The organism is Thalassolituus pacificus (assembly GCF_025318105.1).
GTDB classification, from domain to species: Bacteria; Pseudomonadota; Gammaproteobacteria; order Pseudomonadales; family Oceanobacteraceae; genus Venatoribacter; species Venatoribacter pacificus.
Window position 1 is genome coordinate 404,828 of the sequence record NZ_JAOANI010000028.1, and the last position, 57,057, is coordinate 461,884.

The 57,057-nt window shown below is 53.0% G+C and carries 53 protein-coding genes and 1 riboswitch (2 of these 54 only partly in view); of the genes, 26 read left to right on the top strand and 27 right to left on the bottom strand.

Features of this window, described 5'->3' with window-relative positions; translation table 11 throughout:
• Nucleotides 1-769 carry the 3' portion of an acyl-CoA dehydrogenase family protein gene (locus NYR02_RS16575; protein WP_260977465.1) on the top strand. Its footprint begins 380 nt before the window's first position, so only the last 769 of its 1,149 coding nucleotides appear in the window; the start codon falls outside the window, past its left edge; its stop codon occupies nt 767-769.
• Nucleotides 770-906: 137 nt separating this feature from the next.
• The gene (locus tag NYR02_RS16580; RefSeq protein WP_260977466.1) at nt 907-2,088 is read left to right on the top strand and encodes an acetyl-CoA C-acyltransferase; all 1,182 of its coding nucleotides are present in this window, start codon (nt 907-909) and stop codon (nt 2,086-2,088) included.
• Nucleotides 2,089-2,571: 483 nt separating this feature from the next.
• Here NYR02_RS16580 and NYR02_RS16585 read toward each other — a convergent pair whose 3' ends face one another.
• A complete protein-coding gene (locus NYR02_RS16585) occupies nt 2,572-3,576 on the bottom strand; it encodes an AraC family transcriptional regulator (RefSeq protein ID WP_260977467.1) in 1,005 nt (334 codons plus the stop codon).
• A 263-nt stretch (nt 3,577-3,839) separates the two neighbouring features.
• Between NYR02_RS16585 and NYR02_RS16590 the strand changes: the two genes are divergently transcribed.
• A complete protein-coding gene (locus NYR02_RS16590) occupies nt 3,840-5,501 on the top strand; it encodes an AMP-binding protein (RefSeq protein ID WP_260977468.1) in 1,662 nt (553 codons plus the stop codon).
• Between the two features lie 195 nt (nt 5,502-5,696).
• Here NYR02_RS16590 and NYR02_RS16595 read toward each other — a convergent pair whose 3' ends face one another.
• Nucleotides 5,697-6,116, bottom strand: a complete 420-nt coding sequence (locus tag NYR02_RS16595) for a thiol-disulfide oxidoreductase DCC family protein (RefSeq protein WP_260977469.1) — start codon at nt 6,114-6,116, stop codon at nt 5,697-5,699.
• Nucleotides 6,117-6,298: 182 nt separating this feature from the next.
• Between NYR02_RS16595 and NYR02_RS16600 the strand changes: the two genes are divergently transcribed.
• Complete coding sequence (locus NYR02_RS16600) at nt 6,299-7,105, top strand: glycoside hydrolase family 75 protein (protein WP_260977470.1); 807 nt, start codon at nt 6,299-6,301, stop codon at nt 7,103-7,105.
• A 23-nt stretch (nt 7,106-7,128) separates the two neighbouring features.
• On the opposite strand, the gene NYR02_RS16605 is transcribed toward NYR02_RS16600, so the two are convergent.
• Nucleotides 7,129-8,493, bottom strand: a complete 1,365-nt coding sequence (locus NYR02_RS16605) for an MFS transporter (protein ID WP_260977471.1) — start codon at nt 8,491-8,493, stop codon at nt 7,129-7,131.
• 68 nt (nt 8,494-8,561) lie between these two features.
• Between NYR02_RS16605 and soxR the strand changes: the two genes are divergently transcribed.
• Entirely contained in the window at nt 8,562-9,008 is a 447-nt protein-coding gene (soxR, locus tag NYR02_RS16610; protein ID WP_260977472.1) for a redox-sensitive transcriptional activator SoxR, read from the top strand.
• A 124-nt stretch (nt 9,009-9,132) separates the two neighbouring features.
• Here soxR and NYR02_RS16615 read toward each other — a convergent pair whose 3' ends face one another.
• The 3 genes from NYR02_RS16615 to NYR02_RS16625 form a co-directional block, all read right to left on the bottom strand.
• Nucleotides 9,133-10,062 (bottom strand): hypothetical protein, encoded by a 930-nt coding sequence (locus NYR02_RS16615; protein WP_260977473.1) that lies wholly within the window; start codon nt 10,060-10,062, stop codon nt 9,133-9,135.
• Nucleotides 10,063-10,283: 221 nt separating this feature from the next.
• Entirely contained in the window at nt 10,284-11,264 is a 981-nt protein-coding gene (locus NYR02_RS16620; protein WP_260977474.1) for a hypothetical protein, read from the bottom strand.
• Nucleotides 11,265-11,277: 13 nt separating this feature from the next.
• Entirely contained in the window at nt 11,278-12,417 is a 1,140-nt protein-coding gene (locus NYR02_RS16625; protein WP_260977475.1) for an endonuclease/exonuclease/phosphatase family protein, read from the bottom strand.
• Between the two features lie 182 nt (nt 12,418-12,599).
• Between NYR02_RS16625 and NYR02_RS16630 the strand changes: the two genes are divergently transcribed.
• Entirely contained in the window at nt 12,600-13,187 is a 588-nt protein-coding gene (locus NYR02_RS16630; RefSeq protein ID WP_260977476.1) for an outer membrane beta-barrel protein, read from the top strand.
• Between the two features lie 51 nt (nt 13,188-13,238).
• Nucleotides 13,239-14,783 carry a DNA recombination protein RmuC gene (locus tag NYR02_RS16635; RefSeq protein WP_260977477.1) on the top strand — a complete coding sequence of 515 codons (1,545 nt, stop codon included), beginning with the start codon at nt 13,239-13,241 and terminating at the stop codon, nt 14,781-14,783.
• Nucleotides 14,784-14,848: 65 nt separating this feature from the next.
• Here NYR02_RS16635 and NYR02_RS16640 read toward each other — a convergent pair whose 3' ends face one another.
• A complete protein-coding gene (locus NYR02_RS16640; RefSeq protein ID WP_260977478.1) occupies nt 14,849-16,033 on the bottom strand; it encodes a hypothetical protein in 1,185 nt (394 codons plus the stop codon).
• A 311-nt stretch (nt 16,034-16,344) separates the two neighbouring features.
• Here NYR02_RS16640 and cmoA point away from each other — a divergent pair, with 311 nt between their 5' ends.
• From cmoA to yghU, 5 genes are all read left to right on the top strand, one after another.
• Nucleotides 16,345-17,097 (top strand): carboxy-S-adenosyl-L-methionine synthase CmoA, encoded by a 753-nt coding sequence (cmoA, locus tag NYR02_RS16645; protein ID WP_260977479.1) that lies wholly within the window; start codon nt 16,345-16,347, stop codon nt 17,095-17,097.
• A complete protein-coding gene (gene cmoB, locus NYR02_RS16650) occupies nt 17,097-18,098 on the top strand; it encodes a tRNA 5-methoxyuridine(34)/uridine 5-oxyacetic acid(34) synthase CmoB (protein ID WP_260977480.1) in 1,002 nt (333 codons plus the stop codon). The genes cmoA and cmoB overlap by 1 nt, the downstream gene beginning before the upstream one ends.
• Nucleotides 18,099-18,302: 204 nt before the next feature.
• Nucleotides 18,303-19,313: a hypothetical protein gene (locus tag NYR02_RS16655; RefSeq protein ID WP_260977481.1), complete on the top strand. Its 1,011-nt coding sequence runs from the start codon at nt 18,303-18,305 to the stop codon at nt 19,311-19,313.
• A 459-nt stretch (nt 19,314-19,772) separates the two neighbouring features.
• Nucleotides 19,773-20,849, top strand: coding sequence for a 3-deoxy-7-phosphoheptulonate synthase (locus NYR02_RS16660; protein ID WP_260977482.1), 1,077 nt, complete (start codon nt 19,773-19,775; stop codon nt 20,847-20,849).
• A 112-nt stretch (nt 20,850-20,961) separates the two neighbouring features.
• Nucleotides 20,962-21,822 carry a glutathione-dependent disulfide-bond oxidoreductase gene (yghU, locus tag NYR02_RS16665; RefSeq protein WP_260977483.1) on the top strand — a complete coding sequence of 287 codons (861 nt, stop codon included), beginning with the start codon at nt 20,962-20,964 and terminating at the stop codon, nt 21,820-21,822.
• Nucleotides 21,823-21,896: 74 nt separating this feature from the next.
• Here the strand turns inward: yghU and NYR02_RS16670 are convergent, their stop codons facing one another.
• Both NYR02_RS16670 and NYR02_RS16675 read right to left on the bottom strand, forming a co-directional pair.
• The gene (locus tag NYR02_RS16670; RefSeq protein WP_260977484.1) at nt 21,897-22,379 is read right to left on the bottom strand and encodes a CreA family protein; all 483 of its coding nucleotides are present in this window, start codon (nt 22,377-22,379) and stop codon (nt 21,897-21,899) included.
• Between the two features lie 103 nt (nt 22,380-22,482).
• Nucleotides 22,483-23,013 (bottom strand): hypothetical protein, encoded by a 531-nt coding sequence (locus tag NYR02_RS16675; protein WP_260977485.1) that lies wholly within the window; start codon nt 23,011-23,013, stop codon nt 22,483-22,485.
• Between the two features lie 425 nt (nt 23,014-23,438).
• Here NYR02_RS16675 and NYR02_RS16680 point away from each other — a divergent pair, with 425 nt between their 5' ends.
• The 3 genes from NYR02_RS16680 (at nt 23,439) to NYR02_RS16690 (ending at nt 28,915) form a co-directional block, all read left to right on the top strand.
• Nucleotides 23,439-25,271, top strand: coding sequence for a DUF3592 domain-containing protein (locus NYR02_RS16680; RefSeq protein WP_260977486.1), 1,833 nt, complete (start codon nt 23,439-23,441; stop codon nt 25,269-25,271).
• Nucleotides 25,272-25,346: 75 nt separating this feature from the next.
• Nucleotides 25,347-27,242 carry a transporter substrate-binding domain-containing protein gene (locus NYR02_RS16685; protein ID WP_260977487.1) on the top strand — a complete coding sequence of 632 codons (1,896 nt, stop codon included), beginning with the start codon at nt 25,347-25,349 and terminating at the stop codon, nt 27,240-27,242.
• Nucleotides 27,243-27,460: 218 nt separating this feature from the next.
• Nucleotides 27,461-28,915 (top strand): DEAD/DEAH box helicase, encoded by a 1,455-nt coding sequence (locus tag NYR02_RS16690; RefSeq protein ID WP_260977488.1) that lies wholly within the window; start codon nt 27,461-27,463, stop codon nt 28,913-28,915.
• A 116-nt stretch (nt 28,916-29,031) separates the two neighbouring features.
• Here the strand turns inward: NYR02_RS16690 and NYR02_RS16695 are convergent, their stop codons facing one another.
• The 12 genes from NYR02_RS16695 to NYR02_RS16750 form a co-directional block, all read right to left on the bottom strand.
• Nucleotides 29,032-29,478, bottom strand: a complete 447-nt coding sequence (locus NYR02_RS16695) for a hypothetical protein (protein WP_260977489.1) — start codon at nt 29,476-29,478, stop codon at nt 29,032-29,034.
• Between the two features lie 547 nt (nt 29,479-30,025).
• The gene (locus NYR02_RS16700; RefSeq protein WP_260977490.1) at nt 30,026-30,352 is read right to left on the bottom strand and encodes a hypothetical protein; all 327 of its coding nucleotides are present in this window, start codon (nt 30,350-30,352) and stop codon (nt 30,026-30,028) included.
• 404 nt (nt 30,353-30,756) lie between these two features.
• Nucleotides 30,757-31,356 carry a pentapeptide repeat-containing protein gene (locus NYR02_RS16705; protein WP_260977491.1) on the bottom strand — a complete coding sequence of 200 codons (600 nt, stop codon included), beginning with the start codon at nt 31,354-31,356 and terminating at the stop codon, nt 30,757-30,759.
• 162 nt (nt 31,357-31,518) lie between these two features.
• Nucleotides 31,519-31,851 carry a hypothetical protein gene (locus NYR02_RS16710; RefSeq protein WP_260977492.1) on the bottom strand — a complete coding sequence of 111 codons (333 nt, stop codon included), beginning with the start codon at nt 31,849-31,851 and terminating at the stop codon, nt 31,519-31,521.
• Complete coding sequence (locus NYR02_RS16715; RefSeq protein ID WP_260977493.1) at nt 31,851-32,651, bottom strand: TatD family hydrolase; 801 nt, start codon at nt 32,649-32,651, stop codon at nt 31,851-31,853. Before NYR02_RS16715 ends, NYR02_RS16710 begins: the two co-directional genes overlap by 1 nt.
• Before the next feature lie 205 nt (nt 32,652-32,856).
• Nucleotides 32,857-33,615: a hypothetical protein gene (locus tag NYR02_RS16720; protein WP_260977494.1), complete on the bottom strand. Its 759-nt coding sequence runs from the start codon at nt 33,613-33,615 to the stop codon at nt 32,857-32,859.
• 351 nt (nt 33,616-33,966) lie between these two features.
• Nucleotides 33,967-34,542, bottom strand: coding sequence for a lysophospholipid acyltransferase family protein (locus tag NYR02_RS16725; protein ID WP_260977495.1), 576 nt, complete (start codon nt 34,540-34,542; stop codon nt 33,967-33,969).
• 274 nt (nt 34,543-34,816) lie between these two features.
• Entirely contained in the window at nt 34,817-35,215 is a 399-nt protein-coding gene (locus NYR02_RS16730) for a VOC family protein (protein WP_260977496.1), read from the bottom strand.
• Between the two features lie 126 nt (nt 35,216-35,341).
• The gene (locus tag NYR02_RS16735) at nt 35,342-35,812 is read right to left on the bottom strand and encodes a 6,7-dimethyl-8-ribityllumazine synthase (RefSeq protein ID WP_260977497.1); all 471 of its coding nucleotides are present in this window, start codon (nt 35,810-35,812) and stop codon (nt 35,342-35,344) included.
• A gap of 88 nt (nt 35,813-35,900) precedes the next feature.
• A riboswitch (FMN riboswitch) is annotated at nt 35,901-36,059 on the bottom strand.
• A gap of 160 nt (nt 36,060-36,219) precedes the next feature.
• Entirely contained in the window at nt 36,220-37,245 is a 1,026-nt protein-coding gene (locus NYR02_RS16740; RefSeq protein WP_260977498.1) for a succinylglutamate desuccinylase/aspartoacylase family protein, read from the bottom strand.
• Nucleotides 37,246-37,265: 20 nt separating this feature from the next.
• The gene (gene rimK, locus NYR02_RS16745) at nt 37,266-38,168 is read right to left on the bottom strand and encodes a 30S ribosomal protein S6--L-glutamate ligase (protein WP_260977499.1); all 903 of its coding nucleotides are present in this window, start codon (nt 38,166-38,168) and stop codon (nt 37,266-37,268) included.
• 121 nt (nt 38,169-38,289) lie between these two features.
• Nucleotides 38,290-38,568, bottom strand: coding sequence for a peptidylprolyl isomerase (locus tag NYR02_RS16750; protein WP_260977500.1), 279 nt, complete (start codon nt 38,566-38,568; stop codon nt 38,290-38,292).
• Nucleotides 38,569-38,692: 124 nt separating this feature from the next.
• Between NYR02_RS16750 and upp the strand changes: the two genes are divergently transcribed.
• Together upp and NYR02_RS16760 are read left to right on the top strand one after the other, a co-directional pair.
• Nucleotides 38,693-39,319 (top strand): uracil phosphoribosyltransferase, encoded by a 627-nt coding sequence (gene upp, locus NYR02_RS16755; protein ID WP_260977501.1) that lies wholly within the window; start codon nt 38,693-38,695, stop codon nt 39,317-39,319.
• A 20-nt stretch (nt 39,320-39,339) separates the two neighbouring features.
• Entirely contained in the window at nt 39,340-40,638 is a 1,299-nt protein-coding gene (locus tag NYR02_RS16760; RefSeq protein WP_260977502.1) for a uracil-xanthine permease family protein, read from the top strand.
• A 91-nt stretch (nt 40,639-40,729) separates the two neighbouring features.
• Here the strand turns inward: NYR02_RS16760 and NYR02_RS16765 are convergent, their stop codons facing one another.
• Nucleotides 40,730-41,425 carry an energy transducer TonB gene (locus NYR02_RS16765; protein WP_260977503.1) on the bottom strand — a complete coding sequence of 232 codons (696 nt, stop codon included), beginning with the start codon at nt 41,423-41,425 and terminating at the stop codon, nt 40,730-40,732.
• Between the two features lie 251 nt (nt 41,426-41,676).
• On the opposite strand from NYR02_RS16765, the gene NYR02_RS16770 reads away from it, so the two are divergent.
• Nucleotides 41,677-42,279 (top strand): peroxiredoxin, encoded by a 603-nt coding sequence (locus tag NYR02_RS16770; protein ID WP_260977504.1) that lies wholly within the window; start codon nt 41,677-41,679, stop codon nt 42,277-42,279.
• 104 nt (nt 42,280-42,383) lie between these two features.
• On the opposite strand, the gene NYR02_RS16775 is transcribed toward NYR02_RS16770, so the two are convergent.
• Entirely contained in the window at nt 42,384-45,143 is a 2,760-nt protein-coding gene (locus NYR02_RS16775; protein ID WP_260977505.1) for a peroxidase family protein, read from the bottom strand.
• 385 nt (nt 45,144-45,528) lie between these two features.
• On the opposite strand from NYR02_RS16775, the gene NYR02_RS16780 reads away from it, so the two are divergent.
• Complete coding sequence (locus NYR02_RS16780) at nt 45,529-46,410, top strand: TIGR02285 family protein (RefSeq protein WP_260977506.1); 882 nt, start codon at nt 45,529-45,531, stop codon at nt 46,408-46,410.
• Nucleotides 46,411-46,455: 45 nt separating this feature from the next.
• Here the strand turns inward: NYR02_RS16780 and NYR02_RS16785 are convergent, their stop codons facing one another.
• Nucleotides 46,456-47,502 carry a cyclic nucleotide-binding domain-containing protein gene (locus NYR02_RS16785; protein WP_260977507.1) on the bottom strand — a complete coding sequence of 349 codons (1,047 nt, stop codon included), beginning with the start codon at nt 47,500-47,502 and terminating at the stop codon, nt 46,456-46,458.
• Between the two features lie 270 nt (nt 47,503-47,772).
• Here NYR02_RS16785 and NYR02_RS16790 point away from each other — a divergent pair, with 270 nt between their 5' ends.
• Complete coding sequence (locus NYR02_RS16790) at nt 47,773-48,273, top strand: hypothetical protein (RefSeq protein ID WP_260977508.1); 501 nt, start codon at nt 47,773-47,775, stop codon at nt 48,271-48,273.
• Here the strand turns inward: NYR02_RS16790 and NYR02_RS16795 are convergent.
• The 3 genes from NYR02_RS16795 to efpL form a co-directional block, all read right to left on the bottom strand.
• Nucleotides 48,270-48,890, bottom strand: a complete 621-nt coding sequence (locus NYR02_RS16795) for a DUF502 domain-containing protein (RefSeq protein WP_260977509.1) — start codon at nt 48,888-48,890, stop codon at nt 48,270-48,272. The genes NYR02_RS16790 and NYR02_RS16795 overlap by 4 nt on opposite strands.
• Before the next feature lie 10 nt (nt 48,891-48,900).
• The gene (locus NYR02_RS16800) at nt 48,901-49,713 is read right to left on the bottom strand and encodes an ion transporter (protein WP_260977510.1); all 813 of its coding nucleotides are present in this window, start codon (nt 49,711-49,713) and stop codon (nt 48,901-48,903) included.
• Between the two features lie 125 nt (nt 49,714-49,838).
• Nucleotides 49,839-50,405, bottom strand: coding sequence for an elongation factor P-like protein EfpL (efpL, locus tag NYR02_RS16805; protein ID WP_260977511.1), 567 nt, complete (start codon nt 50,403-50,405; stop codon nt 49,839-49,841).
• A gap of 512 nt (nt 50,406-50,917) precedes the next feature.
• On the opposite strand from efpL, the gene mraZ reads away from it, so the two are divergent.
• The 6 genes in view from mraZ to NYR02_RS16835 are tightly spaced (each overlapping or abutting the next) and all read left to right on the top strand, a layout consistent with a single transcriptional unit that may run on beyond the window.
• Nucleotides 50,918-51,373 (top strand): division/cell wall cluster transcriptional repressor MraZ, encoded by a 456-nt coding sequence (gene mraZ / locus NYR02_RS16810; RefSeq protein ID WP_260977512.1) that lies wholly within the window; start codon nt 50,918-50,920, stop codon nt 51,371-51,373.
• Nucleotides 51,370-52,305, top strand: coding sequence for a 16S rRNA (cytosine(1402)-N(4))-methyltransferase RsmH (gene rsmH / locus NYR02_RS16815; RefSeq protein WP_260977513.1), 936 nt, complete (start codon nt 51,370-51,372; stop codon nt 52,303-52,305). Before mraZ ends, rsmH begins: the two co-directional genes overlap by 4 nt.
• Complete coding sequence (gene ftsL / locus NYR02_RS16820) at nt 52,302-52,556, top strand: cell division protein FtsL (RefSeq protein WP_260977514.1); 255 nt, start codon at nt 52,302-52,304, stop codon at nt 52,554-52,556. Before rsmH ends, ftsL begins: the two co-directional genes overlap by 4 nt.
• A complete protein-coding gene (locus NYR02_RS16825; RefSeq protein WP_260977515.1) occupies nt 52,553-54,277 on the top strand; it encodes a peptidoglycan D,D-transpeptidase FtsI family protein in 1,725 nt (574 codons plus the stop codon). The genes ftsL and NYR02_RS16825 overlap by 4 nt, the downstream gene beginning before the upstream one ends.
• Nucleotides 54,274-55,770 carry a UDP-N-acetylmuramoyl-L-alanyl-D-glutamate--2,6-diaminopimelate ligase gene (locus tag NYR02_RS16830; RefSeq protein WP_260977516.1) on the top strand — a complete coding sequence of 499 codons (1,497 nt, stop codon included), beginning with the start codon at nt 54,274-54,276 and terminating at the stop codon, nt 55,768-55,770. Before NYR02_RS16825 ends, NYR02_RS16830 begins: the two co-directional genes overlap by 4 nt.
• Nucleotides 55,760-57,057 carry the 5' portion of a UDP-N-acetylmuramoyl-tripeptide--D-alanyl-D-alanine ligase gene (locus NYR02_RS16835; protein WP_260977517.1) on the top strand. Its footprint extends 100 nt past the window's final position, so 1,298 of the gene's 1,398 nt are visible here — the first part of the coding sequence; it begins with the start codon at nt 55,760-55,762; the stop codon falls past the right edge of the window. Before NYR02_RS16830 ends, NYR02_RS16835 begins: the two co-directional genes overlap by 11 nt.

The following is a 57,057-nucleotide window of genomic DNA, read 5'->3' on the forward strand; positions in this document are numbered from 1 at the left end:
GACCGAACCCGGCGCGGGCAGCGATTTACAGGCCATGCGTGCGTCGGCCAAAAAGGACGGCGAGCATTATATTCTTAACGGTTCAAAAACCTTTATTACCAACGGCCAGCACGCCGGGCTGGTGATTGTGGCGGCGAAAACCGATCCGTCTGCCGGTGCCAAGGGCATCAGTTTATTTCTGGTCGACACGACGCTGCCAGGCTTCAGCCACGGCCGCAATATGGAAAAAATCGGTCAGCACTGTGGCGATACGTCAGAATTATTTTTCGACAATATCCGCCTGCCGGCATCGGCGTTACTGGGTGAAGAAGGTATGGGCTTTGTTTACCTGATGCGCGAATTACCCCGCGAGCGTCTGGTGATTGGTGCGCTGGCCTGTGCCGCCGCCCGTGGCGCACTGGATTTAACCGTTGCCTACACCACTGAGCGTGAATTATTCGGCCAGAAACTCAGCCAGCTGCAGAATACCCGTTTCCGCATCGCCGAAATGGAAACCGAATACCGCGTTAATCAGGCTTTTATTGACCAGTGTATTGGCCAATACAGCGCCGGTGAGCTGGATACTGCCACCGCCTCGATGGCGAAATACAGCGCCACCGAAATGCAGTTCCGCGTAGCTGATGGTTGCCTGCAATTATTTGGTGGTTATGGCTACACCTCGGAATATCCGATTTCCCGCGCCTTTACCGATGCCCGTGTGCAGCGTATTTACGGCGGTGCGTCAGAAATTATGAAAGAAGTGATTGCCCGTTCCCTGTTAGGCAAATAGCAGCCCAAACAGCAGCTGATAAAGCGGCAGCGCAGGACAGCAATTCAGACAAACCCGATATATAAACAAAAGCGACTGACTATCCGGCAATAATATTTACCCAGGGATCGTCAGCCGCGAAACATCCGGAGCAAACTATGCACAATAATGACGTCGTTATTTGTGGGGCAGCCCGTACCCCAATGGGCGGTATGCTGGGCGAATTAAGCAGTGTACCGTCACCGCAATTAGGCGCGGTGGCTATTTCCGCTGCGATAGAGCGTGCGGGCCTGAGCCCGGATGAGATTAACGAAGTGATTATGGGCTGTGTGTTACCAGCCGGACTGGGTCAGGCTCCGGCGCGTCAGGCGTCGCGTGCGGCGGGAATTCCCGACAGCTCTGGCTGCTCAACCGTTAATAAAATGTGCGGCTCCGGTATGCAGGCGATTATTCTGGCTCACGATCAGATTAAGGCGGGCAGCAATAACGTGATGATTGCCGGCGGTATGGAAAATATGAGTCAGGCACCGTATTTATTACCCAAAGCGCGTGCCGGTATGCGCATGGGGCACGGCCAGATTATAGACTCCATGTTTTTTGATGGCCTCGAAGATGCCTACGAAGGCGGCCTGATGGGCGTGTTTGCCCAGCGCAGCGCCGATGAATATGGCATCAGCCGCGAAGCCATGGATAACTTTGCTATCCGCTCACTTAACCAATCGCTGGCGGCGATTAAAAACGGCTATTTTGAACAGGAAATTGCTGCGGTATTGGTATCTGGTCGTAACGGCGATACCCTGATCGACGTTGATGAACAGCCGGGTAACGCCCGCCCGGAAAAAATCCCGACGCTGAAACCGGCGTTTAAAAAAGACGGCACCATAACCGCTGCCAACGCCAGCTCCATCAGCGATGGTGCTTCGGCGCTGGTACTGACCAGCAGCGCCTACGCGCAACAGAAAAACCTGCAACCACTGGCACGCATCGTTGCCCACGCAACCCATGCGCAATTACCGGCGGAATTTACCCTGGCGCCTATCGGTGCAATAAAAAAAGTACTGGAAAAATCTGGCTGGAACAGTGCCGAGGTGGATTTATTCGAGATTAACGAAGCCTTCGCAGTCGTCAGCCTGCTGGCGATTCAGGAACTGGGTCTGGATGAGAATAAAGTGAACGTTAATGGTGGTGCCTGCGCACTCGGGCATCCGATTGGTTCTTCCGGTTCACGTATCGTGGTTACCCTGATTAATGCACTGAAACAGCGTGGCCTGACAAAAGGCGTGGCCTCTCTCTGCATTGGTGGTGGCGAAGCCACGGCGGTGGCTATCGAAATTCTCTAGCGGTTCAGAAGGGCGTTGATTAAAAAGCCGCTGGCGGTGGGCCAGCGGCTTTTTTTGGGGTTGTAAGGTATGGGCTTTTTAAAAGTGGGGCAAGATCATCCTCCTCCAATGATGGTGGTTTTGCCAGTGTTATCGCGGCTGAAAGCCGCTCCCACAGGTCTCGGCTTTATCGCGGACAGAATTGATCGTAAGGCCGGGCGGCAGCTAACCCTTCGACAAGCTCAGGGCGAGCGGTATTTATTTAGACACGCTCTCTTGAGCTTGTCGAAAGGCTCGCTACTCAGGGCGAATGGTATTTATTTAGACACGTTCTCTTGAGCTTGTCGAAAGGCTCGCTGCTCAGAGCGAACGGTATTTATAAAGGCCCGTTCGCCCTGAGCGCGAAGCAGTCGAAGGGCCATCTCTCTTCGACGAGCCCCAACCAAGCCAGCGCCACGAAACACTCCAGTAATTCTGCTAATACTAAATTGCTTTGCAGGCCAGTTATTGATCCTGTTGCCGGTACGCCAGCGGGCTCACCCCGGTCCAGCCTTTAAACGCGCGTGAAAACGCTCCCGGTTCGGCAAAACCCAGCTGGCTGGATATTTCAGCAATGCTGAGATTTTGCCGGGTCAGCATCACCACGGCCTGATCGCGGCGCAGGTTATCTTTAATTTTCTGATAGGCGCTGCCTTCGGCTTTTAATTTGCGGCACAGGGTGTAGGAGGTCATGTGCAGTTGCTCGGCCACCCAGTCGAGGTTCGGCAGACTGCTGGTATCGCCGGCTTCAAGCAGGCGGCGCACCTGGGTGGTGATGCTGTCGTCTTCGTCGGTCCAGACAATCAGATCACGTGGTGAATTATTAATAAATTCATCCAGCTCGGCGGGTGTGCGCACCACCGGCATAGAAAGCAGGTTTTTACTGAAAAACAGGCTGTTGCGCTCGCGGCCAAAAAAACAGCGGGTGGGAAATACAAAACGGTATTCATCAAAATGCGGTGGCAGGGCGTGTGTGAATGTGGCCTGGCTGAGCACAATTTTACGGTCAATCAGCCAGCCGGTCAGGCGGTGCCAGACCAGTAATAACCATTCGACCAAAAAAGCATCGGGGTCGAGCTGCGGATTATGATGGGTCAGGCTCAGCTCGGCATCGTTACCATCGAGGTTCAGGCTGATTTCTATTTCGTCGGTAAATAAACGGTAACAGCGGATGCTTTCGCGCAGTACTTCTTCAAGATTATTGGCGTGTACCGCCAGTGAGCCCATAAGATGAAAATGCCCGACTTTACAGGGCGTGATGGTACGTCCCATAAACTCGTCATCCAGCGCTTTCCAGATCAGGCGGAACAGACGCACAAACTGGTCGGTAGGAATACGCGCCAGTGGCTCGCGGATCAGGTTGGGGTCAATATTCTTTGCCTGCAGCAGGGCCGAGCAATCGCCACTTTTCTGTTCCAGCCCGTACAGGGCGGCGCGGGCATAATGCGAAGAAAAGGTCAGGTTTTGCATAACAATATCGTCTGTCCTGCGTTGTTTTTACCAGTGTCTGGCCCGGGCGTCCGGACTGAGCGGCTGGCCTGGCATCAGTGGTTTGGCTGTGCGCAAAAGTTGTTAAGTTATCTGCTTAATCCTGTCATTCTGTTTGTCGCCTGCCTTGTCTTAGCATGGGTGAATCGCATGTCAGGGCCTGTCGACACTATTTAAACAGGCCCTGATAAACGCCCGCGCAGACAACCATGATGCGCACAACAAGAACAACAGGGTAAAGCACTATGCACACTATGAGCTACGACGCCTTCGTCAGCGGTTTTTCTGTCGATTCTCTCAAACAGCAGTTCTGTGCTGACTTCGACCAAGGTCTTAATGTTTGCACCGAAATCTGCGACCGCCATGCCGGAGATCCAACCCGGGTCGCCCTGCGTTATGAGCGCATTGATGGCTCAACCGGTGAAATAACCTTTGCCGAACTGCAGCAACGTGCAGCGCGCTTTGCCGGTTTTCTTAAAGCTCAGGGCATTGGCCCCGGCGACCGCGTGGCCTGTCTGCTGCCACGCACCCCGGCATTACTCATTTGTGTACTCGGTACTCTGAAAGCCGGTGCAGTATACCAGCCATTGTTTACCGCGTTTGGTTCCGGCGCTATCGAATACCGTCTTGAGCAGGCGCAAAGTAAGCTGATTATTACCAATCCGGAGCAATGGCCCAAGCTGGCCGATGTTAAAGGCTTGCCACCGAGCATGCTGGTCGCGGATTCCGCCGATGTTGTGGCGGGTAAGCCGGATTTTCTGTTCGAAGCCGAGCTGGCCAAACAATCAGACAGCTTTGAGCCGGTTTTAATTGGTGCCGATGATCCGATGCTGCAGATGTTTACCTCCGGCACCACCGGCAAAGCCAAAGGTCTGGTGGTTTCGGCGCGGGCATTAATGGCCTTTCATATGTATATGAAATACGCCGTGGGTTTGCGTGCTGACGATAAATTCTGGAACGTTGCCGATCCGGGCTGGGCCTATGGTTTGTATTACGGCATTGTGGCGCCGCTGCAGTTGGGTGCGACCATTCATTTTAACGAAGCCGGTTTTACCGCCGACAATACCTTTGAATTTTTACGTAAATACGCCATTACCAATCTGGCGGCGGCGCCAACGGCGTATCGTTTATTAAAAGCCAATGATGATTTATTAAAAAACTATCCGGAGATTAATCTGCGCGTAGCCAGCAGTGCCGGTGAACCGCTGAATCCGGAAATTGTCAGCTGGGCACAGCGTATGCTGAACTGCCGTGTGTGTGATCAGTATGGCCAGACCGAAACCGGTATGACCTCGGCGAATTTCCACGAGTTTGATCATATGCACCGTGATGCCAGTATGGGATATGAGATACCCGGCTATCGCCTGGTTGCGCTCGATCCTTATGGCAAAGAAGTGGCACCTGGCGAAACCGGCGAGCTGGCGGTGGATATGGATAACTCGCCGCTGTTCTTTTTTCAGGGGTATATGGGCGATGCAAAAAAACCTTATAAAGGTCAGTATTATCTGACAGGCGATGTGGTGGTCAGCAATGGCGACGGCTCACATTCTTACACCGGCCGCGACGACGATATTATTGCCTCCGCCGGTTACCGTATCGGCCCGGCCGAAGTTGAAAGTGCATTGCTCGAACATCCGGCAGTGATTGAAAGCGCGGTGGTGGGTAAACCCGACGCCGAGCGTGGTGCCATCGTTAAAGCCTATGTGGTGTTACGCCCGGAATATTTCAGTGATGAAGCGTTGGCAAAAGAATTACAGCAGCATGTGCGTAAATGCCTGTCGACCCATTCTTTCCCGCGTGAGATTGAATTTGTTGCTGAGCTGCCGAAAACCTCCAGCGGAAAAATTCAGCGTTTTATGTTGCGTAAGCAGGCGGAGGATGAGGCTAAACAAGCTGTTGTGGGGTGAGGGGTTTTACAAGCCGTTGCGCGGGCCAGCTTTTGTCCCGCATAGGCTTTTATTAAAAAAACAAAAGCTAACCCGCGCAGCGGCTATGACTCAGAGCACAATCCTTTCCAGAACCAACAAAGCGGCAGGCACTACTACGCAGAGCGTAGTAGCGAGCCGGCCCCCTCAAAGAGCCAGCTCACGCAGCGGCTACTATCACTTGCCCTGCTTTTTATCCGTAATATCACAGCCATTAATCGCACAGGCCTCACATCGCTGCTGGCCGGTGAGCCAGCCGGAAATCCGGTAACGGTTGCGCGCAAACCATAGGTAAACCTGATCGGCGAGTAAGCGGATAACCGGCCAGCGTAAGGGCGCAATCCAATAGCCCTTGCCGACCAGTTGCCAGGCGCGGTGAGTAACATCGAGGCCGCGTAACCATTCACCGTTATCCTGTATGGCCAGCAAGATGCTGCTGGCTTCTGCTTTATTAACCTGCGGCCAGTGTTCGCTGAAGTCATCGCGTTGGATATCGACCAGTTGCATATTCTGCGCACGATCAAGCCGGGTCAGGTGACGCATTTCGCGTACACAAAGCGGGCAGTGGCCATCGTAAAACAGAGTGAGTTTGGGCATAGGGTTCTCCGTTCTTCAGGGCTTAAGTTGAATCGATGTTAATGGAAAAGGGCTGTGGCTTCTGCTGTTTTTTGTCAGTAACAACCTGTACATACATGCGTCTGATACCGCCTGCGGGTGTTTTCTGTGGATGTGTCCGATAGACTCAACGTTCTTTGTGTTGTCAGGACGATAGAATCACTATGAAAGGAATGGCTCTTCTTATTATGCTGCCGCTGTGGGTATCGCAGGTGATGGCCGAATCCGGCTGTGTTTTCACGGCGTGGGATCAGTTTCAGGGTACGGCATTGTTGCATCACAGTGAGCAGAACGCTTATCTGTTTACCGCTAATGAGGTCAGGGTGGATGCCGATGGTGCGCCCAATGCCTATCACCCGGATGATGTCAGCCTGCACTGTACGCAGGGCGAAGGCTTTAAAGGACTGGATTGTCCGGCCAATGGGGGGTATCCAAAACACAGTTGGTGGCGTTCGGCCATTGTCGCTGACCCGGATAATCCGGCGCAGGCTTATGTGCAGCCAGAGGGCACTTTTAAAGGCTTTTTAGTTTCGCGTACATCCCTGCAGGATGAACAGAAAGCGGTGACTGATCCACAGCGTTATGTCGATTCCCGCTCTGTGCCGTATCTGGTATTTCCCGGTGATTTTTATAAAAAGAAAGGCACCGGAATATTAGGCGATTTTGGGTATGCGCTGAATCTGAGTAATGGGAAGTCGTCGCCTTTTATTATTGCGGATATTGGCCCGGCCAGAGCGACGCTGGGGGATATGTCGATTGCGCTCGCCAGTGCCTTGGGCGGCGATAACCCGAATCCAAGAACCGGTGCCGGTACGCCTTCCGGCACCGTGGTTTATATGATTTTTCCGCGCAGCAAAAAAACACCCGACTGGCCTCTTAGCCTGCAGACCATGAACGATACCGTTAATACTCTGCTGAACAGTGCCGGTGGTGACGTGATGTTAAAAACCTGTACTGGAAGCCTGCAATAAAAGCCTGAAGCAGAAGCGATTCTTTACTGCCGCGCCTTCAGCAATTGTGGATAACGCACCGGGTTATAACGGCTGCACAGCAGCAAGGCGGCAGCATAGATAATGGCCAGAGCCAGCCAGGCGGCACTGAAATTACCCAGCTGATCGCGCACACTTCCCATTATTAACGGCGTAATTGCCGCCAGACTGTAGCCGTAGCCCTGCACTTTGCCAATTAATGACCCTGCCTGTTGAGCATCCGGGTGATGATCCATAGTAACGATCATAATCATCGGAAATTGTCCGCCAATACCCAGCCCCAGCAGCGTCAGTGGGATAAGCACTATGGGCATTGATGCCAGGGTGAATACTGCAGATGGCAACGGCACTGCACCTGTCAGCGGAAAATACGCCAGCCAGATAAAACCACCGATGGATAATATCAGCACGCTGAATAATACCCGGCGGCGGTCGGGGCTGCCTGCAGCCAAGGCCGGAAAGAGTAATCCGGCAATCACTTCCACTGCGGTCAGATAACCCAGCATTAATCCGGATTCTGTGTTGCTGTAGCCAAGGTCAATAAGAAACGGCGGCAACCAGGCCAGAACGCACACATAACCTGCGGCTGCCATGCTGAAAGTCGCGACTAACGACATAAGACGGTAGCGGCTGAAGCTTTGCGCCGTTGTCTGTTCAGGTAATGGCTCAGAGGGTATTTCAGCCTCTGGTGCGGGCTGATTTTCCGCTGATGTTGCCGCAGGCTGAATTTGTGTCCGTGCTGTCCAGCGCATCCATGCCACTAACGCGACAACCGCCAGTACCGCCCAGAAGGCCAGAGCAGCGCGCCAGCTGGCCAGCCACTGTGCCAGAAAAGGAGTAAGGCCAGCCGCTAACGCCGCCCCCCCCATAATAGCGCTGACATAAAACCCCATAATTCTGGCACTGTCGCTGGCGAGTGACTTAACCACAATCGGCAGTGTTGCCTGAATAACGGCAATACCGGAGCCCGCCAGTAATGAAGTCAATAATAATAACGCGGCATTCAGGCTGCTGGCGTCGATCAGGCGCAACAGGTTGGCGAGCAGTAACAAGGCTAAAGCGCCCTGAATTAAGTGCGCCAGGCTGATATGGCGGCGTAGCCATAAGGTAACAAAGCAGCCAATACCCATCGCCAGTACCGGCAGCAGGGTCAGCCAGGCAACACCGCTGAAGCTCAGCCCGGTATCCTGTTGCAGCAGCGTTACAACCGGGCCGATGGCCGCCAGTGCCGGGCGCAGATTCAGGCCAACCAGAACGCAGATAATAATCAGGCTGAGCGCTGAGGTTTGTCGTGCTGGCGGCAGTATTCTGGGGATTGCGGGGGCCTGTACCGCGACAGTCTGAGCCGGGGATGTGACGGTCTGTGACATAAATAGTCTTCTCAATAATGGAACCGGCGGCTACCATAAAACCTCAACTTAACTTGAGGTCAAGCGTTATGCCGCAGCCGGTTGCCGCAGACAAAACCGCATTGAGCGTGGGTGAGATTGCCCGGCGCTGTGATATTCCGGTATCCACCGTGCATTTTTATGAAGCAGAAGGGCTGATCCGCAGCTGGCGTAATAATGCTAATCACCGCCGTTACAGCCGCCATGTATTGCGCCGTATTGCGGTGATTAAGGTGGCGCAGCGCACCGGCATCACCCTGCGCGAAATTAAACAGGCACTGGCAGTATTACCTGAAGACAGTGCACCGACCGCCGCACAATGGCAGGCCATGTCGCGTCAGTGGCAGGCGTTACTGCAACAGAAAATAGCTGACCTGAATTTATTACAGCAGCAGCTCGACAGCTGCATAGGTTGTGGTTGTTTATCGTTAGCTGATTGCCCGTTACGCAATCCGGGGGATTGCCGGGCGGAAGGCGGGACTTTTGAGCAGGGATAAGGTGAGCAGGGGGCAGGTGAGTTCGGGGCTTGGTCGTGGGTATGAAAAAAGAAAATATCCGCTCATCGTCCTGATCGTGATGAGCGGATATTGTTTAAGGCAGTTTAAATCTTAATGCGTTTATTTATTCGACTGGCTCCTGGTACCAGGTTTTTATGATATTAGAATCCTGAGGATCATCGAATATCGCTGAGCTTCCCCAGTTCTTGTTTATCCCTTGTACTTCATAGCGATACACTTTCTGCCACCAGGCAATACGGATCGGTGAGTCGTCAGTGCTTCCGGTCAGTTTCTGGGTGACCGTCGTGTGGCTGGCTATCTTTTGGGTATGGGTTGTTTCTTTGGATATTTCCGCACCGATGCTCAGAAAGCTGGCTTCCACACCCAGGCTGGCACTGACCTGCTCTGTAACCGATATCTCGTTTTCGACGCCAGCACTTACTTCTATGGTTCGGTCGATAGGACTTCCTTTAATGGCAGTGCCGGAATAGATCAGCTTGTAAAATGCACTCACTTTTAATGTTCTGTATTTGCTGTTGTTTAAATCAGGCAGGCGTTTGTGGCAGATTAAAACAGGCTGTGAATCCAGAAGATTATCGTTGATACTGGTCGGAGTAGGGCAGATAAGATGGCTTTCATCCCAATCCTGTTGCTGGAAATCCAGAACCGGAATGGTGATAGGTTTGTTGACACCATGTTCTTTTTCGGTGGCTGCGTTACTGTAGTTCGGAAAAACCCAGGAATCTTTTCCGGATCTTAAAACAACGACGCAGGGACGGTAAGCATCACTGTGCAGGCAGGAAATGGTAATGCTGGTAGGGGATACCAGATCCTCCACCATTACCGGAATTTCTTTTGCTGCGAACGGATCGGAATGAGGTGACGCAACACTGTTATTATCTTTAAGCCCACGGCAACTTAAAATTTCAAATGATGGGGAGGAAATCATCTTTCCCTTGGAATTCAGGCCGTGCAGGGTGAAATGTATTCTGTAATCAGTTCCGGAGTCGCCTTTCCCTGCGGTGGTCATTCGAACGTAAAATGCATGTTCCATACGCTGTCCTCTTGGTTTAGCTTCTGCTGAAGCGGAAGGCCAATGGTAGTGGAAAGCAGAATAATTATTTTACAGCTGATTTATATTGCAGAAAAAACAGCAATATTTATTAGAACACTGATCAGATGAAGCACAGGCGTAATATCATCCTTGATGATTTAGTACGAGGATGCTCCGGAATAACTGAGGGGAATGAGGTTGCCGCAGCCTCCGGAGCGGTGTCAGTTCAGTTCCGCTAATGCCCCGCTTTCATTTAATTGTCTTTCTTCGCGTTTGCGCCAGCGTTCGGCGCTGGTTTCGCTCAGATACTGACGACGCAGTTGGTAGCGTTGCTGCAGCTTATCGTCAGCATTGGCAGAGTCACCGGCTTCGTACAGGCTGATCAGGCGGTTAACGTGGTCAATGGCATCACTGCTGAGGACGCTTAACGGCTGACCATGTTGGCTGGCGAATTGTTGCTGCTGTTGTTCATACCAGGTCAGACGGTCTTTTAATGGCAGGTTTTTGGCCTGTGCTAAAAAATCCTGAAAGCGTTGATTAAAACGCATGCCATCGCGTTGGGCGCCGAAAACTTTATGGCTGATATTGGTACCGTAAAGTGCATCCTGGCTGGCCCAGTATTGTTCAAAAAATTGCAACGGATTATCGAAGTCACTCAGCGGTGAGCGTTGCTGAAACTGTTTCAGCGGCTGAGGATTTTCCTGGCTGATGGCGATAAAACGACTGGCCTGTTCCAGGGTTAAGCCCTGACTTTCCGCCAGTGATAACAGCAATTGCTGTTCACAGAGTTGCTGTATGTCGCTGTCGTCGGCGTTGCGTTCAAAGGCACGGCTGAGTTGCTGTTGGCAGCGTTGCTGCAAGCGTTGCAGCCCGGCTGCGGGGTCGGCTTGCCATTCGCTGTCGGTCCAGCGCAGGGTATTCAGGGCCTGTGTCAGTTGTTCGGCGCTTGCTTGTTGGGCACCGCGTAACAGGCTTTGGTGTAAGCGTTCGCGCAGCGAGGCCGGTGCTTCTGCCAGAGTGTGCCCGCTGGATGGGGTCTGAGCGGAAGTCGCCTGCTGGTCGTTGCTGGCAACGTTAGCAGCATCAGCGCTGACCTGAGTCAGTGGTGCGCGCCATTGTAGTAATAACAGCGTGAATCCGGCGGCGAGTGCTGCAAGCAGCACCCACCGGACGGTTTTTTTACGATGCATCGGGGTGGTCATTTACGATGATCATTTATGGCTGGCAGAAATCAATTTCGGTCAGGCTGCCGTAATGATCGCTGTGGGTGTAGTAAGCGAGGTAACGCTGACCATCCTGTCCACGCCATTCCGGTGCCCAGACACTGGTGTTTACGCGATTGACACCACAGCCGGTGGTTGGGGCGTCAATGTTCCAGTTGGCGGCGTCCAACACCAGTGTGTAGTCGAACCAGGCGTAGTCATCGGTGGCCAGGCCATTCGGGCCGGTGTCTTCACAGCAGGCGTCTTTCGGCCAGTAAGAATATTGCAGGCCATCGCGTACTTCGGTGCTTTGATTCCGGATTAATGCCATCTGATCCCACAGGCTGCTTTGGGTGACGTTTTGCACAGCCGCCGGGTTTTGCAGGTCGGTGTTAAAATCGCCACCGAGAATCACAGCGGCTGGTGGAAATTGTGCCGCGTTGGCATCGATTTTTTCTTTCATCCAGCTGATGGCTTCGTTCATCTGGCCACGGCGGGCGTTATCATCGCTGCTGTTGCCGCCAAAATGCTGGGCGCTGCCGTAAACCAGGTGGGTGTTAAATACATAAATATACTGGCCATTTTTTTCGACAATGGCCCCAATCACGCCTTTGCCTTTTACGCCATCAATACCGCTGGTGGCGTTGTATTTGTGGTAGCCCAGTTTTTTTGCATAACCGTGGCGTGAGAAAATCATCAGTCCCGGGCAGTCGGCTTCGATATCACTGCCGTTGCAATAGTTGCTGCCACCGCCGTAGGTGTCTTCAAAGCCGCGTGCGGCAAAATCATCCACCGGGCCGTCTTCGTACATATCGTCGTAGTCCCAGGCTTCCTGCAGCATAATAACGTCGGCACATTCAGTGACCTTGCCCAGTGACTGTTCCATTTCATCACCGAAGTCGTAAACAAAGCCCACATTATGGAAAATGTTGTAGGTGACGGCGGTAAAGTCGGCGCTGTTATCACAGGCCGGATTGGTTACCCAGGTGGTGGTGAAATTGGTATCAAAGTATTCCAGTTCGGATACCGCGTTGTACCACTGCACCGGGTGGGTGGAGTAGTTACTGTTCATGCTTGGAGTGGAAGAGCTGGCCTGAACCTGAGTGGTCAGCAGCGGGGTCAGCGCAAGCAGCGCTAAGGCAGCGACTTTCATGGAGTTATCCTTAATGGTGAGATTTTTATTGTCCGGTCGATTCTGCACGATGGAACCAGTTTGGCAATTCACTGGCACGCAATGCCGCAGTAATCAGGCATAATCAACACAGATTGGCCCGCAAGGTGGCAAATGGCGACAGGGCATTTGGCCTCATGAGCACAGCAATAACAGGACTGAACATGATGTATTCCGATGACAACACGATGAACGGCCGGTACAGCGCAGGTCTGCTGTTTCTGCTTCTGAGCCTGCTGTTCGTGCCAAGGGCGGCACAGGCCTGGCAACCGCAGGGTTATGCCGCACTGGCACTGGGGCTGAGTACCCAGAGTATTCCGGAAGAGCGTACCGATGATGGTGAGTCTGATACCCTGCTGACCGATCTGGTGTATGCCAGAGGTGGCATTGAATGGATTCCGGGCGTCAGCACCGGTCTGGGTTTATGGCTGTGGGGCGATAAAAACATTAACGAGAATGCAGAAGCCGCCCAGTTCGACGGTATCAGTGCTGGCTGGGATGTTACTCTGCGTTTACCACTGGCCAATGGCGTCGGCCCCTGGGTGCGTTATGGCCGCCATTGCTGGAGTACGGCGGTGAACGGTGTATTGGAACCCTGGTCAGACGATGGCTGTTCTTCCATGCGCAGTGCAGGCTTTAATTTTCCTCTGCCCAATCAGCACGACCTGGTGCTGTTCGCCGAATATTCCACCACTGAATTCAACGATATTGACGCTGACAGTATTATTGCCGGCGTACGCGCACATTTCTGAGTTTTCAGCGGCTTATGAGTTTATGCCGCTTTTTTGTCTGACGAGGGTTTTATGTTTGAATTGTCTGTAATGCAGCTGGCTTTGTCGGCGCTGGCCATTAGTTCAGCGGCGCTGGCTGCGGGCTGGTTTTATCAACGTGCTCAGGCACACAAAGAACAACAGCAGCGCCAGCAGGAGTTTGACCAACAGCAACAGCAATGGCTGCAGGCAGAACAACAGTGGCAGCAGAAAGAGCAGCAATATCAACAGCAAAACACCGAACTGAACCAGAGTTTAAATGTGCAGCAACAGAAGCTGGAGCAGGTTCAACAAGAACTGCAACAGCAAAGTGTTGCCCAGGCGCGTTGGCAGGAGCGCAGTGAGAATCTGCAGCAACAGGCCCAGCAGCTGGAACAGCAGCGTCAGGAGCAAAACCTGCAGCAACAGCAATTGCAACAGCAGTTAAATCAGCTGCAACAGCAATTGGCGACTGAGCAGGAAGCGCGGACACAGCAACAGCGCAGCGCGGAAGAAAAGTTAGTTTTGCTGGAACAGAATAAAGAACAGTTGCTGAAAGAGTTTGAACATCTGTCGAATAAAATTTTCGAGCAAAAGCAGCAACAGTTCGGTGAGCAGAGTCAGAAGGGTCTGAATTCATTATTAATGCCGTTTAAAGACCAGCTGGAAGGGCTGCGTAAAAAAGTCGACGACGTGTATGTGAATGACGTTAAAGACCGCACCGAGCTGAAAACCCAGATCGAAAACCTGCATAAACTGAACCAGCAGATTACCGCCGAAGCGCATGCATTAACCACGGCACTGCGTGGCGAGAAAAAAATGCAGGGCAACTGGGGAGAAATGGTACTGGAAACCGTACTCGACCGTTCCGGCCTGCGTAAGGGCGAGGAATACCAGCGCGAGCAGAGTCATCAGAATGATGACGGTAAAACCTATCGTCCGGATGTGATTATTAATTTACCGGAAAATAAACACATCATTGTCGACTCCAAAGTCTCGCTCAATGCCTATACCGATTATGTTAACGCTGAAACTGACATCGAACGTGATGCCGCCGCGCGACGTCATGTGGAGGCTATCCGTAACCATATCCGCAGTCTGAGCGACAAAGCGTATCAGCAATTAACGGGTCTTAACTCGCCGGATTTTGTCTTCTTGTTTATGCCGATTGAACCGGCCTTTATGCTGGCATTCCAGCAGGACGAAGCCTTGTTTAACGAAGCCTTTGAGCGCCGCATCGTGGTGGTAACACCCACGACGCTGCTGGCCACATTACGAACCGTTGCCAGTATCTGGGCCATTGAGCGGCGCAGTAAAAGTACCGAGAAACTGGCCGATCAGGCGGCTAAGGTGTATGACAAGCTGGTGATCGTGGTGGAGAAATTCGAAAAGGTCGGTAATCAATTGGAGACCGTGCAAAAAACCTACAGCGATGCCTGGAATTCAATGAAAAGCGGGCGCGGTAATTTGCTCAGCCAGAGTGAGAAGTTTTTACAGCTGGGCGTACGGGCGAAGAAAGAATTGTCGCGTGATTTATCGGAAGAAGCACTGGAGCAGGATGGTCAGTTACTGCTGGATGACGTATCTGAGTCTGATTGAATTTTTTACAGTCCGGAACAGGCAAAAAAAAGCACCGCAAAGCGGTGCTTTTTTATGTTTCACTATCAGAAAGCTACGGTAACGTTTACCCGGCCGCTGACAGTTGCGCCGCTGGTATCTACCAGGCTCAATACGTCGTACAGCTCGGTGGTGTCGCTGTCTTGCAGGCGAACAAACAGGTTGCTGTAAGTAATGAACATAGCATTATCCGCAGTGCCGCTGTTACTGCCATTGAACGATACCGGAGTTGTGCTGAAGTTTGGCTGCAGAGTCAGAGTCAGGCCGTCGGTAGACAGAGTAACAGTCACTTCGCTGCCCTGGCTGTTGCTGTCCAGCACCGCTGTGGTAGCGTTAGTCAGTGCTGCGCTGGCCAGTGATTCATTAACGATGCTGACCGGACGGCTCAGTTTCAGAATGAGTGAACCATTGCTGTTAATGGCGTTGTCGTCTTCGTTAGATGCTTGAGCAACGTACAGACCGTCGTTGGTGCCCGGTACGATATCGGCCATTGCTACGCGCTGGTGGATGATGTCGGTACCGATGTTCACGTTAACGGCAGCAGGTTGACCCAGTTCAATGCCTTTGTAGCTCATTGGCAGAATCTGTACCTGATAACGGCCACCCAGAACCAGAGCGTCACCGGAGAATACAGCGTTACCTTCAGCATCGGTTGTGGCAGTGATTGCACCCTGGAAGCCATTGTTCGGAGCAATCACATTAATGCTGTCGGCCGTCAGAGTGTTACCACCAGTGTTTGGTTGCAGCTGAACGGTTGCACCTTCAATCATTTCACCGTTGTAGGTAACGGTAACGGTCATATCTGCAGCGCTGACACCCAGTGGATACAGGTAAAAGTTACCCATGCGCCATGCGTTCTTATCCTGCAGACTGTTTGTATCAGCCATGAAGTCAACAGAAGCAACAACAGGCTGATAACCTGTTGCCGTGGCTTCCATGCGGAAGGTGACATTGTTCTCAGTCGAGGTCGGAATATCGCTGATGAAGTAATCGCCACCGTATTCTTTGTTCAATTTAGCGGTGCGGTATTTATCACCCTGAACCAGCATAACTTTGAGTGAATCGTTGCTGATGCGTGCGCCGGTAACAGCGTCAAATACTGTACCCTGCATGTGGGTGGTGATGTTGTGATAATTCTGCGGAACAGAAGCATCTTGATTTTCGTCGCCGCCACAGGCGATCAGTCCGGATGCCAGTAAGCTCAGGCCGGCGGTTTTCAGCATTGCATTCATGCGGATTCTCCATAGTGTTGTAAGAACGACAGAGAACCGGATGTCTGCCACTAAGTTTCTGGCAGTCTGATCTCCGACTTTCCCTGTCGAGTCCTTGAGGACTGCGGCACCATAAAGAGCAGAATCAGCGTCGTCAAAACAGGTTTTGCTGATTTTTATAAGTTTTTAACAGGTCTATCAGTAAATAGTATTAAGCGGCTGGGTATTATTGGACGTACGACTTTTGGCTGGCGTGAATGGCGTCCGGTGCTGGTCGCTCTGCTGTCCATCCGTTAGAATGCGCCCCCTGCACAAAATCTGGTCAGTTTTCCATGTCCGACTTCGATCAACAGCCCGATACTATTTTTAATACCCCGCAGCAGAAGGTTGCCAGTTTTACCTTCGACAGTGCTGTGGCGCGTGTCTTCCCGGATATGATCAAACGTTCGGTACCGGGCTACGCCGAAACCGTGGCGATGTCGGGCATTATTGCCGGCCGCTATGCGCAGCCGGGTTCCAACCTGTACGATCTGGGGTGTTCGCTGGGGGCGGTAACGCTGGCCATGCGTCATGGAATACAGGCGGCGGGTGAACGTGCTGCAGGCTGCCGTATTATTGGTCTGGATAATTCAGCATCAATGATTGAGCGCGCCGAGCACTATATTGCTCTGGATGAAGGTAACGTCGCGGTAGAAATGGTTTGTGCCGATATTCTGCAATATCCGCTGGACAATGCCTCGGTCACGGCGCTGAATTTTGTGCTGCAGTTTATTGCCCCTGAGCAGCGTCTGACCTTACTGAGCAGAATTGCCGCAGCGACGCTGCCAGGCGGAGCGCTGATTCTGTCGGAGAAAATCTGCTTCAGCACAGAAGAGCAGTTGCTGCAGGACGAACTGCACCTCGACTTTAAACGCGCCAATGGGTATTCCGATCTGGAAATTGCCCAGAAACGCAGCGCCATCGAAAACGTACTGATTCCGGAAAGCGAACAGGCGCATATTGAACGCCTTAAAGCGGCCGGTTTCCGTCAGGTGATACGCTGGTATCAGTGTTTTAATTTTGTTTCTTTTTTAGCGGTTAAGTAATGACAGAGCGTGAGGATATTCTGCACTGGTTTGATGATGTGCTGGCCTTTATGCAGGAAGGCAAACTGGCGCCCTGGGCGAAGGTTTTACCGCGCCAGCTGGAGCTGGTGCTGCAGGAAAAAGAACACGGCGATCAGCAGCGCTGGCTGGATGCGCTGCAGCAGTTACCCGCCATTGCGCAGATTAATGCCGACTTAAACCGCCATGATATTGCACTGAATAGCGACCTTATTACGGCTGCTCAGCAGGAACAATTACAGCAAGGCCTGGAAGGGTTAATGCCCTGGCGCAAAGGGCCGTTTCAGTTTTTTGGTACACTCATTGATACCGAATGGCGTTCCGACTGGAAGTGGGATCGGGTGGCTCCGCACCTCGCGCCATTGGATGGCCGCGTGGTGCTGGATGTTGGCTGTGGTTCCGGTTACCACATCTGGCGCATGCTGGGTGCCGGTGCTTACCGCGTGATTGGTATCGATCCGTCACGTTTATTCCTGATGCAGTTTCAGGCGTATAAACGCTATCTTCAGGCTACGGGGCACAGTGCCCGCGCCGATTTATTACCGCTGAAAATGGAAGACGTGCCGGGCAATTTAAAAGCCTTTGATACGGTGTTCTCCATGGGCGTGCTGTATCACCGCAAATCACCGATTGATCACCTGCAGGAATTAAAAGATGCCCTGCGCCCCGGTGGTGAGCTTGTGCTGGAAACCCTGGTGATTGATGGCGCGCTGGGTGAGGTATTAATGCCGGAAGACCGCTACGCCATGATGCGTAACGTGTGGTTTATTCCCAGCACGGAAACACTACTGCTCTGGTGTCGCCGTGTGGGCTTTAAAAATGCCCGGGTGGTGGATCTGAACCAGACCTCGCTGGATGAGCAGCGCACCACCGACTGGATGCACTTTAACTCGCTGGCCGATTTCCTCGATCCGCAAGACCGCAATAAAACCGCCGAAGGTTATCCGGCGCCATTGCGCGCGGTCATTATTGCTGAAGCCTGATCTTTACTGATTCAGAAATTAATAGTGTAATCAGCACAGCTTGTAAAAATCCCGGCAATGACCGGGATTTTTACATTTTGTACCGTCTTTCTGATGCCGGGCAGGGAATGCAGCGGTCATACAGAGACGAGCGCTTATTCTGCCCCATTTTGTCCGTGCAGTTCCTCAACTGCCGGCGTCACACCGATAAAAGGATTATTTATCATGTTATTGCTATTAAAAGACCTGTTCTGGCGCGACCAATACAGCGGCGAAAAGACCGGCGTTCTTGACGGACGCATTGATCGTGACCGCTATATGCTGGCGTTCTTTATTCTGTTCGCAATACAGGGCGCGTTACATGCCGGTAGTGCTTATGTCTTCCCGGATTCAGGTTATGCGTTTAGCGGTCCTCATTCCGACTACGTTGAGCTGATGTGGGTCTTTTTCTCCATCAATATTCTGGTTGATCCGCTGTGGCTGGTGCTGAGTGTCATTCTGGCCTGCCGTATGTTTGGTCGCTGGCTGATGGTTCCGGTTGGCTTGCTGAATTACGGCTTGCTGTCGCTGGTGCCTTATATGTCGAATATCAATATGAACAACTCGCCATCTGAAGTGATGATGTTCACCATGATGGGCATCAGTGCCGGCTGGCTGTTATTTCATATTTATGTGCTGTTCCGTCCGGCGCTGAGCGTCAGCCAGCCACGGCATCCGTTGCTGCGTATGAATCCGCGTTATGCGGCTGAAGAGCAGCTCAACAGTATTCAGTTTTTCTGGCGCTGTACTGTGCTGGGTGTGGTTGCTGCACTGTTGCTGATTGCCGGAGTCGTGGCACTGTTTGGTTACAGCAATGGTTATGGTTATTCGTCTTCACGTCAGGAGAAACTGCTGGTCTGGTTTGCTCTGGTACTGATTGTGACCGTGATCGTGGCGTTCTGGTTTCTGGTTCAGCGCCTGCGCAATATGGGCTGGAATCCACTGAAGACGGTATTGCTGGCCATACTGCTGCCCGGTTTATTCTTTGGTTTGCAGCTGTTTTTCTACTTCAACGATTACTACGAAAACCCGGTGTTGCTGGCTGTTTTCTTCCTGTTGCTGCCCTGGGTGCGACTGGCGCTGGCGGTTTTCAATGTGACTGTGATTGCCATGCCAGCGCCAGAAAGTGCCAGCCCGATTGGTGCTGATCTGGACGCCAGGGGTGACGCTGAAGAGCCGCAGCCGGTGGCCGGTTAATGACTCTGTTTCATAAAATTATCATGGATGAAACGCGCTGCGGGGTTGAAATGTCGGCCTTTCGGCGTAGTATTAAGCGCTATGAATACTGATTCCCGCGTACTGAACATGCTCTCTGCCCATGCTGCTTCTGCAGCAGGCAGCGCTGTATCTGCTGTTCAGAACGTTAAATATTGGTGGTTTGGTTATGGCTATTTTAGCCAGGAGCCGGGCCGCGCTTAATCTGCATCATGCAGTTAAGGCAGTCCGGTGAGAACCGACTGCCACCGGAAAACCCCGATTGGCAGTCCGCCTTTCGGGGTTTTTTGTTATTGGCTTTGCAGAATTTAAGGAATATGTCATGAAAGCTCAGTCCGCTGTTTGTTTGTTGCATCAGTACCGCCGATTTAGCGGCGGCCGCTATTGGCCGCACTTCTGATTCGCAGGAAATACGCTGACAAATACATTGAGGACTGCACCATGAACACACAAACAACAACCCAACATCCGGCAGAAGCACAGACAACGGCTCAGCAGACAAGCAGCAATGACCCGGCGGTACGGCCGTTGCGCACACCGCGCCAGCTCAAGGCTGATCTGCCGCTTAACGAAGCGCTGGCGTTACAGATTGATCAGCAGCGTCAGCAGATCCGCGATCTGCTCAATGGCAACGATGACCGTCTGCTGATCGTCACCGGTCCCTGTTCCATTCACGATGAAGCAGCGGTGCTGGATTACGGCCGCCGGCTGGCGGCTCTGAATGAACAGCTGAGCGACCGCCTGCTGATTGTATTGCGCGCCTACGTGGAAAAACCCCGTACCAGCATCGGCTGGAAAGGGCTGGCCTATGATCCGGAGCGTAACGGCAAAGGCGATATGGCGCTGGGGTTGGAACGCTCGCGCGGCATTATGCTGCAACTGGCAGAGCTGGGTTTACCGCTGGCCACCGAAGCACTGAATCCGCTGGTAATGCGCTACCTCGACGATCTGGTGAGCTGGACCGCCATCGGCGCACGCACCGCCGAATCGCAGACTCACCGTGAAATGGTCAGCCATCTGCCAATGCCGGTGGGCATTAAAAACAGCACCGATGGTTCGGCCGCTAATGCGGTGAATGCGATGATCTCTGCGCGTCACAGCCACCATACGCTGGGCGTGGATGTGGACGGTCAGATGGCGATGCTCGACACACCGGGAAACCCGGACACGCATCTGGTACTGCGCGGTGGCCGTGGCATTACCAATTACGATGCGCAATCGGTGGCGGATGCCTTGGCGGAGCTGGAAAAAGGCAACTGCCACGCCAAAGTGCTGGTGGATTGCAGCCACGATAATGCCTGTAAGCAGCACGAACGCCAGGTGGCGATTGCGCAGGAAGTGGTGGCTCAGCGGGCTGCCGGTAATCGCGGTATTTTGGGTTTAATGCTGGAAAGTTTCATTCAGGCCGGACGCCAGAATGACGATGGCACATTGCAGTACGGGCAATCGATTACCGACGCTTGTATTGGTTGGGAGGAAACGGAAACTCTGCTGCGCGCTTTGCACGCGCAACTGTGAGGCTGCAACTCAGTGTGCCGTCATTCGCTATAAAGTGACCCTTACCTGCCGTGGCGTTGCTGGGCGGAAAGGGTACACTTGAGGCTATCTGTTCATCCGCAAGGGGAGCCTCATGACTGAAACAACTTACATCCCGCCCAAAGTCTGGCAGTGGCAGGCGGGTAACGGCGGTAAATTCGCCAATATTAACCGTCCTGTTGCCGGGCCGACCCATGAAAAAGAACTGCCTGTTGGCCAGCATCCGCTGCAGCTGTATTCACTGGCCACGCCGAATGGTGTGAAAGTCAGCATCCTGCTGGAAGAGCTTCTGGCCGCCGGAATCAGCGGTGCAGAGTACGATGCCTGGCTGATTAATATCATGGAAGGCGATCAGTTTGGTTCCGGCTTTGTCGCCGTAAACCCTAATTCAAAAATCCCGGCGCTGATGGATCACAGTGTTAATCCGCCGCAGCGTTTGTTTGAATCGGGCTCCATCCTGATGTACCTGGCAGAAAAATTTAATGCCTTTATTCCATCGACTGCCGCCGGACGTGCCGAGTGTTTCAACTGGTTGTTCTGGCAGATGGGTAGCGCGCCGATTTTAGGCGGTGGCTTTGGTCATTTTTATGCCTACGCGCCAGAAAAATATCAGTATCCGATCGACCGTTACACCATGGAAATCAAGCGCCAGCTTGACGTGCTGAATCGCCATCTGGCCGATAACGAATTTATGTGCGGTGCAGAATACAGCATTGCCGATATGGCTATCTGGCCCTGGTATGGCTTGCTGGTTCAAGGTGGTTTATACGATGCCGCCGAGTTTATTGAAGCGCACACCTATACCCATGTTCTGCGCTGGGCCAATACCGTGTCTGCCCGTCCGGCTGTCGAACGTGGCCGTAAGGTCAACCGCACCTGGGGAGAGCCGCACGAGCAGTTGCATGAACGGCATGATGCCAGTGATTTTGAGCTTAAAACCGCAGATAAGCGATAAAGCAGACGCTGTTTTAAATAAAAAGGCCTGTCTGTAGCAGGCCTTTTTATTGCCGGTTTTTTATCAGCGATGCCTTACTTTTTGGCCGGCTGAGGCACATGATTGTACGCCTGCGTTCCCCACAGTGGCACGGTCGATAAACTGTGCTTAAAGCTGCCGGAGGTTTCTTTGGTGGCGTACGATAAATACATCAGCGTCTGACTTTCGGCGTCGTAAATACGGCGGATTTTCATGTTTTTAAAGAAAATGCTTTTTGATTTTTTAAACACCACATCACCGGATGGGCTTTTATCAATCTGCGCAATCATGGCGGCAGTAATTTCACCGGTCTGACGACAGGAAATGGAACTGTCACTGGGATCAGAGAAGCTCAGATTCGCTTCAATAGAAGCAACGTGGCAGGTAACGCCGGTTACTATCGGATCGGTCATAACGTTCAGTTTAATGTCCTTCAGGGTAAATATCCCCAGTGAAACATCACCCACTTCGTTATTGCCGCAGGCGCTGAGCAGGGTGGCCAGCGCCGCGATGAGCAGGGTATGAGTGCGTTGCTTCATGGTGTTCATCCGTAACGTGAAAGTGCGCAGTGTAGCATCCGCCCCCACCGTTTTGTTGTATCGCGGGTGCCGTATCGCAGACGCTGCATCACAGAGTTGCCTGCTATTGCGTCAGCGTTTTGCGCAGGCCGATATAACGCACCGTCAGTGCCAGTGCTCCGGCCAGATACAGTGCGGCCAGTGTCCATTTTAGGGTGGCGCTGATCCCGGCAATCATCACCCACGGATCGCTTGGCGTGCTCAGCATATTAAACCAGGGTTCGTGAATGGTATTTTCAACCACATCCAGCAATGACATCAGAATGGCGGGCCACAGCAACAGATTCCAGCGCGCGGACAATGCATTCAGATTAAACAGCCAGCTGGTCAGTGATAATGCCAGCAGACCGTACCACAGAGGGTGTGCATGATCGTAGGCAAAGTGCTGTTGCAGCGCGTTTAACTGTGCATCGCTGATGGTGTGCAGCAGCGCATTAAACGCATCCGCCTGATAGCAGAACTGAAAACGGAACAGTAAGGCTTCGGCACCGCCCTGTTGCAGGGTATGGGCGATCATACTTTGCGAAACGATGTAGATCACCGCCATGGCAATAACAATTAACGGATGAGCGAGCCAGCGGCGTACAGCATTCATGTGAACGATTCCCTGTTGATCAGCGGTTACTCAGCCTGCCACAGTTACTGTTTTTGTAAAACCTCTGTTTGCAGTGTGACCTTGGTCGCACTGACAGGCATAAAATAATCATTGGCATTGCAGCATCTGGCCGGGTGTTTCATCATACTGCCCGTTATTTATTCAGGGCCTGTTAAACCATATTTAGCAGGCCTGTTATCGGCTGAAAACTTTTCAGGCAAGTGCTGAGAGTGTGGCATAACGGATTAAGCAAACGAACGGCACCGCAGGGTAAGGGATTTTTAGCCGGCTGAGGCCAGTTTTCCATTAGCACGGTTGTTCGTTACCCATCTCGCCGCTGACATCACTTTTCTGTTCTTGTTCTGAGAAAAACTGATTCTCAGCAGGCCGGATTCAATTGGTGTTAACTGACCCAGGGACTTTGTATGACAGCTTCATCATCTAACGCCAGCACCACACGCGGGCAAACCAGCGATTCGTCAAAATCCGGCAAAAGCTGGGGCGTTGTAATCTTCGGTTTTATTTTCTTTGCTGTTGGCTTTGCGGTCGCTGCCTTTACGGCGGGCAATAACCTGATGCGATACTTTGAAAGTGAGAGCTGGGTTGCCGTACCGGCAACCATCAACAATCTGGAGCTGAACACTCACTACGGTGATGACAGTGTAACCTGGAGCGTTGAGGCCCTTTATCAATACGATTTCAACGGCCGCACTTATCAGAATGACCGTGTCGCCCTTGGCGGTGGCTCGGATAATATTGGTGATTTCTGGCCGTCTCTCTATGCGCGTCTGGACGCTGAACAAGAGAATGGTCAGGTGTATGCCTATGTGAATCCGGAGGATCCGCAGCGTGCTTATCTGGATCGCAGTTTGCGGCCGGAAATGTTGTTATTTGGCGGTATTTTCGGTGCCATCTTTATGCTGGTGGGCGGCGGCATTATGTACATGGGTTTGCGCACTAAAAACACCGCAGAAAATATAAACAGCGCCCGCAATGGGATCGCCAGCGATCAGCGTGGTAGCTATAAGATTTTATTGGCCTTCGGCATTATCTTTTTACTGGTTTCTTTACCGGCCATGTTACCGGTAATGGCCGCCCTGCAAGACGGCGAATGGGCCGGGTTGCTGGTACTGCTGTTCCCTCTGATCGGTAGTGGGGCCATATTTTTTGCGCTGCGTATGCGTAAACGCTACCTGCAGATTGGCCAGACGCTTTTTTATCCGGATCCTTTACCCGGCCAGGCCGGCGGACAGGTGGGCGGCTATTTTCACCTGGCCAGCGGTGAATGGGTGAAGCCCCCGCAGGTGCGTTTAACCTGTGTGCATATCTACAGCACCGGCAGTGGTAAAGAGAGCAAGACCCATCACGATGTGATCTGGCAGAACAAAGGCCGTGCATACTGTGAGCCGAATAACGGCGGTTTTGATGTGCATACGGTATTTGATGTACCCGCCGATTTGCCGGGCACCGGTTCCCAATCGGGTTATCGGGGCCGTATTCAATGGAATCTGCACTGCGAAGGTATTGTCAGCGTGGCGGCTTCAACGGCGCGAAATCCGCGGGTCGATAACAGCCGGGCAATGCGCGGCGATAACCGTCAGGATGTTGAGTTTGAGCGCAGCTGGAGTATTCCGGTCGCAAAAGGCCTGCAGGCATCGTCCTTTCAGATGCCGGCTGCCGATCAGGAAGCCTGGCATCAGCAGCAACGCGAAGACGCCCGTGAAAGTGCCGCCGAGCAGATCGGCATGGCAACCCAGGGAGAAACCCTGCACCTCGACAGCAAGAGCGGCCGTAGCAACGGTATGGCGCTGGGCATGGTGCTGTTTGGTGCGCTGTTCGATGGCGTGGGTATTTTTCTGCTGTATTTGGCATCTCAGGGTGAAGCCATGTTATGGCTGATGGGCTCGGTATTTTTGTTGGCCGGATTGTTGGTCACCTGGTTTGGTCTGTTCTGGCTTGGCCGCAGCCTGGAGGCCGATGTCACTCCGGGTGAGGTGCGTATGGTGCGGCGGCTGTTTGGACTGTCTTTGTACCAGCGCAGTGGCCGCATTACTTCGGTCAGCCAGTTGCATCTGGATGTTGGCTTAACCTCTACCGATCATCGTGGTATTCAGACGGAATATTTTACTTTGTGGGCTGAGGCCGACGGTAAAAAAATCAAGCTGGCCGAAGGCATTGAAGGACGGGAAGTGGCCGAAGCCCTGAAAGAGCAGGTGATGGCTGTTCTTACCCGTCAGTTGGATGCCGAACTGATATAAGCGGCAGTGATGTGTTATTGGTTTATGCTGAATAATACATAAGCAGACACCCGGAGCACGGGCAGGGAGGCGCAGATGCACTGGTTGGACAAAACGCACCATCAGTATCCGCGTTCGGCAGCGGTTCTGCAGTTTCATCTGAGTGTGGCCGTTGTGCTGGTAACACTCATAACCGCTGCCGTTGCCCTGGGTCTGCATTACTATTTCAGTCGCGCGCTGGTGCTGGATTCCGTCACCGCGCGTTACCAGCAAACCGCTGCCACCGCACGTGACTACCTCAGTAATCTTGACAGCAATGCCCTGCAAACCACCCGTGTATTGGCCCAATACCCACAGTTAGTTGAAGGACAATGGGTTAACCGCGCTACGCCAGCGTTATTTGCTGAAGTTATGCGTAATAACCCGGTGCTCTATGCCATTTATATTGGTTTCAGCAATGGTAATTTGTACGAACTGGTTAACCTGAACAGCAGTGACGCTGTTCGGCGTCAGCTAAAAGCGGCACCGGCAGACCGTTGGGCCGCCATCATCGTGACAGGCAGTGGAGAGCAACGCCGCCGCCGGTTTGAATTTTACGATGAACAGTTACAACCAACCTTTGTCCGTGAAGAACCCAGCGATTACAACGCCAGCCAGCGCCTTTGGTATACCAGCGCACAACATGGCAGCGTGAATAAAACCCCACCGTATTTATTCCAGCATTTACAGGCACCCGGACAAAGCTACAGCACCCAGCTGGATGGCGGCCAGGCTGTGCTGGCCGTCGATGTTGCTTTTTCTACCTTAAATGCGCATTTACGCAGCCAGCCGTTGAGCGTGGATGGTGAGATTTTTCTCTATCAGCAAAGCGGCGAAATCATTGCCAGTAATGCTGAAGCGCAGAATGAAGAGCGCTTACCGCAGACAGAACTTTTTGCCCTCAGCGATGAACAGGCACGCTATATAAACAGCCTTGGCCGTTTGCGTATATCTAACGAAACCGACTGGCCGCCAATCGACTTTGCGCTATCCGCCGAACCGCGCGGTTACAGCATTGATTTATTACGCGTTATCGCACAAATGACCGGCCTGAACATCGAATTTGTCAATGGTTACGCCTGGCCGGAACTAATGGAATTATTTCGCAGCGGAGAGTTGGAAATACTGCAACCGGTATTAAGCCGCCAGCAATTATCCGGCGCACTGACCCAGCCTTTTTTACAGTTACCCTATGCTGTTGTGCAGCGCCAGAACGATGTGGAAATCAACAGTTTGCAGCAACTGACAGGCAAAGTGCTGGCCATTCCCAGCGGCTGGACGGTCGCCAATATAATCCGCAGCAATTATCCGCAGATCAAACTGCTGGAGGTAAGCAACGCCCGTAGTGCACTGGAAGCGGTCAGCCAGGGTAAGGCCGATGCAACACTGGACATGGCCCTGACGCTGCAACTCACCGCTGACCAATATTTTATCGGCGGCCTGCGTTTTAACCGTCAGGTGCAGGGGCTGGAATTACTGCCACAAGGGCTGAAACTGTTAACACAGGAAAAACTGCAACCGCTGGCCGATATTCTGGATCAGGTTCTGGCCAGTATCCGCCCTGAAACCTGGCAATTTTTATATGATAAATGGCTGGCAGAAGAAACCGGAGTCACGGTGCCTGCGGTGGTGCCCTATCCGCAGTTAATCAGCATGGCGCAGCACAGTGCAACGCAAAACCGGCTGGAGCAAACCACCATAAACGGGCAGCCGTACTATATTTTTGCTTCGACCTTTGACCGCCGAAAAAGTCCGCGCGAGCATTTCGCCTTTGTTATTTCTGAACAACGGCTGTTTGCCAACAGCAGCCGCGAAGTGTGGCTATCGGTGCTGATTATTGCCGCACTGTGGCTGTTGCTGATGCCAGTGATTTTACTGGTGTTTGTGTTGCGGCCCTTGCGCGCCTTCAGCCGCAACGTAGCCGAGGAATTCGGCACTCAGGAGCCAGGCTGATTTCAGCAACCGATCCCCACGGTTATTACGCTGCGCTACATTTGCACACGGGGCTTTTCTGGACTCACCCTGCTAATTCCAGTACAGTCCGCCCCCTCTCAAAGGCCGGGTGGACATCTGTTGACCTGCCTTGTCGGGCTACAGCCCGGATGGACGCGACTGCTGACACCGCGCCATTTCTCCTTGCAATGTCAGCTCTCAGAGCAGATCACGCACTCATGACCCAATTTTCCGAACTCGGCCTGGCCGAATCCATCCTGAAAGCCGTTGCTGATCAGGGTTACACTACGCCATCTCCGGTACAGGCCCAGGCCATTCCCGCCGTATTGGCTGGCCGCGATGTTATGGCCGCCGCTCAGACCGGCACCGGTAAAACCGCCGGTTTTACCCTGCCTATGCTGCAAAAGCTGCAGCAGGGCGAACGCGCAGGCGCTAACCGTTGCCGTGCACTGGTGTTAACACCAACCCGCGAACTGGCCGCCCAGGTGGCTGAAAACGTCGCCGATTACAGCAAATATCTGAACATCCGCTCGGCGGTTGTATTTGGTGGCGTCAGTATTAATCCGCAAATGATTGCACTGCGTCGTGGCGTCGATGTGCTGGTGGCCTGTCCGGGTCGTTTACTCGACCTGTATCAGCAAAAAGCCATTCGTTTTGACGAAGTCGAATTTCTGGTACTGGACGAAGCCGACCGCATGCTCGACATGGGCTTTATTCACGACATCAAAAAAATCCTCGCACTGCTGCCGAAAAATCGTCAGACCCTGATGTTTTCTGCCACCTTCTCCAGCGAGATCCGCACCCTGGCCAAAGGCCTGGTGAACGATCCGGTAGAAATTGACGTCAGCCCGCGTAACAGCACCGCCCACACCGTTGAGCAGTGGCTGATTCCGGTCGATAAAAAACGCAAACCGGAAGTGCTCAGCCACCTGCTGAAACAACACGGCTGGAAACAGGTACTGGTATTTACCCGCACCAAACACGGTGCTAACCGCTTAACCACGCATCTACAGGATCGTGGGATTACCGCCGCCGCGATTCACGGCAATAAAAGCCAGGGCGCCCGTACCCGTGCGCTGGCCGAATTCAAAAGCGGCGATATTGCCGTGCTGGTGGCCACCGACATCGCGGCCCGTGGTCTGGATATCGAACAATTACCACACGTAATCAACTTCGAACTGCCCAACGTTGCCGCCGACTACGTACACCGTATTGGCCGTACCGGACGTGCCGGTGCCAGTGGTGAAGCCATTGCCCTGGTTTGCGCGGAAGAACTGGAAGACCTCGAAGGCATTGAAGGCTTAATCGGCAAAAGCATCGAGCGCCGCGTGCAGGAAGGTTTTGAACCCAATACCCCATTGCCGGTATCGCGCCCTAAATCGCCGCGTAAACCGAAAAAAGCCAAGCAACCTAAAGGCTTTAAAGACACCTTCGACCGCGAGCCACGCGCACCGCGTCCGGCCGGTAGTGGTCGTTCAAATGGAAACGGCGGCAATGCTGGCCGTTCCGGTTCTGGCTCTGGTCGTGCAGGTTCTGCTGCTGGTCAGAAACAAGGTGAGCAAAAGCAGGGTGAACAGCGCCGTTCATCCGGCAGCAGCGGTAATAACAATGGCGGTAACAGCCGCCCGGCAGGCAGCGCACCGCGCCGCTCACGCCGCCCGGCACAGGGATAACACCCGCGCCAATAGCGGCGCTGTTAACGCCGCCGCTTAAAACAAAAACGGGCCTCATCTGAGGCCCGTTTTTTTATGCTGATAATAAAGTAAAGAACCTTATTACCTATTCCTGCTTAACGATCAGTGCTATTAGCGTCTGTTTGCAAATTGCTTGCAGGCCTGAATGCTAACTCCGGATTGATCAGATAGGCAAAAATAAATCCGATACCGGCGGAGCCAAAAAACGACAGAATAGGAATGGCGCTGCTGTCTCCGTTTACGAACAGGTAATAGCCGAACCCGGAAATTCCGGTAAAGATTCCGAATGTAATCATGAAGAAAATCATATTGATATACCTGCCGATTTTTTGGTTGGTCGCAGGTGCTGGCAGCGGAATAATCTTACTGAAAAGAGCCAGTATAGCTGGAGCGAACAGACCGAAGAATACCCCAGGAAGAACTGGCGTATTCTCTGTGTGAAGGATAATGTTGCTGCTGAATATCGTGATTCCCTGAATCAGGCCTGCAACAGTCCCGGCAGCAAGACCAAGCCAGTCACTGGGTAAAAAACGGATCTTCATTGTTATACCTTTTATTTTAAGTGAGATAAGTCGTGAAGGGGTAGCTCTGTCTTTATTGCTATGAACCGGGGCTCGGAAGGTCGCGCATTAGGTGATCTGAATTCAGGTCTTTTACGGCAGAGGTTGCTGTAGTCGGGCAGTTAGTTCCTGATTGAGACGCAGAGTCTCAGTTACTCAGAGGCAGGCTCCGCAGAAAGGGTGCAATTTTCAGGATATTGCTGACATAACCACACTAAATATCTGATGAAGTAATACTTATAGATTCCATTGTCTGGCATGAAATCAATAATTGGCTGTGCAGTGTTTTCATATGTCCGGCTTATCCAGCGGTTATTTATCTCGAGTCTGAACCAGGCTGCGAGTAAGGGATAAGTGAGGAGCACGCTTATCGCTACGGCTAATATTCCTGCTGTTGCTTTCTGCTTTCCGGATATGGTCAAGGTTTATTGACTTTTCGTATGCTGTTCGCTGTAGAGCGTTTAAATACGTTCTCTGGTCTTTAATCTCTGATGATAAGAGTGTCCTGGAGGACCATGGTTGGTAACTTTTATACACCAGTGAGAGCAGCGAAAAATCCAATAATCAGAAGAGCGGATCCGGACAATAATAAGCGCCTGGCAATGATGGCCTTTTTGAAGTCAGACCTTCCACGCTTTTTGACTTCCAGGCTTTCAGAACTTTCATAGCCCTGATTCAGTACCCAGCTGAACATTCCCAGTGTTTTTCCAAGATCAATAAATGAAGATCCTGCCGGAGATCCCAGTTTCGTCCACTGCGCCTGATCCTGCTCTTTTAGTAACTGAGTAAGGCCCTCAAAATTAATTGAGAGTACTCCGGCAATAAGAAAAAAAGATCCGATTAAAATGAATAACATATCATTGTCCTCTGATTTCTTTCATGGTTGCTTACCCCGGCTTACTCCAGGCACGCTGCCGCCCATCCTTATGTACGCAGACAGGAATAGCGTGGCTTTATCGTTCGGGATTGTTAGCAGGGAGGGCGGTTGTTCTCGGTCGTTCTGACTGTGTTGTATTAACGATCTGGCGGCATCCCTGCTGTGCTCCGAGAGTACTGAAGTTCAGACTTTGATTCAATAATTGATAGAGATGGTTACAAGTGGCAATAGACGACAGGGGGCACTATGTCTGGCGCTTAGGTTAGTTCAGGTGCCACTCAACTGGACCAGGCATAGAATAGATTATAGAAACCACTCTGCGTATCGGTAATACCTGAGATGGGGGGGACGAACTGCACACCTTTACGCAAACCGCCAAGATATTAATCCACCAGGTTAATCCCCAGACTCTCCAGCAGGTTTAATGCCTCATAGCGGCTGAAGGTGGCCTTGCTCAGATTATTATCCAGAACATCGATATTAAAATTAACCGACTCACTCAGGTCTGCACCGCTTAAATTGGTGCGGCCAAACAGGCTGTGGGTAAAGTCGCAGTAGGTGAGGCGGGCGTTGTTCAGCTGGGTTTCGCGCAGATCAACATCGTGTGCTTTGCATTCTTCCATAACCACTTCATGCAGGTTCAGTCCGAGGAAGGAGGAGTCGTTCAGTATGCACTGGTAAAACTTCAGTTCAGGGTGAAACTGGTAGCTGGACCATTGGGCACGGGTCCAGTCGATGCCAACCATTTTGCACTCGCGGAAGGTTGTTTCGGCAAAACGGCTTTGCGGAATTTTAATCAGGCTCAGATTGCAGCGGCTAAAGCGGCAGTTAATAAACTTACAGCCTTTAAATACGCTGTGGGATAAATCGCAGTCGCTGAATTCGCATTCTTCAAACTCGGTATTGTTGATCTGGCTGTCGGTGATATCGAATTTAGTGAAGTGTTCTTCAAAATACTGGCTGGCGCTGGTCAGGCTGGTCACGGCATTCTCCGCTGTTATTTTTCAGAATGGTAAAGCAGAAATGGTCTTTCTGCACGGTTACGGTTGTGAATACGCTGTTGCAGACAATGCGACTTTTGTTTTGCTTTACGGGCTTGTGATTGCAGTAAAAATCGGAGCAAAGCGGGAATGTATGCCGGCAGGTTATTCAGACGGTTTATTAACATCGACCAATAGCCAGGCGGCGTAGGCGATCAGGATGGTAGGGAAATACAGTATGCGCGAATACCAGTAACCGGAGTCTTCACCGAAAAAGGTATAGGCGGGTACAACGGTGAGCATCGCGGTAACAAAGGCGATGTAGATAAAGCGTGGTGCATGCCAGCGCAGGCTGGTCATTGGGTATTTATCATAGCTGAACGCCCAGCGCGCCCACAGCCGTGAGCTGGCATAAACAAAGACCCCGAAGGCCAGCAACCAGAGCCAGTCGCTGGCGCTGAGTTCACTGAGCTGGCAATCGGGCAGGCAGCTGAGCATTAAAAGAATTCACGCAGGGAGTTCTGGTAAGTCTGGGTTAACACCTCTTCAACACTCAGGCCTTTTACGCCGGCAATTTTTTCGGCAATAAAAGGCAGGTATTGCGGAGCATTTTCCATACCGCGAAACGGAATCGGCGTGAGGAAAGGTGCGTCGGTTTCCAGTAATAAGTTGCTCAGCGGTGTGGCGGCGACCACTTCGCGTACATTGTCGGCTTTATTAAAGGTAACGATGCCGTTAATACCGAGACAAAAGCCCAGTTCAACGGCCAGCTCTGCCAGTTCCATACCGGAGGTAAAGCTGTGCACCACGCCTTTGCGTTTCATCTGCGGGGCGTATTCACGCAGGATGGCCATGGTGTCTTCGTCGGCTTCACGGGTATGAATAACAACGGGTAATCCGCATTCCACCGCCAGTTGCAGCTGGCGGGCAAATACCTGACGCTGCACAGTACGGTCACAGTGGTCGTAATAATAATCGAGACCAATTTCGCCCACCGCGACCACTTTTTCGTGGATGGCGTGGGTGCGGATATAACCTTCCGCGGCATCATTAAACAATGCGGCTTCATGTGGATGTACGCCCAGGGTGGCGTACAGGTCAGCGTGGGCTTCGGCCAGTGCCAGCGCTTTGGGCATATTGTCCGGCTCAACGCTGATGGTCATAAAGCGTTCGACACCAATGGCACGGGCGGCACTGAGAATATCGTCGGCACTGCCTTCTTTCAGGTAATCGAGGTGAAAGTGGGTTTCGATAATCGGCAGGCCATAGGTGGGGATATCACGACGTTTTTTACTCATAACAGCTCTTTAACTCATAACGGCAACAGGTACGGCAGCGGGTGTAATGCCTGCCGGAGTGCAAAAAACAGCCATTATAACGCGTGAAAAGAGGAATTTCTGTGTTTGTGGGAAAGCGCTGTCGGCAGAAGGCGGGGAGAGCGATGGTTGAGTCGTTATCAGAGAGCGCTCAGTCCGGACGGCCGGATGAGCGCTCTCAGGTTCTTTAATTAAACAAACGACGCAGTTGTTCGCCGACTTCGGATTTGGCGTTGTTCATTAATGGCGAACCATGGGCGGCGAGCAGATGTTCGAAATCGAGATTCATCAGGCGGTTAAAATCGCCTTCCAGGGTTTTGCCTTTTGGGGTTACCCGTTTCAGCCACGGCTTGCCGATATTCAGCCCTGGTTTAAAACCCATAACGCGCAATGCCAGACGGCTGAACAGGCTGGTGTAATTCCAGTTATCCAGGTATTGCAGCGAGTCGGTGGTGAGCAGGCATTTGTGCTTGGTTAACAGCAAAGCCGCTTCCGGGTATTGGGCGTTGTCGAAAATAAACAACTCGGCATGAGGGAAGGGCATGTCCAGGCCGGTCTTCAGATGCACATTCGCACGCGGCGCTTTGTAGGTGCTCTGGCCAGGCTGACACCAGAAACGCGCCTGATATTTGTCGACGTAGTACTGATCATCCAGGCCATGAAAATCGCCGAGGCGGAACACATGGGTCACACGGCCCAGCTTTTCCAGTTTGCGCTCTTCGGTTTCGTTGAGGCGTACCGGGTTGATCAGGGTTAACTCATGACGATTGCGGATAATCACCATATTGCGGTTCATGCTCATGCCCGGGCCGACGCGGATGCTGCCCTGCACCCAGAAAATATCCCAGAACAGTTGTTCGATTTTTCCATGAGGATAAGCCGGGGCGTAGGTCTGGTTCTGCTGTGCTGCTGTGGTTGGCAGTTCTGAATTCAGAGTGGCAGTCATAAGGTTCTTCCTGCTTACGTGTGTTCGTGAAAATGATCGGCACAGACAACGGCCGTAAGGAGATATTAACGGGAATTCACGGTAAAAAATTACACGACGTGACAATTTTTGTCACATTGAGTTGAAAGTGTGACGAATTTTGTCAGGTTGTTGGGCTCAGTAGGTCAGGATGAGGATCTGTGTTGGTTTTTGTCCTGTCAGGACACGACAGGGTGTAAAAACCATAACCCGGAGTTGGGATGAACAGCGCTGGTAAGGAAAGAGCGTGGATGGAATAACGGGTAGGGGAACGCCAACATGGCTGGCACCAAAACGCGCAGGCGGGCTGCGCTTTTGGCTGTGCCGGGCGGATTACTGACCGGTTTTTTTACCACTCATCGGCGCATAAATGGCCTGAATGGCTTGCATATCGGCGTCGATATCGCCTGTGGTGTGGAACACACCGGCAATGCCGCCGGCTTTATTCGGATAATCAAGGAAGCCCATCAAGACCGGCACGCCGGCGTTGTGAGCAATATGATAAAAGCCGGTTTTCCAATAGGTAACCTTGGCGCGGGTGCCTTCCGGCGGCACGATCAGGAACAGCTGCTCGTTGCTGTTAATAGCATCAACCGAAGCCTGCACCATGTTGTTGGCTTTGGAACGATCCACCGGAATGCCGCCCATCCACATCATCAGGCCACGAAAAGGCGGTTTGAAGATCTGCTCTTTCCCCATCCAATAAATTTTGGCGCGCAGCACAAAGGCAATCATCAGCATAAAGGGCAGATCCCAGTTGCTGGTATGCGGTGCTGCAATCATCACGCACTTTTTTAAATCGGGCGGAATGCTGCCCACGCTTTTCCAGCCGGCCAGCTTCAGAAAGGCGATGGAGCCCCAGCGCAGCAGGGTTTTCAGAATGGGGGTATCGAACATAGTGCGGTGCATAGAGGCCCTTTTCGGTTGTAAGAGTCTGGATGGCTGGCAGCGGAATCCGGTCGCCCGGAAAGACCCGCGCAGAGCTGTGCAGAGTGATTCAGAGGTGCCCTGATATGGGTGCCGTAGGTGATCCCGACCCGGAAAATGCGGCAATAATATAGCAATGAAAAACCGCTGCCAGTGCTTTACATCAAGCCGACAGAGCTTTACATACGCCCGGCAGAATCGTCACCGGGCGGCATTAAGAGGGGGGGGGGTAGCAGTCATCGACCGCCAGCGGGAGTCAGCTGCTCTGCATGTCCATATACATCAGCTCCCAGGTGTGGCCATCCGGATCTTCAAAGGACAGGCCATACATAGGTCCCTGATCCTGTCCCGGCCGGGCAATGCGTCCGCCGTTGTCTTCGGCCGCCTGACCGATGGTATCGACTTCGGTGCGGCTGCTGCAGCTCAGGCATAACAACACTTCGCTGCTGCTGTGGGCATCGCACAGGTTTTTGGAGGTGAACTGCGAATAGAATTCCGGCTTCAGCAGCATGGCGAAGATGTTGTCGGCGATAACCACGCAGACAGCCACTTCATTACTGAATTGCTCGTTAATGCTGAAACCCAGGGCGGTAAAAAAACGGCGCGAACGCTCAATGTCGCTGACGGCGAGATTCACAAAAATCTGACGGCTCATGACTGTGCTCTTGTTATGGATGAGAGCGCTATTGTTAGCAGATTTTTGCGGCAGAAAAAATCCACAACCGGAATCGTTTTTCTGGCTAGCGGCCGCTGCAGATGCAGAACGGCCGCGTGAGGCTGTTTAAGCCAGGGCTTTGGCGCTGGCCGTTAAACGCATGGCCTGATCGGCGGCGTTGGCCAGTTCTTGCCCTTTCAGCAGAAAATGGCGGGCATAGTAGTTTTTATGCTCGTCGTGCTCGTGGAAGTTGTGCGGAGTCAGTACGGCAGTCAGTACCGGTACTTCGGTTTCCAGCTGTACCTGCATCAGGCCGTTACACACCGCGGCGGCAACGAAGTCGTGGCGGTAAATACCGCCGTCAACCACCAGAGCGCTGGCGGCAATGGCGCTGTAGCGTCCGCTCTTGGCCAGCAGTTTGGCCTGCAGGGGAATTTCGTAGGCGCCGGGAGCGGCAATCACATCAATATTACTGATGTCGTAACCACGACTGGCGAGTTCGTCTTTAAAACCATCCAGACACTTGAGCACGATGTCGGTGTGCCAGGAAGCGTGAATAAAGGCGATGCGTTTTTGCTGAGGATTAAAAGTGTTCATTGGCTCTGATTCTTCGGTTAATGCTGATTAGAATCAGGGCGAACGGGCAGACAAAAGCACGGACAGAGGCGGGCCTCTGTGCTGTCTGACACGCTCTCTCTTATCCGGACTATACCGTCGGCTCCGGAGTTACACCGGATCTGCTGACCTTGCTGGCAGTTAAACCGCCGGCAAGCGCTCGCGGGCTTCAGGGTTAATAAACGCTGTTACCGCCGGTGGGGAATTTCACCCCGCCCCGAGAACGATGCGCTCTCAGCAGGCTGAGACCGCGGCGGCAATATAGGGAGTTTGGCGGGAAGAGTCAAAGGCAGCGGGTGCAACGCATTGTTGCGCCGGATGCCTGACTGCACCGGATACTTAGCTGCGCCGGTGCGGTTTTTACGGCACCAGAACAGGCAGGCCGGGCATCAGCTCAGGGCTTCGTCCGGCAGTAAGTCCTGCAGCTGTTCGATACCTTCGACCACATCATCGGGCTGATGGAAGTAGGCCACGTGGTACATGGCTTCACCTTCCTGCACCAGCGGGATATTGGTTTTGCCGATAATAATGCCTTCATAGCGTGAGCGGACTTCATCGAGCACGATGCCGTACGGGTCGCGGATGGTGGCGAGTAATTCCTGCTTCTGTACGCGGTCACCGAGTTCTTTATGGTGCTGCACAAAGCCACTGTCGGTAGCGCGTTCCCAGGCACTGGTGCGTGCCGTGACCGGCTCCAGCACATGGGATTTTTTCGCCCGGCTGCGCGGCAGCATGCCAAGGTGGCGCATGACATTAACGGTGCCGCGTTCACCGGCACGGATGCACAGCTCGTCGTAACGCAGGGCTTCGCCGGCTTCGTACAGCAGAATACGCACACCGTGGTCGGCGGCGGCTTCACGCAGCGAGCCATCGCGCAGGTTGGAATTCAGCAGTACCGGAACACCAAAGGCGCTGGCCATGGCGGCGGTTTCTTCATCGTCGAGGTTGGCGCGGATCTGCGGCAGGTTCGAGCGGTGAATAGCACCGGTATGAAAGTCGATGCCGTAATCGCATTTGCTGACGATTTCTTCGAGAAACATATTGGCCATACGCGCCGCCAGCGAGCCTTTTTTACTGCCAGGGAATGAGCGGTTTAAATCGCGGCGGTCGGGCAGGTAACGGCTGTGGTTGATCACGCCATACACGTTGACGATGGGCACGGCAATTAAAGTGCCGCGCAAACTGTTGAGTTTGCGTGAATTGATCAGGCGCTGAATAATTTCGATGCCGTTCAGCTCGTCACCATGAATGGCTGCGCTGATAAATAAGGTCGGGCCGGGGCGTTTGCCGCGTTTAACAAACACCGGCATGGAGACGGAGTTGTCTGTGTACAGGCGCCCAACGGGTAATTCGACTTTCTGGCTTTCGCCGGGAGCAATGCTGATCCCGGCAATTTCAATACTACGCTTTGGCATGCTTTCCCTAATAACCTTGATTAACCCTGACCACGGGTTTTTGTACTGCCGCTGGCGGATTTTTCCAGAAACTGGAAAACCATGCCGGCAACGTCTTTACCGGTAGCGCTTTCAATACCTTCCAGACCGGGAGAGGAGTTGACTTCCATCACCACCGGACCGTTGTTGGAACGCAGAATGTCTACGCCACACATGTTCAGGCCCATGGCTTTGGCAGCGTCGATGGCGGTTTTACGTTCCGCCGCCGATAACCGTACGATTTCGGCACTGCCACCACGGTGCAGGTTGGAGCGGAATTCACCTTCGGCAGCCTGGCGCTTCATGGCGGCGACGACTTTGCCGCCAACCACTAAACAGCGGATATCGGCACCGCCGGCTTCTTTAATAAATTCCTGCACCAGAATGTTGGCGTTCAGACCCATAAAGGCTTCGATGATGCTTTCTGCCGCTTTTTTGGTATCAGCCAGCACCACGCCGATGCCCTGTGTACCTTCCAGCAACTTTATCACCAGCGGCGCGCCGCCGACGTTTTTGATCAGGTCTTCAACGTTATCCGGGCGGTGGGCAAAACCGGTACGCGGCAGGCCGATGCCCTTGCGTGACAGCAATTGCAGCGAGCGCAGTTTGTCGCGCGAGCGGCTGATGGCGACCGATTCGTTAATGGAGTAAGTGCCCATCATTTCAAACTGACGCACCACCGCCGTACCGTAAAAGGTAACCGAGGCACCAATGCGCGGAATCACCGCATCGTACTGTGGCAGGGCGCCACCTTTATAACGCACCGTCGGTTTGTTACTGGTGATGTCCATGTAGCAGTGCAGGGTGTCGATGATATCGACCTCATGCCCACGCTGCTCCCCCGCTTCTTTCAGACGACGGGTCGAATAAAGATTGGGATTACGGGAAAGAATGGCGATGCGCATAGCGGAGTCCGGAGGCTGAAAATAAAGCGCTTAGTCTGCGCCGCCGGATGGCAAATGTCATCATAGGCAGAAAAAGATAGTTGCCCCGGAGCAGAGGCAGGCGCTGGGCATTGCCTCTGCCTCAGTTACGGTAAATAGTCTCGATCAGGTGGTAGCCAAAACGGGTTTTAACCGGCCCCTGAACTTTCAGTAATGGCCCTTTGAACACCACATCGTCAAAGGCTTTGACCATTTCACCTTTATTGAACTCACCCAGGCTGCCGCCGTTTTTCTTACTCGGGCATTGTGAGTGTTGTTTTGCCAGCTTGCTGAAGTCGGCTCCTTTGTCGAGCAATTGCTTCAGTTTGTCGGCTTCTTCTTTGGTTTTTACCAGAATATGGCGGGCACAGGCGCGGGGCATACTTACCTCGGATTCAGTCTATCAGGCCAATCTGACCATTCGGTTAAATTTTGCGTCGCGCAGGATCAGGTGCTGTGCGAAAATTGCGCCCGTTATTGTACCCGAAAGACAGAATGAGGCATGCATGAGCGTACATGAGATCCGCCACCCCCTGGTGCAGCATAAAATTGGTTTGATGCGATCCAAATCAATGAGCACCCGCACCTTCCGCCAACTGGCGGCTGAAGTCGGCAACCTGCTGACCTACGAAGCAACCAAAGATATGGAATTGGAAACCTACACCCTGGATGGCTGGTGTGGTCCGGTTGAAGCGGAGCGGATTCGCGGCAAAAAAATCACCGTAGTACCGATTCTGCGCGCCGGTCTGGGCATGCTGGACGGCGTGCTGGAGCTGGTGCCAAGTGCCAAGATCAGCGTTGTTGGTTTATACCGCGATGAAGAAACCCTGGAGCCGGTGAGCTACTTCGACAAACTGGCCGGTGACATCGACCAGCGTATGTCATTGATTGTTGATCCGATGCTGGCGACTGGCGGTTCGATGGTGGCAACCATCGACCTGTTAAAGCAGGCCGGTTGTACCAGTATTCGTGCGCTGGTGCTGGTGGCCGCACCGGAAGGTATTAAAAAGGTTCAGGATGCGCACCCGGATGTGGATATTTATACCGCATCGGTGGACAGCCATCTGAATGAGCAGGGGTACATTATCCCTGGCTTGGGCGATGCCGGTGACAAGATCTTCGGCACGAAATAATTAAAATCAGGGGAGTTTCTATGCGGGACAATACAGAAGATCTGTATCGCGGCTGGCGTATGCTGCTGGCGGGCATGCAAATGCTGTTTGTGGCCTTCGGCGCACTGGTGCTGGTGCCGCTGATTACTGGCCTCGATCCGAGTGTGGCGCTGTTTACCGCCGGTATCGGTACGCTGATTTTTCAGTTCACCACCAAGCGTTCAGTACCGGTATTTCTGGCGTCATCTTTTGCCTTTATTGCGCCGATTCTGTTCAGCGTACAGACCTGGGGAATGGCGGCGACCATGGGTGCGCTGTTCTGTGCCGGATTGGTATACGTTGCCTTGTCGGCTGTGGTTGCTGTCCGTGGTCCTGGCTTCCTGCATCGTTTACTGCCGCCGGTGGTTACCGGTCCGATCATTATGGTGATTGGTCTGGGCTTAGCTCCTATCGCGGTGAATATGGCGATGGGTAAAGCCGGTGATGCGTCGGCGGAACTGTTCCCCTATGCCGATGCTATGTGGGTATCGATGCCTGCCCTTATTACCACGTTGCTGGTGGCCACTCTGGCGAAAGGTATTTTCCGTCTGGTGCCGATTCTGGCGGGTGTGGCGGTGGGTTACACCATTGCGGCGTTTACTGGTATGGTCGATCTGACTGCCGTGGATGCCAGCCCATGGGTTAAGTTACCGCAGTTTGTGACGCCGGAATTTCAGCTCGCGGCCATTCTGTTCATGATTCCGGTGGCGATTGCTCCGGCGATTGAACACGTAGGTGATGTACTGGCGATCGGCAGTGTGACCGGTAAAAACTACGTCCAGAAACCAGGCCTGCACCGCACTTTGCTGGGCGATGGTTTAGCCACTTCTGCGGCGTCTTTGTTTGGTGGGCCGCCAAATACTACCTACTCCGAAGTCACCGGTGCGGTGATGCTGACCAAAGCCTTTAACCCGGTCGTCATGACCTGGGCGGCGGTGTTTGCCATTGTGCTGGCATTCGTGGCCAAGTTTGGTGTGCTGCTGCAGACCATTCCGACGCCGGTGATGGGCGGTATTATGATTCTGCTGTTCGGCTCTATTGCCGGTGTTGGCATGAACATCCTGATCAAAGCCAAAGTCGATATGAGCGCGCAGCGCAATCTGGTGATTGTGGCGACCACGCTGGTATTCGGTATTGGTGGTATGGCAATCGGCTCTTCCGAGTTCCACCTGCAGGGCGTCAGCCTGTGTGGTGTGGTGGCGATTGTGCTGAACCTGCTGTTGCCGCATGAAAAAGCCGACGCTGAAGACCTGCATGAAGAGCAGGAAATTGTGGAAGATATTCTGGAACACAGTAAATAAGCTGTCGTTTCTTTTTATCTGCATTATCCGCAGAAAAATGGCCGCATATGCGGCCATTTTTTATGGGCTGTGTTCAGGGCATACAGCTGCGTTATTGCAGGGTGCGGATGGTCGGGCGGAAGGTATACGACGCTGGTAATTCATCCGGCACTCTGGGGTAGGGGTTAGCGGCCAGTGCGGCTTTGATCGCCCAGTCGTCCATTACCGGATCACCGCTGGAGCGGATAACCCGCACGTTGGTGGCGACCTGGCGGTAACTTAAGGTCAGCTCCAGCCTTACACTGCCGGTAAATTGTGCCGGTGCAATTACCCGTTCGCGCAGGTGCGCGAGCAGTTTCTGCTGATAGCTGCGCTCCAGCGGATCGGCTGATAAATCTTCTTTTTCAGTGACCAGTCCGCTTTGTTTCTGGCTCGGTTGTTGCGCTGTCTGTGCGGTTGACTGCTGCGTTGGTTGTGGTGCGGATTGCGGCTCAGGTACTGGCTTCTGGGGTTGTTGTTTGGCGGTTTCTGTTTTTGCCTGAGGCTGCTTCTGACTCTGCTCCGGAGCCGCGTTGTGTTTAACAGCTTCGCTTTGGCTTTGAGTCACTTCCTGAGTCGGGACTGTCTGAACCTGAGCTTTCGGCACCTGAGCTGGCGATTCATCTTGCAAGGTCCGGGCGCTTATTTGTGGCTGGCGCAGTTCGGCATTAATTACGGGTTGCGTCTGTGCCGGTGTCAGCCGAACAGAGAAAGGCGCCGACAGCAGCAGGGCATGCAGCAACAACGAGATAGCCACAGCCAGCAGCAAACGCTGGTAGTGTCTCCGCTTCGGTACCGGGAGTTTGCTAAAAAACCCTTCTGCCACAATCACTTACCTACGTTATAGCCAATTACTATGGCATTGATTGGGAAAACTTATCGAGACCTTTATTCTCCGCTGGCGGCGGTATGCTTAGCCGGGAGCGCGTTGTATGATACTCGCTCTTTATACTCTGGCTGTGCCGCTGGCATTGTCAGGATAATACCGATAATTTTCAGAACTCACAGGGAGTAACAAACATGAGCGTACTGGTAGGTAAAAAAGCACCCGACTTTACCGTTCCGGCTGTATTGGGCAACGGCACCATCGTTGATTCATACAACTTCGCAGAAGCAACCAAAGGCAAATACGCTCTTGTGTTCTTCTATCCACTGGATTTCACCTTCGTATGTCCGTCTGAGCTGATCGCTCTGGACCACCGTATGGCTAAGTTTGAAGAACTGGGTGTTGAAGTGATTTCTGTATCCATCGATTCTCACTTCACTCACAACGCATGGCGTAACACACCGGTCGCCAAAGGCGGTATCGGTGAAGTTAAGTACACCATGGCAGCTGACGTTGACCACGGTATCTGTAAAGCCTACGACGTAGAAACTGCCGGTGGCGTTGCACTGCGTGGCGCTTTCCTGATCGATAAAGAGGGCCTGGTACGTGCGGCCAACATCAACGACCTGCCACTGGGCCGTAACATTGATGAGCTGGTACGTCTGGTTGAAGCTCTGCAATTCCACGAAGCGCACGGCGAAGTTTGCCCGGCTGGCTGGAACAAAGGCGACAAAGGTATGGACGCATCTCCTGAAGGTGTTGCCAAGTACCTGGCAGAAGAAGCCGGCAAACTGTAAGCGCTACGCCTCTTCGCTGTAAATAAAAAAACCGCCGCAGTTTCCTGCGGCGGTTTTTTTTATGCTCCTACAGTGGTTACGGCGAACCGCAACCACTGACCGGATCAGCGGTCTTCGTAACGCTGATGCTTGAAGAAAATGCCGGAATCGCCAAAAGCGGAGGCGGCGAATTCAGACGTCAGCACAATTTCACCCACTTTCACCGCGTTGTTACGGCGGTCGGCGGCATAGCGCGCAGCAATGCTGCTGAAAATGGAATTGCGGATGTCTTTATCCGTGGCGTACACATCGTACAGCTTGGTGCCGGCCGGCAGGCTCAGCAGGTCAGTACGGAAATCGTGTGCCGCGGTGCTGAAGCGGTTTTTCACGTCAGCCGCCGGTACGAAGTAGATCTGGGTCGGTGACTTGGCATTCGCAGCCGCGCTACCGTCAGAGTTTACTTCGGCCATGGCGTTCACCATCAGTTGCGTCGGCTTGGTGGTGACCAGCGAGAACAGAATGGTGCTGCCCAGAGTGTCGTTGGCTTCCGGACGCACATATTGTGACAGCTCGTTGGCAAACAGGTTGTAGTTGTTGCCCTGGCCGGTCAGAGTGTACAGCGCAGCAACGTTTTCAGACGGCTTGCCATCGATAAAGGTTTTCCATGCCAGACCTGGCTGGACGCCACGTTTGGCCGGATCACCGGTTACCGACATGCGCAGCAGACCACATTCGTTACCTTTGAACACACCGGTATACGGATGGTTGGCGGTGGCATTAAAGGCTACTTTGGCCACCGCACCGTGCGGATGGATCGGCTTGGTATGGCCAACCGGAGCAACGTCGCCAACGTAGCGGACTTTGTCCCACAGAATGCGGCTGATCATAGCGCCGGTGTCTACATCCGGAATCGCCGGCAGTTCGCCTTCGGCATAGGTCGTGCGCTTCACACCGTTGGTCCACAGCAGATCCTGCTTGGCACAGGCATCCCACTGATCGTAGTCAGCCGGAATGTTCAGACCCCAGGGTTTGAAGGCGTTATCGACGCCCACCAGAGAGGTGTTCAGTTGCGGGAAGTGACGGTTCAGCACGTCCACCATGGTGTTGTTTTCTACCCAGTCATAACCTTCCTGAGTGTAAACTTCCGGGGTGTAGTGCGAGGTGAAGAAGCGGTCCGCAATGATACGGCGGGAGGCGTTCATGATGAAAATCTGGAACGCGGTTTCGCCGAAGGCAAAGCCTTCCGGACGTACAGTTTCCGCCATCATGCCGACCAGGGTGTCGATCATTTCAATGTCGTTGTTATACACGCGCTTCAGGTTGGCCAGAGCTTCCGGATCTTTGGTCAGATCTTCAAACCTGGTGATCGGGTTCAGGCCAATCTGACGACGGAATTCGTTGTAACGCGGTACGCCACGCTCACGGTCACGGATAACGTCGATGGCGGCGATGTCCATTTTACCCACGATCGGCAGGTCCAGATTACGCAGGAATTCCGGGTTGTTGTTCAGCACCAGAGCGCCCGGGTTGGTGATACCGAAGGAGTACCACAGACGGTCAGAGCCTTCACTGTCCAGCATGTCTTCGGCGGCGCCGTCACGGGTTTCTTCCAGGGCAACGCTCTTGTCGACGACGTTAGAACCGATGTCGTAAATATCGATATTGTCACGCATCAGCGGGTGCATACGGTAAACCGAGACGAATTCTTCGGTCAGGGTAAACGGAACACCGGCGTTGTCAGACTTACGCGCACCAGCCAGACCGGTAATCGCCCATTCCAGGAAGTCGCCTTGTTCCATGGCTTCCGCCAGTTTCGGGTCAACACCCAGGATGCGGCGGATCCAGGAATCTTTTTTGGCCAGATCTTCATAGATCTTGTCCAGTTCGGCGCCGTACTTGTCACGCTTGTTGGCGTCACCAGCCAGACCCCACCAGTTGGCGTACATGGCACGCTCGGTAACCGGGTTGGCAATGATGGCCGGCGTCCATTCAACGGTGTGAATTTTCGCCATCAGGGCGGAGTTGACCAGACGGGCTTTGTCGTACAGCCACTGATCATCTTTATCCGGGTAGCTGGCCGCCAGTGTTTGAGCAATAGCGTTGTGCTCTTTTACGAACAGCTGGTGCAGCATGCTCAGACCGACCCACCAGTTATCCACAAAACCGGTTTTCGGCAGACCAGAGAAGAATTCACGCGGCAGGGTGCCATCGGCATTCACGGTCAGACGACCGCCCTGGAATTCACGGATGCTGTTGGAGGTTTCCAGATCACTGCCGTAAATCTGCGAGCCATCCCACCAGTGGGTAACATGGTTCTGATAGCTGTCCGGCAAGTGTGCTTCAGAGGCGATGCGGGTGGTATCCGGTTGGGTACGACGCACTTTCAGAGTACCGGAACCCATGCTGTCGCCGGCCGGCAGCGGCACTTCAATCGGGTTTTCGGCGCTGTTTTCGCCATGGAAGAACCAGTCGTGGGTCATGAACTGAATCCAGCTGGCAGCAATGAAGTTAACCGAGGTGGCCGGTTTGAAATCATCGCCACGGGACAGCAGTACGTTACTGACTTCACGCGGGTTCGGAGTTAACAGGGTGTCGGCTTCCGTTTCGCCCTGAGCGGCGGACAGTTCAACGTTACGGCCGAAACGACGCATAACCGAACCTTCCGACGGGTTTTCCAGAATGTTACAGGTACCGTTTTCGGTACGGGCATTCAGGCTGCGTTCATCACAGTTGATGTCGGCGTTGTATTCATCCCAGCGTTCGAAATCAAACAGGTTGTTTTTAAATAACTCCTGCCGTTCAACGGCGAGGGTAATGAGTCCGGCAAAAATCCCTAATGTGCCGAACTTGACCAGCGCGGGCCAGGTAACCCAGATACTGTTCATAGGTTGGTCTCCGTGAGTTTGTTATTTTTGTAGTTTCTGCGTGACTGCCGGGTAAACCGACAGGCAGGGCAGTGAAGCACGGAGGGTTGAAAGCGGCCTTGTAAGGCTAAGTAAAGAGGCGTCAGGTTGGCATGCATGGTTACATTATGTAGTTTTATGTTAGGCTTTTTTTCTGGCGTGGCGCATATAGTCTGTTATTTCTGGGTTAATATCTGCCATTGTTCAAATATGGTACGTTGGTTTTAAAATATAGTTTGCTAAGTTTGCAGGCGACGGTTGGGCACAACCCCTATGAGTGCTCTGTATGACGGCTGCTTACTGCTTTCCGGCAAAGCCTGCTGGTCTACGCTTAGATTCTGGTTATCGGCAAATAGCGGAGCTTTGTATGCGTTGGCTGTTAGCACTTGGTTTGCTGGTCCTGATGTCATCGCTTAAGGCGCAGGAGTTGCCGCAGGCGGATGATCGTCCGCTGCTGCGCTGGATTACCATGCCTTATCCGCCGCTGCATATCAGCGACGGCCCCATGGCGGGTAAAGGTATTGTCGATGAATATCTGGGGGCGGTTACAGCCTCTTTGAGTGGCTACCGGCATGTGCGTGAAGAGATGACCCCGGCCCGTGCCTGGCAGCTGATCCGTGTCGGCGAAAATATCTGTCATCCGGGGGCGCTGTATACGCCGGAGCGGGCCAAATATACGCTGTTCAGTGATTCACCGGCGTTGTTTCCATCGCTGGCATTTATGGTGCGGCTGGAAGATTACAAGGCGTTGTTTGCGCCGCAGATGACCATTGCAGCAGCAGATATGCTGGCGCGGACCAATTTGCGCTTGGGGCTGGTAGCTGACCGTTCCTATTATGTGTTTCTCGATAATCTGCTGAGTGCCGGCGATGTGTATCAGCGCGTGACGGTGCTCTCCAGTCTGCATGGGCCGCTGAGCCTGTACCGCATGCTGCAGTCGGGACGTATCGATTACATCATCGAATATCCCTGGATTAACCGCTATATGGTCGACACGATTCAGGCACCGGAGGCGCATGAGTTGGTGGCCCTGTCGATCCGCGAGTTACCACAGTTTGCCAAAGGCTATGTTGCCTGTCCGAAAACCCTCTGGGGAGAGCGGGTGATTATGGCGGTAAACCGCTGGGTAGCTGAGCAGAAAAATACCGAAACCAACCGTCAGCGTATGGCGGTTTGGCTCGACCGAAATACGCTGCCGCGTTATATGCGGGCTTATGAAGAGATGATTGCGCCGGTGACCCGGCCCTGAAGAGCGTCTGATCTGACGCTGAGGTGCGCAGGTTAATCGCTGCGGTTATTCACTACGGTTAAGTACCCGCGCCTGGTAACCGGCCTCTGTCAGAATGTAGGCGGCGGCTTCTGCCCGGCCTTCACCGGCGATGACATACACAAAGGCTTTGGATAATTCATTCAGACGGCTGCGCAGCTGTGCCAGTGGTATGGTTGTTGCGCGGTGAATCGGGCTGGCCGCGACTTCCTGTGGCAGGCGCACATCGAGCACCACGGTGCCGGTGTCACCTTCATCGATCAGGGCGCTGAGCTGGTTTTCGCTGACGTATTCAACCACTGGCGTTTTCAGCAGGGTGTCGAAGTCTTCTTTGGTTAATACCATTAACACGCCGTTACTGCTCATGGTAATGCTGGCATTACGCGGCAGATTACTGACCAGTGCGTCTTCACCAAACAGATCTCCGCTGCCAAGAGCGGCGAGGGTTTCCTGTTTGTTATTTACTTTACGGCTGACAATGGCCTTGCCGCTTTTGATCACATAGCACTCGTGGCCTTCTTCGCCCTCGTGGATGATTTCTTCACCGAGTGACACTTCGCGTTCGTTAAAACGGGCCAGCAGCTTCTGGATATTGGCCGGTGGTACACGGTAAAACAGATCGGAAGTGAGCAGGCTTTCCAGCCAGTCGTGTTCAGTGTCTTCTTCCTGATCATAGGCCTGGCGTAACTCCGACCAGGTGGTGATCAGCTCCAGATACTGACGCTTGATGGCAAATAACTGGCAGGGCGATTGTGTGATGGCCGCATGGCGGTGAATCGGATGGCTGGCATCCAGGGCGAGAAAGTTTTCATCATCGTCGCCTTTAATCTGGGTAATGCGGAACTGGTCATCGGCCAGGTCGACCGTTCCTTCAAGCAGAAAGTGACATTCGTCGTCTTCTTCACCACGTTTGAACAGAATCTTTTTATCGGCCAGCGAATAGGCACGGAAATGTGGCAACAGCTCGCTGACAGCATGGGCAGACAGCTCATCAAAAGGAATAAAGCGCTGAATCTGCTCTGTTGTAAGGGCCGTATCCGGCGCGCTTGCAGATGGATTGATGGAATCTTCCATGGTGTTTCTGGCCTGACCAATGACGAATGAAATAACACACGATGAATGTATTTTTGCACACTATCACAAAGCCTGCCGTTTTTTGCTGTGCCTGTTATTCACAATTTCAGGCCCGGCGGCCAATGCAGACACTATACGCCCGGCCATCAGGCAGCTTGTGGTGCGCATGAATTCAGTCTGAGAGAAGTCTCCCCCGAATCAATAAGGAACCGTCCGCGCCTGAGGCAGTCCCAGACAGACATGTTTATGACGATGTCACGGGACCGACCGATGCAGCCATCTTTGACCGGCGAACAAAAACACACGGCAGACTCTCTGCTTCATCAATACAAAACCGGCGTAGCGTTATTATTCTCCGGGGTTTTTCATCTGCTGGCTTTGCTGCTGGTGGGACTGTCTTTCTCTACCTTCTTTAATGGTTTATTCAGCAGCGACGGCGATATGGTCACACTGGTGATTAAAGCCATTAATACGCTGGTGATCGCGCTGGCAATGTATGAGCTGGGGTTGGGGGTTGGTAAGGAATACGCGGCGGAAGAAGCCGGGGAGAATATCTTCCAGAATATCCGCCGCACTATTACCCGCTTTGTGGGCACCGTGTGCATTGCTCTGGTGCTGGAAGCGCTGATTATGATTATTAAATACAGCCAGCTGGATCTGGCCGGTAACCTCTATTATCCGGTGGCGATTCTGCTGGCCTGCGCCTTTTTATTGCTGGCACTGGGGGCATTTCTGGCGCTGACACGCCAGGTTTGTGACATCGTGAATTAGTTTCTCGACTCTGCCCCCGGCTCTTTTTTACGGGCCTGGCTTTGCGATACGCCGGCGGTCAGGGCAAAGCGCATGGCATCTTCAAACGACCAGTCGAGCATGGTGAGACGCGAACGCGGTACAAACAAGGTGTAACCGCCAACCATGTAGCTCATGGGCAGATACACCGCGACCAGTTCTTCCTGATCGCCGGCCTTCTGAACCGCGGGTGGAATTTTACCGGCGGTAATAAAGCCCAGCAGTTGTGCATCGCCGGGCATGCTGACCAGTACCACTTGCTGATTGTGCTGCTTTTCCTGATCAAACATGGCAGCAAAATCTTTCACCGCACCGTACAGTGTTTTGATCAGCGGAAAACGCAGCAGGGCATCTTCCACGTACTGGTAGAGCCAGCTGACCGGGTTGAACTGAAATAATAAGCCGACGGACAGCAGCGCCAGCAGCATCAGCAGCAGACCCATACCGGGGAAAATGCTGGGAATATGCAGGCTGGCCAGCAGGCTCAGGCCCAGACCATTCAGCCACATCAGCGCCGACCACAGCAGCCAGACTGTGACCAATAAAGGCAGCACCACCATTGAGCCTTTGATCAGGGGTTGCAGCAGGTAGCGTCTCATAAAATCTCCGTCAGGATTTGGGTGGTTGTTGCTGTTGCAGCAGCGCTTTCAGTTCGCGGATTTCTGCCGCCAGATCGTCGAGGGTGGCTTTGCCATCGGCAGCATCCTGATCGGCTTTTTCCTGCGCATGCTCATCTTCCAGTACGTTTACCACAATACCGATGACCATATTAAGAAAGGCGAAGGTGGTGAGGAAAATAAAGCTCAGGTAGAAAATCCACGACAGTGGGTAAACCGCCATGGTTTCGTACATGACATCGGTCCAGTCTTCGAACGTCATCACCCGGAACAGCGTCAGCATGGAAATAGAAATGTCGCCCCATAGTACATCGTTGATGGGTTCAAAGAAGGTGGTGCCGATGGCGGCGTAGATGTAATAAATAATAAACATCAGCAGCAGTACATATCCGAGCTGCGGCAGGGCGCGCAACAGGGAATTCAGCAGCATGCGCAGTTCCGGAATGATGGAAACCATCCGCAGTACGCGGAAAATGCGCACCAGACGGCCAATCAGGGCCATGTCGCTGTGATCGACCGGAATCAGGCTGATTACCACCACCAGGGTGTCGAACAGGTTCCAGCCATTATGGAAAAAGCGTTTTTTGTCGGGGGCGGCAAGAAAACGAATGACGATTTCAACAAGAAAAATAACGGTGATGCCGGTATCCAGCCAGTTCAGCACAAGCATGAACGGATCAGGAATACTGTACGTTTTGGCACCGATCAGAAGGGCAGAGAAAATAATGATGGCAACAACAAACAGCTCGAACGCTTTGTTGTCACGGACGGCTTGTGAGGCGGCCTGTAATTGCTGAATATTCATGGTCTGGATTGAGGTCTGATGACTGGCGGTGATGGGACGACGCGAAGTCTGTCACAGCCACCGAACTTCGCCAAGATGGGCTGACGCAACTATACACTGCGCCAGCCTCAGGAATGGCGTGTTGATCAGGCGCGGGAGATAAAGCGGTTCTCGGCGGTGTTGATCTTCACGGTTTCGCCCTGTTCCAGATATTCCGGTACCTGAATTACCAGACCGGTGGCAAAGCGTGCCGGTTTGGTGCGCGCACTGGCGCTGCCGCCTTTAATGCCCGGGCTGGTTTCGGTTACGGTCATTTCAACGGAGGATGGCAGTTCGATAGCGATCAGCTGACCATCGACTAACAGCCCCATGGTGCCTTTCAGTGATTCGCTGATGTAGAGCGCATCGGTATCCAGTGTGTCGGCATCAATCGGGTACTGGTCGAAGCTCTCTTCGTCCATAAAGTAGTAGGTATCTTCTTCACGGTAGGAAAACACGATCTGGCGGCGCAGCAGTTCAATGGCCTGCAGCTGCTCGTCACCCTTAAAGCTTTCTTCCAGCTTCTGGCGGCCGGGCACCGTTTGAAAACGGATTTTGTACAGCGTGGCACCGCCACGGGAGTGGGGGTTCTGCACTTCGATATTTTTGATCAGACAGGTCTGATTCTTGAATTCGACGACGCCGCCTTTTTTCAGTTCGTTTGCTTTTGGCATGCAGGAGTCCTTGTGACGGTGCTTGCGCGGTGATGTAAAGGAGGGCGATGTTACCGCCTTGGCTGTTCCGGCTGAAGATTTTTTTGTCTGCTGGCCACAGAATTCTGAGCCGGAAGGACTGGTTTACGGCAGCGGATTTGGCCATCATGAGCGCGCTGGTATATGTGCTGCACAGAATGATTAGTTAGTGATCACTTCTTATAGCTAAATTATATAAATCGCATTGTAAGTGAGTACTAACCTCAGAAGTTACTTTAACTTCGTGATGCAGGCTCACAGTGTTGTTTAATATTTGCCCTCCACATTTCCCCACATTGCTGTGAAGCCTTTCTAAGTCCTTGTGACACAAAGCAAAAATGCAGATATCCACACCCCGATGTGGCTTGCAAAAGGCTATTTGCCTTCCTATAGTGTCGTAAAGTGGAAAATAGTGGGTAATAGTGGGATTTTACTGAAGTTAGTGATCACCTACTTCAGCGAGTCATTCACACCCAAACCAACAGGAAGGGCGCATGTTTCGGGGGCTACACACGATCAATCTGGATGCTAAAGGGCGTCTGGCGATCCCGACCAAATATCGGGAAACGCTGGCCGAGCTCTGTGGCGCCCGTTTGGTGGCCACCATTGATACTGAAGAACGCTGCCTCCTGATTTACCCCGTAAACGAATGGGAACTGATTCAGGCCAAAATCGAGGCTCTGCCCAGCTTTAACCCGGTTGCCCGCCGCATTCAGCGCTTATTGATTGGTCATGCTACCGATCTGGAGCTGGACAGCGCCGGCCGTATCCTGCTGCCGCAGCCGCTGCGCGAATATGCGTCGCTGGAAAAAGAAAGCGTGCTGATGGGGCAAGGCAAAAAGCTGGAGCTGTGGAGTAAGTCGCAGTGGGAAAACCGCCGTGATGAATACCTTGATATGGTCAGTCAGCCCGAACAATTACCCGAAGAACTACAGAGTCTGTCGTTATGAACCTGAGTGATTTTGCTCACACCACCGTACTGCTGCAGGAGACGGTCGACGGCTGCCTGAATGACCCGGCGGGTATTTATGTCGACGGTACCTTTGGTCGTGGTGGCCACAGTCGTTTGCTGCTCAGCAAGCTGGCGCCGGAAGGCCGTCTGATTGGTTTCGATAAAGATCCGCTGGCGATTAACACCGGTAAAGAATTGGAGCAGGAAGACAGCCGTTTTCAGATTGTGCAGGCCAGCTTCGCTGATATGAAAGCGGAACTGAAGGCGCTGGGCATTGATCAGGTTAACGGCATTTTGCTGGATCTGGGTGTGTCTTCGCCACAGCTTGATGATGCTGAGCGCGGCTTCAGTTTTATGAAAGACGGCCCGTTAGATATGCGCATGAACCCGGATGCTGGTCTGAGTGCCGCGGAGTGGTGTGCGCAGACTTCCGAAGAAGAAATCGCCCGTGTATTAAAAGAATACGGTGAGGAGCGTTTTGCCAAGCGTATGGCGCGCGCCATCATTAACGCCCGTGCAGACGCGCCGATTACCCGCACCCGCGAGTTGGCAGAGTTAATTAAAGAAGCCAATCCGGCCTGGGAAAAACATAAGCATCCGGCAACCCGTGCCTTTCAGGCGATCCGCATTGCGGTGAATAACGAGCTGGGTGATCTGGAAAAAGTGCTGGCCGAAAGTGTGGATCTGTTATTACCGCATGGTCGCCTTGCCGTTATCAGCTTCCACTCACTGGAAGACCGTATGGTGAAGCGTTTTATCCGCGCCCAGGAAAAAGGCCGCGAATTACCACCAGGTATTCCGGTGCCGGAAAGCATGCTGGGTCGCACCATGAAAAAAATGGGTAAAGCGATCATGCCGGGCAATGACGAAGTGCGTATAAATGCCCGTGCCCGCAGTGCGGTGTTGCGGGTAGCCGAGCGGCTGGCGTGAAAGCAGGAGCGGCGTTGCTGTGGGCTGTGGTGTTGATCTCAGCGTTGGCGCAGGTTGGTGTTGTTCATGGGCACCGGACGTTGCTGCAGGAGTGGCAGCAGGAAGACGCGCTGCGGGTGCAATTGCTGCAGGAACATACGCGTTTGTTGCTGGAAAAAAGTACATTAACCGCGCACGGCCGGGTCGATCAGCAGGCGCGTAAACAATTAAATATGACAGAGCCAGGCAAGGTGCAGGTGCTTTCACAATGAATGCGCAACCGAACCAACAGACTACATTAAGCGGCATCACCCGCTGGCGTTTTACGCTGGTGCTGGCGGTGTTTGGCTGTCTGCTGGGTGCGGTTCTGGTTCGTCTGGTGATGCTGCATACCGTTGATCAGCCTTTCCTGTTTGAGCAGGGTGAAAAACGTACGGTGCGCGAAGAAGTACAGCCGGCCATGCGCGGCATGATTACCGACCGCTATGGCAAACCGCTGGCGGTCAGTACGCCGGTGGTTACGCTGTGGCTTAATCCGCAACAGGTGAATGTGCAACAACTCCCTGCGGTGGCCGCTGATCTCGGCCTGAGCCGCAAAGAGCTGACGCGCAAAGTAGAACGGGCGGCCACTCAAGGTCGCTCTTTTTTATATCTCAAACGTCAGGTTCAGCCGGAATTGGCGCAGCAGGTATTAAAACGCCGTATTGCCGGTATTTATGGTGATGATGATTTCCGCCGTTTTTATCCGGCCGCCGAAATTACAGCGCACACCGTAGGTATTGTTGATATTGATGGCAAAGGTCAGGAAGGCCTGGAGTTAGCTTTTGACGATTTTCTGCAAGGCAGCGAAGGATCGCGTCAGGTAGTCAAAGATTTGTACGGCAATGTCATCAAGCAATTAAAAGTGAATGCTGTGCCTCAGCCCGGTGGTGATCTGGCTTTGACGCTGGATCTGCGCTTGCAATATCTGGCCTATCGTGAATTAAAAGCCGCAGTTTCTCAGCATCATGCCAAATCCGGTAGCGCTGTGTTGGTGGATGCACGCAGCGGCGATGTGCTGGCGTTAGTGAATCAGCCCTCTTATAACCCGAATAACCGCGCCAGTTTACGTGCCGAAAATATGCGTAACCGCGCTATCGCTGATCTGATTGAACCAGGTTCAACCATCAAACCCTTTACGGTCGCGGCAGCGTTAAGTTCTGGTCGTTATTTTCCCAACAGCGAAATCAATACAGCGCCGGGCTTTGTCCGGGTAAAAAATAAAACCATCCGCGATCATCGCAATTATGGCGTGCTGGATATTACCGGTGTGATTACCAAATCCAGCAATGTCGGCGTCACCTTCCTGGCTCATCAGTTGGGTGCAGAAAATATCTGGGATTTTTTCAGTAAAGCCGGTATTGGTCAGGCGACGGTGCTCGGTTTTCCGGGGGAAGCGGTAGGCAGCTTGCCTTATCCGGAGCAGATGGATGCCCTGCGTCTGGCAACGGTTTCTTATGGTTATGGTTTGTCGGTATCGCCTCTGCAGCTGGCGCATGCTTATACCAGTTTTACCCAGGGCGGCTGTCGCAATCCGGTGCGTTTATTAATGAATAATCAGCCGCAGACGAAGTGCCAGCGGGTCATGCCGGAGAAAGTTGCACGTCAGGTTCTGGATATGCTGGAAACGGTAACCTCGAAACAGGGAACCGGCAGTCGTGCCCGCGTTGCCGGTTATCGTGTGGGTGGTAAAACCGGTACAGCACACAAGGTTGGTCAGCAGGGGTATGAAGATTCTGAATACACTGCTGTATTTTCCGGTATCGCGCCGATTTCTTCTCCGGATCTGGTGTTGGTTGTGGTGATTGATTCGCCACAGGGCAAAGAATATTACGGTGGTGAAGTGGCTGCACCGGTGTTCTCACGCATTATGCAGCAAGCCCTGCGTTTACGTCAGGTTGCGCCGGATGATGGCAGTGTACCAACCTTGCAGATGGCAGGAGGTCCGGCATGAAATTAAGCCAGATGGTCATGCCTGAGCTGTTTATTCCACCCGAGTGGGATCGTGAATTTGCACAGATCGCGGTCGACAGCCGTGATGTGCAGCCAGGTGATGTTTTTATTGCCCGTCGCGGTTTAAAGAGTCATGGCGAAGAACACATAGCCGCCGCAATTGAACAGGGCGCGGTTGCTGTGCTGGCTGAAGGTGAGCTCGGATTCCGCTGTGAGCAAAGCCCGCATTTTCCGGCAGTACCGGTATTTTTCAGCAGCGATATCGCGGCCTGCTTAACGGTTTGGTTGCATCGTCGTTATGCGTCCGTCGCCGATATGAAACTGGTGGCGGTTACCGGCACCAATGGCAAAAGTTCTGTGACGCAATATATGGCACAGCTGGCCGGATTTTGTGCTGTTCCTTGTGGAGTATTGGGCACCTTAGGTAATGGGGTATGGCCTGATTTACAGACCAGCCGCAACACCACGGCTGATTTGTCGGTTATTTTGCGTAATTTGCAGAGTATGCAGGAGCGTGGCGTTAATACTGCGGCATTGGAAGTGTCTTCTCATGGACTGACTCAGCAGCGTGTTGCCGGATTGAACTTCTGTGTCGCGGTACTGACCAACCTCACCCAGGATCACCTCGACTATCACGGCAGCATGGCAGATTACTTTGCCGCTAAACGCCAGTTGTTTGTCGGTCATGATATTCAGGCAGCATTAATTAATATTGATGACGATTACGGCCGTCGCCTGGCAGCCGATACTGCCATTAATACCGACGTGATGACTTATGGTGCCAGCGATCAGGCCAGCGTGCGTTACTCCGCAGTGAAAATGCAGGCGCGTGGTATGCAGGCATGGCTGGATACTCCATGGGGAAGCGGTCTGCTGGTGCTGCCATTAATCGGTGAATTTAATCTGGCGAATGCGACAGCTGCGATTGCTGCGCTGGCGCTGCAGGGCTTTGATTTTGTACAGCTGTTACAGGCAGCGCAGAAACTCGAACCAGTGGCGGGGCGCATGGAGCTTTATGTTAAAGATAATGCGCCATTAGCGGTGGTTGATTTCGCCCATACACCGGATGCTTTGCTGAATGTCTTGCAGGCACTTAAGCCCTGGAATAAAAAAATTACCGCTGTATTTGGTTGCGGTGGCGATCGTGATCGCAGTAAGCGGCCGTTGATGGCTCAAGTCGCAGCGGCGCATGCCGATATCGTCTGGCTGACGGACGATAACCCGCGCAGTGAAGATCCTCAGCAAATTTTTGCCGATGCACTTAATACTGAAAATACCAGCGACTTTTATTGTGAACATGATCGTAGCCGTGCCATTGCTCAGGCGCTGGATATGACGGCTGCCGATGGCATTGTTGTGATTGCCGGAAAAGGCCATGAAAATTATCAGGAAGTTCAGGGCGTGAAATTACCCTACAGCGATGCCGCTGTACTGTCGCAGCTGGGATACCGCAAAGCCGGACAATTACTGAGCGGAGATGAACATGCTGAGTAATGTGTCGCTGTTGCAGCTGCTGAATATTGTCCATGGGCAGCTTCAGTTAACAATTGAAACGCAAGGTGCAGACAATGTGCCTGATGTCGTGATCCGTGGCGTCAGTACCGACAGTCGTAAAATCAGCGCTGGTGATTTGTATGTGCCATTAAGCGGTGAGCGTTTTAATGGTCATCATTTTATTACTCAGGCGGCTGAACAGGGCGCTGTTGCGGCACTGATTGATCAGGATGTCGATGCCGGTCTGGCTGCTCGTTTACCTTTGATCCGGGTAACGGATTGTCTGATTGCGCTTGGGCAGATTGCCGGTTGGAACCGCAGTCAGTTTCATGGGCCTGTCGTTGCGGTAACCGGCAGTGCCGGCAAAACCAGCGTGAAACAATTAATGAGCAGTGTGCTGGCGCAGCGTTACTGTACCTGGATGACCCAGGGCAACCTGAATAATCATATTGGTGCTCCGCTGACGTTGCTGGCTCTGGCACCGGAGCATGAAGCCGCGGTGATTGAACTGGGTGCCAGTGGTGCCGGAGAAATTGCTTACACCGCACAATGGGTGAAACCTCAGGTTGGCATTATTACCAATGCGGCTGAGGCCCATCTTGAAGGATTTGGCAGTCTGAATGGTGTTGTGCAAACCAAAGGTGAGTTACTCGACTTTATTCAGCCTGGTGGTTATGCGGTATTAAATGCCGACGATGATTTTTATGGCGTATGGGCAGAACGTTCGGCGGCGGTTAAACAACTCAGTTTTGGCTTTTCTGCTGCCGCGGATGTGCGTGCCAGTTCATTACAGTGCGATCTGGAGGGCAGTCATTTTGTCCTGCATCTGGATGGTGAAGCCGATACCGTGCGCCTGCCGTTACTGGGTGAGCATAATGTCCGTAATGCGCTGGCAGTGACGGCGGCCGCTTATGCACTGGGCTTGAGTGCAGCCGAGATTATTCAGGGATTGCAGCAGGCGACAACGGTATCTGGTCGCTTGCACTGGCTGGAAGGACAATCCGGTCAGCGGATTTTGAATGACGCTTATAACGCCAACCCCGCCTCAGTAAAAGCGGCCATTAATGTGTTAAAACACGCGCCGCGCAGCTGGCTGGTTTTAGGTGACATGGCGGAGCTGGGCGAGAATGAGTTAGGCGCTCATGCGGATATTGGCCGTTATGCCCATGACCAGGGAATACAACATTTATTGGCGACGGGCGAACGCAGCCGCAAAACAACGGAAGCTTTTGGTGCCGGAGCGCACTGGTTCGCAACCAAACAAGAATTGGTGCGGTATTTACAACA

Coding starts and splice junctions, on each gene's coding strand:
- NYR02_RS16595 (WP_260977469.1), bottom strand. CDS start 6,116: ATGCCCAAACTCACTCTGTTTTACGATGGCCACTGCCCGCTTTGTGTA.
- NYR02_RS16830 (WP_260977516.1), top strand. CDS start 54,274: ATGAAATTAAGCCAGATGGTCATGCCTGAGCTGTTTATTCCACCCGAG.
- NYR02_RS16790 (WP_260977508.1), top strand. CDS start 47,773: ATGCAGCCATCTTTGACCGGCGAACAAAAACACACGGCAGACTCTCTG.
- NYR02_RS16655 (WP_260977481.1), top strand. CDS start 18,303: ATGTTATTGCTATTAAAAGACCTGTTCTGGCGCGACCAATACAGCGGC.
- NYR02_RS16750 (WP_260977500.1), bottom strand. CDS start 38,568: ATGCCCCGCGCCTGTGCCCGCCATATTCTGGTAAAAACCAAAGAAGAA.
- NYR02_RS16715 (WP_260977493.1), bottom strand. CDS start 32,651: ATGAGTAAAAAACGTCGTGATATCCCCACCTATGGCCTGCCGATTATC.
- NYR02_RS16825 (WP_260977515.1), top strand. CDS start 52,553: ATGAATGCGCAACCGAACCAACAGACTACATTAAGCGGCATCACCCGC.
- NYR02_RS16725 (WP_260977495.1), bottom strand. CDS start 34,542: ATGCACCGCACTATGTTCGATACCCCCATTCTGAAAACCCTGCTGCGC.
- NYR02_RS16670 (WP_260977484.1), bottom strand. CDS start 22,379: ATGAAGCAACGCACTCATACCCTGCTCATCGCGGCGCTGGCCACCCTG.
- NYR02_RS16695 (WP_260977489.1), bottom strand. CDS start 29,478: ATGAAGATCCGTTTTTTACCCAGTGACTGGCTTGGTCTTGCTGCCGGG.
- NYR02_RS16785 (WP_260977507.1), bottom strand. CDS start 47,502: ATGGAAGATTCCATCAATCCATCTGCAAGCGCGCCGGATACGGCCCTT.
- NYR02_RS16795 (WP_260977509.1), bottom strand. CDS start 48,890: ATGAGACGCTACCTGCTGCAACCCCTGATCAAAGGCTCAATGGTGGTG.
- NYR02_RS16800 (WP_260977510.1), bottom strand. CDS start 49,713: ATGAATATTCAGCAATTACAGGCCGCCTCACAAGCCGTCCGTGACAAC.
- NYR02_RS16740 (WP_260977498.1), bottom strand. CDS start 37,245: ATGCCAAAGCGTAGTATTGAAATTGCCGGGATCAGCATTGCTCCCGGC.
- soxR (WP_260977472.1), top strand. CDS start 8,562: ATGCCGCAGCCGGTTGCCGCAGACAAAACCGCATTGAGCGTGGGTGAG.
- NYR02_RS16685 (WP_260977487.1), top strand. CDS start 25,347: ATGCACTGGTTGGACAAAACGCACCATCAGTATCCGCGTTCGGCAGCG.
- NYR02_RS16775 (WP_260977505.1), bottom strand. CDS start 45,143: ATGAACAGTATCTGGGTTACCTGGCCCGCGCTGGTCAAGTTCGGCACA.
- NYR02_RS16680 (WP_260977486.1), top strand. CDS start 23,439: ATGACAGCTTCATCATCTAACGCCAGCACCACACGCGGGCAAACCAGC.
- NYR02_RS16615 (WP_260977473.1), bottom strand. CDS start 10,062: ATGGAACATGCATTTTACGTTCGAATGACCACCGCAGGGAAAGGCGAC.
- cmoB (WP_260977480.1), top strand. CDS start 17,097: ATGACAGAGCGTGAGGATATTCTGCACTGGTTTGATGATGTGCTGGCC.
- rimK (WP_260977499.1), bottom strand. CDS start 38,168: ATGCGCATCGCCATTCTTTCCCGTAATCCCAATCTTTATTCGACCCGT.
- NYR02_RS16585 (WP_260977467.1), bottom strand. CDS start 3,576: ATGCAAAACCTGACCTTTTCTTCGCATTATGCCCGCGCCGCCCTGTAC.
- NYR02_RS16590 (WP_260977468.1), top strand. CDS start 3,840: ATGCACACTATGAGCTACGACGCCTTCGTCAGCGGTTTTTCTGTCGAT.
- NYR02_RS16735 (WP_260977497.1), bottom strand. CDS start 35,812: ATGAACACTTTTAATCCTCAGCAAAAACGCATCGCCTTTATTCACGCT.
- NYR02_RS16605 (WP_260977471.1), bottom strand. CDS start 8,493: ATGTCACAGACCGTCACATCCCCGGCTCAGACTGTCGCGGTACAGGCC.
- NYR02_RS16730 (WP_260977496.1), bottom strand. CDS start 35,215: ATGAGCCGTCAGATTTTTGTGAATCTCGCCGTCAGCGACATTGAGCGT.
- NYR02_RS16760 (WP_260977502.1), top strand. CDS start 39,340: ATGCGGGACAATACAGAAGATCTGTATCGCGGCTGGCGTATGCTGCTG.
- NYR02_RS16710 (WP_260977492.1), bottom strand. CDS start 31,851: ATGCTCAGCTGCCTGCCCGATTGCCAGCTCAGTGAACTCAGCGCCAGC.
- NYR02_RS16720 (WP_260977494.1), bottom strand. CDS start 33,615: ATGACTGCCACTCTGAATTCAGAACTGCCAACCACAGCAGCACAGCAG.
- yghU (WP_260977483.1), top strand. CDS start 20,962: ATGACTGAAACAACTTACATCCCGCCCAAAGTCTGGCAGTGGCAGGCG.
- efpL (WP_260977511.1), bottom strand. CDS start 50,405: ATGCCAAAAGCAAACGAACTGAAAAAAGGCGGCGTCGTCGAATTCAAG.
- NYR02_RS16770 (WP_260977504.1), top strand. CDS start 41,677: ATGAGCGTACTGGTAGGTAAAAAAGCACCCGACTTTACCGTTCCGGCT.
- NYR02_RS16620 (WP_260977474.1), bottom strand. CDS start 11,264: ATGACCACCCCGATGCATCGTAAAAAAACCGTCCGGTGGGTGCTGCTT.
- NYR02_RS16625 (WP_260977475.1), bottom strand. CDS start 12,417: ATGAAAGTCGCTGCCTTAGCGCTGCTTGCGCTGACCCCGCTGCTGACC.
- NYR02_RS16690 (WP_260977488.1), top strand. CDS start 27,461: ATGACCCAATTTTCCGAACTCGGCCTGGCCGAATCCATCCTGAAAGCC.
- NYR02_RS16635 (WP_260977477.1), top strand. CDS start 13,239: ATGTTTGAATTGTCTGTAATGCAGCTGGCTTTGTCGGCGCTGGCCATT.
- NYR02_RS16600 (WP_260977470.1), top strand. CDS start 6,299: ATGAAAGGAATGGCTCTTCTTATTATGCTGCCGCTGTGGGTATCGCAG.
- upp (WP_260977501.1), top strand. CDS start 38,693: ATGAGCGTACATGAGATCCGCCACCCCCTGGTGCAGCATAAAATTGGT.
- NYR02_RS16700 (WP_260977490.1), bottom strand. CDS start 30,352: ATGTTATTCATTTTAATCGGATCTTTTTTTCTTATTGCCGGAGTACTC.
- NYR02_RS16630 (WP_260977476.1), top strand. CDS start 12,600: ATGATGTATTCCGATGACAACACGATGAACGGCCGGTACAGCGCAGGT.
- NYR02_RS16675 (WP_260977485.1), bottom strand. CDS start 23,013: ATGAATGCTGTACGCCGCTGGCTCGCTCATCCGTTAATTGTTATTGCC.
- mraZ (WP_260977512.1), top strand. CDS start 50,918: ATGTTTCGGGGGCTACACACGATCAATCTGGATGCTAAAGGGCGTCTG.
- NYR02_RS16780 (WP_260977506.1), top strand. CDS start 45,529: ATGCGTTGGCTGTTAGCACTTGGTTTGCTGGTCCTGATGTCATCGCTT.
- NYR02_RS16660 (WP_260977482.1), top strand. CDS start 19,773: ATGAACACACAAACAACAACCCAACATCCGGCAGAAGCACAGACAACG.
- cmoA (WP_260977479.1), top strand. CDS start 16,345: ATGTCCGACTTCGATCAACAGCCCGATACTATTTTTAATACCCCGCAG.
- NYR02_RS16580 (WP_260977466.1), top strand. CDS start 907: ATGCACAATAATGACGTCGTTATTTGTGGGGCAGCCCGTACCCCAATG.
- rsmH (WP_260977513.1), top strand. CDS start 51,370: ATGAACCTGAGTGATTTTGCTCACACCACCGTACTGCTGCAGGAGACG.
- NYR02_RS16640 (WP_260977478.1), bottom strand. CDS start 16,033: ATGAATGCAATGCTGAAAACCGCCGGCCTGAGCTTACTGGCATCCGGA.